This window comes from Streptomyces mobaraensis (assembly GCF_020099395.1).
In the GTDB taxonomy this organism is placed as follows: Bacteria; Actinomycetota; Actinomycetes; order Streptomycetales; family Streptomycetaceae; genus Streptomyces.
The window spans coordinates 5,254,320-5,310,409 of the sequence record NZ_CP083590.1 but is presented as its reverse complement, the minus strand read 5'-3'; the positions used below and the strand labels follow the sequence as shown (position 1 = coordinate 5,310,409).

The 56,090-nt window shown below is 72.6% G+C and carries 53 protein-coding genes, 1 other RNA gene and 2 pseudogenes (1 of these 56 only partly in view); 29 read left to right on the top strand and 27 right to left on the bottom strand.

Translation table 11 applies throughout. From position 1 onward, the window contains the following. Positions 1-79 precede the first annotated feature (79 nt). A complete protein-coding gene (locus K7I03_RS23345; RefSeq protein WP_185940581.1) occupies positions 80-415 on the top strand; it encodes a hypothetical protein in 336 nt (111 codons plus the stop codon). Between the two features lie 114 nt (positions 416-529). Here the strand turns inward: K7I03_RS23345 and yaaA are convergent, their stop codons facing one another. Continuing rightward, positions 530-1,327 (bottom strand): peroxide stress protein YaaA, encoded by a 798-nt coding sequence (gene yaaA / locus K7I03_RS23340; protein ID WP_185940582.1) that lies wholly within the window; start codon positions 1,325-1,327, stop codon positions 530-532. A 144-nt stretch (positions 1,328-1,471) separates the two neighbouring features. Between yaaA and K7I03_RS23335 the strand changes: the two genes are divergently transcribed. Then, positions 1,472-2,938 (top strand): RNB domain-containing ribonuclease, encoded by a 1,467-nt coding sequence (locus K7I03_RS23335; protein WP_185940583.1) that lies wholly within the window; start codon positions 1,472-1,474, stop codon positions 2,936-2,938. A gap of 110 nt (positions 2,939-3,048) precedes the next feature. Further along, positions 3,049-3,452, top strand: an RNA gene (gene rnpB, locus K7I03_RS23330) — RNase P RNA component class A. 168 nt (positions 3,453-3,620) lie between these two features. Here rnpB and K7I03_RS23325 read toward each other — a convergent pair. Further along, entirely contained in the window at positions 3,621-4,352 is a 732-nt protein-coding gene (locus K7I03_RS23325) for an XRE family transcriptional regulator (RefSeq protein WP_221902497.1), read from the bottom strand. 198 nt (positions 4,353-4,550) lie between these two features. Here K7I03_RS23325 and K7I03_RS23320 point away from each other — a divergent pair, with 198 nt between their 5' ends. The 4 genes from K7I03_RS23320 (at position 4,551) to hemC (ending at position 6,546) form a co-directional block, all read left to right on the top strand. Continuing rightward, complete coding sequence (locus K7I03_RS23320; RefSeq protein WP_185940584.1) at positions 4,551-4,790, top strand: DUF7848 domain-containing protein; 240 nt, start codon at positions 4,551-4,553, stop codon at positions 4,788-4,790. Then, on the top strand, positions 4,772-4,900 hold the full coding sequence (locus K7I03_RS33890) for a hypothetical protein (protein WP_260630031.1): 129 nt from the start codon (positions 4,772-4,774) through the stop codon (positions 4,898-4,900). Before K7I03_RS23320 ends, K7I03_RS33890 begins: the two co-directional genes overlap by 19 nt. A gap of 252 nt (positions 4,901-5,152) precedes the next feature. Then, positions 5,153-5,584, top strand: coding sequence for an NUDIX domain-containing protein (locus K7I03_RS23315; RefSeq protein ID WP_185940585.1), 432 nt, complete (start codon positions 5,153-5,155; stop codon positions 5,582-5,584). Next, on the top strand, positions 5,581-6,546 hold the full coding sequence (gene hemC / locus K7I03_RS23310) for a hydroxymethylbilane synthase (RefSeq protein WP_185940586.1): 966 nt from the start codon (positions 5,581-5,583) through the stop codon (positions 6,544-6,546). The genes K7I03_RS23315 and hemC overlap by 4 nt, the downstream gene beginning before the upstream one ends. 120 nt (positions 6,547-6,666) lie before the next feature. On the opposite strand, the gene K7I03_RS23305 is transcribed toward hemC, so the two are convergent. From K7I03_RS23305 to K7I03_RS23275, 7 genes are all read right to left on the bottom strand, one after another. Further along, positions 6,667-8,001, bottom strand: a complete 1,335-nt coding sequence (locus K7I03_RS23305; protein ID WP_185940587.1) for a DUF3987 domain-containing protein — start codon at positions 7,999-8,001, stop codon at positions 6,667-6,669. Positions 8,002-8,089: 88 nt separating this feature from the next. Next, positions 8,090-8,851, bottom strand: a complete 762-nt coding sequence (locus K7I03_RS23300) for an Lsr2 family DNA-binding protein (RefSeq protein WP_185940588.1) — start codon at positions 8,849-8,851, stop codon at positions 8,090-8,092. Positions 8,852-9,470: 619 nt separating this feature from the next. Beyond that, positions 9,471-10,385: a hypothetical protein gene (locus K7I03_RS23295; protein WP_185940589.1), complete on the bottom strand. Its 915-nt coding sequence runs from the start codon at positions 10,383-10,385 to the stop codon at positions 9,471-9,473. Positions 10,386-10,402: 17 nt separating this feature from the next. Further along, a complete protein-coding gene (locus K7I03_RS23290) occupies positions 10,403-10,771 on the bottom strand; it encodes a hypothetical protein (protein WP_185940590.1) in 369 nt (122 codons plus the stop codon). 51 nt (positions 10,772-10,822) lie between these two features. After that, the gene (locus tag K7I03_RS23285; RefSeq protein WP_185940591.1) at positions 10,823-11,194 is read right to left on the bottom strand and encodes a helix-turn-helix domain-containing protein; all 372 of its coding nucleotides are present in this window, start codon (positions 11,192-11,194) and stop codon (positions 10,823-10,825) included. A gap of 265 nt (positions 11,195-11,459) precedes the next feature. Beyond that, complete coding sequence (locus K7I03_RS23280) at positions 11,460-11,987, bottom strand: hypothetical protein (RefSeq protein WP_185940592.1); 528 nt, start codon at positions 11,985-11,987, stop codon at positions 11,460-11,462. Continuing rightward, positions 11,984-12,157 (bottom strand): helix-turn-helix domain-containing protein, encoded by a 174-nt coding sequence (locus K7I03_RS23275; RefSeq protein ID WP_224347176.1) that lies wholly within the window; start codon positions 12,155-12,157, stop codon positions 11,984-11,986. Before K7I03_RS23275 ends, K7I03_RS23280 begins: the two co-directional genes overlap by 4 nt. Before the next feature lie 114 nt (positions 12,158-12,271). Here K7I03_RS23275 and K7I03_RS23270 point away from each other — a divergent pair, with 114 nt between their 5' ends. Both K7I03_RS23270 and K7I03_RS23265 read left to right on the top strand, forming a co-directional pair. Next, a complete protein-coding gene (locus K7I03_RS23270; protein WP_185940593.1) occupies positions 12,272-12,835 on the top strand; it encodes a winged helix-turn-helix domain-containing protein in 564 nt (187 codons plus the stop codon). Between the two features lie 170 nt (positions 12,836-13,005). Next, the gene (locus K7I03_RS23265) at positions 13,006-14,067 is read left to right on the top strand and encodes a tyrosine-type recombinase/integrase (RefSeq protein ID WP_185940594.1); all 1,062 of its coding nucleotides are present in this window, start codon (positions 13,006-13,008) and stop codon (positions 14,065-14,067) included. Between the two features lie 142 nt (positions 14,068-14,209). On the opposite strand, the gene K7I03_RS23260 is transcribed toward K7I03_RS23265, so the two are convergent. Continuing rightward, positions 14,210-14,953, bottom strand: coding sequence for an alpha/beta fold hydrolase (locus K7I03_RS23260; RefSeq protein ID WP_185940595.1), 744 nt, complete (start codon positions 14,951-14,953; stop codon positions 14,210-14,212). Positions 14,954-15,125: 172 nt separating this feature from the next. On the opposite strand from K7I03_RS23260, the gene K7I03_RS23255 reads away from it, so the two are divergent. Continuing rightward, positions 15,126-15,659, top strand: coding sequence for a hypothetical protein (locus tag K7I03_RS23255; RefSeq protein WP_224347175.1), 534 nt, complete (start codon positions 15,126-15,128; stop codon positions 15,657-15,659). On the opposite strand, the gene K7I03_RS23250 is transcribed toward K7I03_RS23255, so the two are convergent. The 4 genes from K7I03_RS23250 to K7I03_RS23235 all read right to left on the bottom strand — a co-directional run bounded on the left by K7I03_RS23250 (position 15,602) and on the right by K7I03_RS23235 (position 19,697). Continuing rightward, positions 15,602-16,804 carry a bifunctional RNase H/acid phosphatase gene (locus tag K7I03_RS23250; protein ID WP_185940596.1) on the bottom strand — a complete coding sequence of 401 codons (1,203 nt, stop codon included), beginning with the start codon at positions 16,802-16,804 and terminating at the stop codon, positions 15,602-15,604. The genes K7I03_RS23255 and K7I03_RS23250 overlap by 58 nt on opposite strands. Before the next feature lie 7 nt (positions 16,805-16,811). Continuing rightward, positions 16,812-17,555, bottom strand: coding sequence for a zinc ribbon domain-containing protein (locus K7I03_RS23245; RefSeq protein ID WP_185940747.1), 744 nt, complete (start codon positions 17,553-17,555; stop codon positions 16,812-16,814). A 13-nt stretch (positions 17,556-17,568) separates the two neighbouring features. After that, complete coding sequence (locus K7I03_RS23240; protein WP_185940597.1) at positions 17,569-18,423, bottom strand: Nif3-like dinuclear metal center hexameric protein; 855 nt, start codon at positions 18,421-18,423, stop codon at positions 17,569-17,571. A 245-nt stretch (positions 18,424-18,668) separates the two neighbouring features. Beyond that, positions 18,669-19,697, bottom strand: coding sequence for an ABC transporter substrate-binding protein (locus tag K7I03_RS23235; protein ID WP_185940598.1), 1,029 nt, complete (start codon positions 19,695-19,697; stop codon positions 18,669-18,671). A gap of 309 nt (positions 19,698-20,006) precedes the next feature. On the opposite strand from K7I03_RS23235, the gene K7I03_RS23230 reads away from it, so the two are divergent. Together K7I03_RS23230 and K7I03_RS23225 are read left to right on the top strand one after the other, a co-directional pair. Beyond that, positions 20,007-21,116 carry a hypothetical protein gene (locus tag K7I03_RS23230; RefSeq protein ID WP_185940748.1) on the top strand — a complete coding sequence of 370 codons (1,110 nt, stop codon included), beginning with the start codon at positions 20,007-20,009 and terminating at the stop codon, positions 21,114-21,116. Positions 21,117-21,646: 530 nt separating this feature from the next. Next, positions 21,647-21,805: a hypothetical protein gene (locus K7I03_RS23225; RefSeq protein ID WP_004951288.1), complete on the top strand. Its 159-nt coding sequence runs from the start codon at positions 21,647-21,649 to the stop codon at positions 21,803-21,805. Positions 21,806-21,942: 137 nt separating this feature from the next. On the opposite strand, the gene K7I03_RS23220 is transcribed toward K7I03_RS23225, so the two are convergent. Next, positions 21,943-22,809 (bottom strand): MaoC/PaaZ C-terminal domain-containing protein, encoded by an 867-nt coding sequence (locus K7I03_RS23220; protein WP_185940599.1) that lies wholly within the window; start codon positions 22,807-22,809, stop codon positions 21,943-21,945. Between the two features lie 248 nt (positions 22,810-23,057). Between K7I03_RS23220 and K7I03_RS23215 the strand changes: the two genes are divergently transcribed. The 5 genes and pseudogenes from K7I03_RS23215 (at position 23,058) to K7I03_RS23195 (ending at position 27,865) form a co-directional block, all read left to right on the top strand. Next, positions 23,058-24,278 (top strand): sensor histidine kinase, encoded by a 1,221-nt coding sequence (locus K7I03_RS23215; RefSeq protein ID WP_185940600.1) that lies wholly within the window; start codon positions 23,058-23,060, stop codon positions 24,276-24,278. Beyond that, positions 24,275-24,880: a response regulator transcription factor gene (locus K7I03_RS23210; protein ID WP_185940601.1), complete on the top strand. Its 606-nt coding sequence runs from the start codon at positions 24,275-24,277 to the stop codon at positions 24,878-24,880. The genes K7I03_RS23215 and K7I03_RS23210 overlap by 4 nt, the downstream gene beginning before the upstream one ends. Positions 24,881-25,162: 282 nt before the next feature. Beyond that, positions 25,163-25,759 carry a class I SAM-dependent methyltransferase gene (locus tag K7I03_RS23205; RefSeq protein WP_185940749.1) on the top strand — a complete coding sequence of 199 codons (597 nt, stop codon included), beginning with the start codon at positions 25,163-25,165 and terminating at the stop codon, positions 25,757-25,759. Positions 25,760-25,782: 23 nt separating this feature from the next. Continuing rightward, on the top strand, positions 25,783-26,781 hold the full coding sequence (locus K7I03_RS23200) for an N-acetylmuramoyl-L-alanine amidase (RefSeq protein WP_185940602.1): 999 nt from the start codon (positions 25,783-25,785) through the stop codon (positions 26,779-26,781). 201 nt (positions 26,782-26,982) lie between these two features. Then, positions 26,983-27,865 (top strand): annotated as a pseudogene (locus tag K7I03_RS23195) (hypothetical protein). A 74-nt stretch (positions 27,866-27,939) separates the two neighbouring features. On the opposite strand, the gene K7I03_RS23190 reads toward K7I03_RS23195, so the two are convergent. From K7I03_RS23190 to K7I03_RS23170, 5 genes are all read right to left on the bottom strand, one after another. Then, positions 27,940-29,427 carry a M1 family metallopeptidase gene (locus K7I03_RS23190; RefSeq protein WP_185940604.1) on the bottom strand — a complete coding sequence of 496 codons (1,488 nt, stop codon included), beginning with the start codon at positions 29,425-29,427 and terminating at the stop codon, positions 27,940-27,942. A 67-nt stretch (positions 29,428-29,494) separates the two neighbouring features. Beyond that, positions 29,495-30,046 (bottom strand): hypothetical protein, encoded by a 552-nt coding sequence (locus K7I03_RS23185; protein ID WP_185940605.1) that lies wholly within the window; start codon positions 30,044-30,046, stop codon positions 29,495-29,497. Between the two features lie 221 nt (positions 30,047-30,267). Next, positions 30,268-31,365 (bottom strand): prenyltransferase/squalene oxidase repeat-containing protein, encoded by a 1,098-nt coding sequence (locus K7I03_RS23180; RefSeq protein ID WP_185940606.1) that lies wholly within the window; start codon positions 31,363-31,365, stop codon positions 30,268-30,270. Further along, positions 31,362-32,150, bottom strand: coding sequence for a class I SAM-dependent methyltransferase (locus tag K7I03_RS23175; RefSeq protein WP_185940607.1), 789 nt, complete (start codon positions 32,148-32,150; stop codon positions 31,362-31,364). The genes K7I03_RS23180 and K7I03_RS23175 overlap by 4 nt, the downstream gene beginning before the upstream one ends. Before the next feature lie 487 nt (positions 32,151-32,637). Further along, positions 32,638-34,014, bottom strand: a complete 1,377-nt coding sequence (locus K7I03_RS23170) for a glycosyltransferase family 4 protein (protein WP_185940608.1) — start codon at positions 34,012-34,014, stop codon at positions 32,638-32,640. A 364-nt stretch (positions 34,015-34,378) separates the two neighbouring features. On the opposite strand from K7I03_RS23170, the gene K7I03_RS23165 reads away from it, so the two are divergent. From K7I03_RS23165 to K7I03_RS23140, 6 genes are all read left to right on the top strand, one after another. After that, positions 34,379-34,993 carry a TetR family transcriptional regulator gene (locus K7I03_RS23165; RefSeq protein ID WP_004953102.1) on the top strand — a complete coding sequence of 205 codons (615 nt, stop codon included), beginning with the start codon at positions 34,379-34,381 and terminating at the stop codon, positions 34,991-34,993. A 217-nt stretch (positions 34,994-35,210) separates the two neighbouring features. Then, complete coding sequence (locus K7I03_RS23160) at positions 35,211-36,545, top strand: prenyltransferase/squalene oxidase repeat-containing protein (protein WP_224347174.1); 1,335 nt, start codon at positions 35,211-35,213, stop codon at positions 36,543-36,545. Further along, a complete protein-coding gene (locus K7I03_RS23155; protein ID WP_185940609.1) occupies positions 36,542-37,255 on the top strand; it encodes an SCO2322 family protein in 714 nt (237 codons plus the stop codon). Before K7I03_RS23160 ends, K7I03_RS23155 begins: the two co-directional genes overlap by 4 nt. Further along, positions 37,252-38,877: a CbiQ family ECF transporter T component gene (locus K7I03_RS34385; protein WP_398857772.1), complete on the top strand. Its 1,626-nt coding sequence runs from the start codon at positions 37,252-37,254 to the stop codon at positions 38,875-38,877. Before K7I03_RS23155 ends, K7I03_RS34385 begins: the two co-directional genes overlap by 4 nt. Continuing rightward, positions 38,874-41,003, top strand: coding sequence for an ATP-binding cassette domain-containing protein (locus tag K7I03_RS23145; RefSeq protein ID WP_185940611.1), 2,130 nt, complete (start codon positions 38,874-38,876; stop codon positions 41,001-41,003). Before K7I03_RS34385 ends, K7I03_RS23145 begins: the two co-directional genes overlap by 4 nt. Next, complete coding sequence (locus tag K7I03_RS23140; protein ID WP_185940612.1) at positions 41,000-41,947, top strand: ECF transporter S component; 948 nt, start codon at positions 41,000-41,002, stop codon at positions 41,945-41,947. The genes K7I03_RS23145 and K7I03_RS23140 overlap by 4 nt, the downstream gene beginning before the upstream one ends. A gap of 148 nt (positions 41,948-42,095) precedes the next feature. Here K7I03_RS23140 and K7I03_RS23135 read toward each other — a convergent pair whose 3' ends face one another. After that, positions 42,096-42,605 (bottom strand): GNAT family N-acetyltransferase, encoded by a 510-nt coding sequence (locus K7I03_RS23135; protein WP_185940613.1) that lies wholly within the window; start codon positions 42,603-42,605, stop codon positions 42,096-42,098. A gap of 242 nt (positions 42,606-42,847) precedes the next feature. Here K7I03_RS23135 and K7I03_RS23130 point away from each other — a divergent pair, with 242 nt between their 5' ends. Then, positions 42,848-43,267 carry an aggregation-promoting factor C-terminal-like domain-containing protein gene (locus K7I03_RS23130; protein WP_185940614.1) on the top strand — a complete coding sequence of 140 codons (420 nt, stop codon included), beginning with the start codon at positions 42,848-42,850 and terminating at the stop codon, positions 43,265-43,267. 321 nt (positions 43,268-43,588) lie between these two features. Here K7I03_RS23130 and K7I03_RS23125 read toward each other — a convergent pair. From K7I03_RS23125 to K7I03_RS23115, 3 genes and pseudogenes are all read right to left on the bottom strand, one after another. Next, positions 43,589-44,008 (bottom strand): annotated as a pseudogene (locus K7I03_RS23125) (ankyrin repeat domain-containing protein); the annotation flags it as partial. Between the two features lie 77 nt (positions 44,009-44,085). Next, positions 44,086-44,382, bottom strand: coding sequence for a hypothetical protein (locus K7I03_RS23120; RefSeq protein ID WP_185940615.1), 297 nt, complete (start codon positions 44,380-44,382; stop codon positions 44,086-44,088). Between the two features lie 27 nt (positions 44,383-44,409). Beyond that, the gene (locus tag K7I03_RS23115) at positions 44,410-48,219 is read right to left on the bottom strand and encodes a hypothetical protein (protein ID WP_185940616.1); all 3,810 of its coding nucleotides are present in this window, start codon (positions 48,217-48,219) and stop codon (positions 44,410-44,412) included. 436 nt (positions 48,220-48,655) lie between these two features. Here K7I03_RS23115 and K7I03_RS33885 point away from each other — a divergent pair, with 436 nt between their 5' ends. The 4 genes from K7I03_RS33885 to K7I03_RS23090 all read left to right on the top strand — a co-directional run bounded on the left by K7I03_RS33885 (position 48,656) and on the right by K7I03_RS23090 (position 51,584). Further along, a complete protein-coding gene (locus tag K7I03_RS33885; protein WP_185940617.1) occupies positions 48,656-49,495 on the top strand; it encodes a LuxR C-terminal-related transcriptional regulator in 840 nt (279 codons plus the stop codon). 148 nt (positions 49,496-49,643) lie between these two features. Continuing rightward, on the top strand, positions 49,644-50,276 hold the full coding sequence (locus tag K7I03_RS23100; RefSeq protein ID WP_185940618.1) for a DUF6230 family protein: 633 nt from the start codon (positions 49,644-49,646) through the stop codon (positions 50,274-50,276). Position 50,277: 1 nt separating this feature from the next. Continuing rightward, positions 50,278-50,859 carry a DUF6114 domain-containing protein gene (locus K7I03_RS23095; RefSeq protein ID WP_185940619.1) on the top strand — a complete coding sequence of 194 codons (582 nt, stop codon included), beginning with the start codon at positions 50,278-50,280 and terminating at the stop codon, positions 50,857-50,859. Further along, positions 50,856-51,584: a hypothetical protein gene (locus tag K7I03_RS23090; protein ID WP_185940620.1), complete on the top strand. Its 729-nt coding sequence runs from the start codon at positions 50,856-50,858 to the stop codon at positions 51,582-51,584. The genes K7I03_RS23095 and K7I03_RS23090 overlap by 4 nt, the downstream gene beginning before the upstream one ends. On the opposite strand, the gene K7I03_RS34100 is transcribed toward K7I03_RS23090, so the two are convergent. Further along, on the bottom strand, positions 51,561-52,178 hold the full coding sequence (locus tag K7I03_RS34100; protein ID WP_185940621.1) for a nuclear transport factor 2 family protein: 618 nt from the start codon (positions 52,176-52,178) through the stop codon (positions 51,561-51,563). The genes K7I03_RS23090 and K7I03_RS34100 overlap by 24 nt on opposite strands. Before the next feature lie 123 nt (positions 52,179-52,301). Then, entirely contained in the window at positions 52,302-54,332 is a 2,031-nt protein-coding gene (locus K7I03_RS23080; protein ID WP_185940622.1) for a bifunctional glycosyltransferase 87/phosphatase PAP2 family protein, read from the bottom strand. A 407-nt stretch (positions 54,333-54,739) separates the two neighbouring features. Between K7I03_RS23080 and K7I03_RS23075 the strand changes: the two genes are divergently transcribed. Further along, entirely contained in the window at positions 54,740-55,351 is a 612-nt protein-coding gene (locus tag K7I03_RS23075) for a GNAT family N-acetyltransferase (RefSeq protein ID WP_224347173.1), read from the top strand. Here K7I03_RS23075 and K7I03_RS23070 read toward each other — a convergent pair. After that, positions 55,336-56,090 carry the 3' portion of a DHA2 family efflux MFS transporter permease subunit gene (locus tag K7I03_RS23070; RefSeq protein WP_185940623.1) on the bottom strand. It continues 1,432 nt past the right edge of the window, so only the last 755 of its 2,187 coding nucleotides appear in the window; the start codon falls outside the window, past its right edge; its stop codon occupies positions 55,336-55,338. The genes K7I03_RS23075 and K7I03_RS23070 overlap by 16 nt on opposite strands.

Genomic DNA, 56,090 nt, shown 5'->3' with positions numbered 1-56,090 from the left:
GGACCGGGCGGCGTCCACGCGGTGCCCGTGCCACCGGTCCCGGAGACCGGCGGCCCTCCGCCCACGAAGGGGGTACGCAGTGTCCACATCCTCACGGCGCCGGGCGGCGAGACCGGCCCTGGTCCTCGCGGCGGCCCTGGCCCTGACCGCCGGCCTGGCCACCACCGCACCGGCCGCCTCCGGCGAGTTCATCTACCAGAGCCGCGCCACAGGGTTCACCCGCACCTTCGTGGACCCGATGAACAACGTCTGTCTCTTCTTCGAGTTCGGCGCCAACAAGATGGTCAACAGCACGAACAGGACGGCCCGGGTCTACCTCGGCGGCAACTGCGGCGAAGGCGGTTTCGCGGACATCCCGAAGGGCGGTACGAAGACGGTCACGCTCGACGACTTCCACAGCGTGAAGTTCCTGTAGCCGGCCGGGCCGGGGCCGCCGCCCGGACGACGGCCCCGGTCACCCCGCGCACATATCCGTCGCCCAACCCACCGGACAGCAGGGCCCGTTGGGCGCCTGACCCCCGGGCGGCCCTCAGAGCTCGGTCACCACCACGTCCACCGCCCACGGCCGCCCCGCCCTCTCCGGAGCGCCGCCCTCCACCACGTACCCCAGGTCCCGCAACGCCACGACCAGCTCCCCCGGGCCCGCGGGCACGGCCCCGGCCACGAGCAGGTCGCGGACCATCCGCCCCTTGGTCGCCTTGTTGAAGTGACTGACCACGGACCGCTTCTCGACCCCGCCCACGACCCGCGACTGCAGCACCCGCACCGTCACCGTGCGCTCCGCCACGTCCCCCTTCGGCTTCCAGGCCGTCGCGTAGGCGGCCGAGCGCAGGTCCAGGACGAGGCCCTCCCCCGCGGCGGCGGGCAGCGCCTCCGCCATCGGCCCGCGCCAGAACGCGCCGAGCGCGCCCAGCCCCGGCAGCTTCACGCCCATCGAACACCGGTAGGACGGGATGGCGTCCCCGACGCCCACCGCGCCCCACAGCCCGGAGAAGACCAGCAACGACCGCTCGGCGGCGCGCCGGGCGGCCGCCGGGAGCGTGGTCAGACCGAGCGCGTCGTAGAGGACGCCGGTGTAGACCTCGGCGGCGGGCCGGGTGCCGGCCGTCCGCAGCCCGGCGTTCTTGGCGACCTCCCCCCGCAGCCCGGGGCTCAGCCCCAGCACGCCGGCCGCCTTCTCCTCGTCGCCCGAGCACAGCTCCACCAGCTCGGCGAGCACGGCGTCCCGCGCGGCGGCGAGCCCCGGAAGGGAGAGGGCGCCGGTGTCCACCGGGGCCCCGGTCCCGCCGGTGGCCTTCCCCTCGGACGGCGGCAGCAGCACGAGCACGATCGGTTCTCCTTGTATCCCTGTGTTCCTGTGTCCCTGTTCCGACGGCCGCCCCGGCGAGGTTCTCGCGGCGGCCCCGGCGAGCCTAACGCCGTACGCCACACTCACCGCGCCACCCGCCCGGCCCGCCCCTACGCTCGGATCATGCCCCGCCGCACGATGCGGGTGACGGACGAGGACCGCGCCCCGCTGCAGAGAGCGCTGCGCGAGCTGCGCGAGCGGACGCACGCCCCCGCCGGGTTCCCCGCGGACGTCCGGGCGGAGGCGGACCGTGCCGCGCGGCGGCGGCCCCGCGTCCCGGCGTACGACGCGACGGCGCTGCCCCTGTTCACGATCGACCCGCCCGGGTCGAAGGACCTCGACCAAGCCCTGCACCTGGCCCGCCGCGCGAAGGGCGGCTACCGCCTCCACTACGCCATCGCCGACGTCGCGTCCTTCGTCACCCCCGGCGGCCCGCTGGACGCCGAGACGCACCGCCGCGCGGTGACCGTCTACTACCCGGACACCCGCGTCCCCCTCCACCCCGCCGTCCTCTCCGAGGACGCGGCGAGCCTGCTGCCCGACCACGACCGGCCGGCGCTGCTGTGGGAGTTCGACCTGGACGCGGACGGGGCCGTCGTCCGTACGGACCTGCGCCGGGCCCTCGTCCGCAGCCGCGCCCGCCTGGACTACCCGGGCGTCCAGCGGGCCCTCGACACCGGCACCGCCGACGAGCCTCTGGTCCTGCTCCGCGAGACGGGCCTGCTCCGGCAGGAGCGGGAACGGGAACGCGGCGGCGTCTCGCTGAACGTCCCCGAGCAGGAGATCGTCCGGCAGGACGGCCGCTACGTCCTGGAGTACCGGACGCCACCGCCCGTGGAGGGCTGGAACGCGCAGCTCTCCCTGCTGACGGGCATGGCCGCCGCCGATCTGATGCTCGCGGCGGGCACCGGCGTCCTCCGCACCCTGCCGGCCGCGCCCGGACCCGCGGTCGCGGCCCTGCGCCGGGCGGCCCGCGCGCTGGGCGTGAACTGGCCGGACGACATGCCGTACGCCGTCGTCCTGCGGGCCCTGGACCCGGCGCACCCGCAGCACGCGGCGTTCCTCCAGGAGTGCACGGCCCTGCTGCGCGGCGCGGGCTACGCGGTCTTCGACCGCGAACGCCCCGCCGAGCGCCCCCCGCCCGCCGACCCCGTCCACGCGGCCGTCGCCGCCCCGTACGCCCACTGCACCGCCCCGCTGCGCCGCCTGGCCGACCGCTACACGCTGGAGTGCTGCGTGGCGGCGGTGACCGGCGCCTCCGCCCCCGAGTGGGTCCGCACCGCCCTCGACGCCCTCCCCGCCGAGATGGCCGCCGGCTCCCGCCGGGCCGCGGAGGCGGAGCGCGAGTGCGTCGACCTGGTGGAGGCGGCGCTGCTCCGCGACCGCATCGGCGAGGTCTTCGACGCGTACGTGGTCGACGTGATCGACCGCCGCCCGACCGCGGGCACGGTCCACCTCTACGAACCCGCCGTCGTGGGCCACGTCGAAGGCGACCCCGACGGCCCGCCGCTCCACCTCGGCCACCGGACGCGCGTCCGCCTGATCGAGGCGAACCCGGGCCGCGACAAGGTCTGGTTCGCCCCGGCGTGACACCACCTCCGCCGGGGCCCCCGCCGGCACCCGCTCCCGCCGGGCAGCCGTCCCGACGCCCGGCGTGACCGCCTCCCCCGACCGCCCGGTACCATGGTCGACACGGCGGACGAGCCGGCCGGGCGGCCGCGTGGGATCTTCGGATCCCCCGAGGAACGTCCGGGCTCCACACGGCAGGGTGGTGGGTAACGCCCACCCGGGGTGACCCGCGGGACAGTGCCACAGAAAACAGACCGCCGGGGATCTTCGGATTCCCGGTAAGGGTGAAACGGTGGTGTAAGAGACCACCAGCGCCTGGGGTGACCCAGGCGGCTAGGTAAACCCCACCCGGAGCAAGGTCAAGAGGGGCCGCCTTCACCGGCGGCCCTGCGCGGACGATCGAGGGCTGCCCGCCCGAGTCCGCGGGTAGACCGCACGAGCCTGCCGGCAACGGCAGGCCTAGATGGATGGCCGCCTCCCCAGGGCCCGCAAGGGCCCCGGGAGACAGAACCCGGCGTATAAGCCGACTCGTCCGTCGGCCATCTTGCGACAGACCCCCTGATCTGCTTAAACAGCAGGTCAGGGGGCCTTTTGCTGCTGAGCCGCCCACCGCGTCATTCCTGGGTGATCATGGCCGTTCCAGCCCGTTTCCGGGCATCGTGTGGCGATGGTGTGGCGGCGGTGGAGGCCGGAGCGAAGGCTGTCAGGGGCGCCGGTTGTACTCGGCCATGGTGGTCTTGGAAGTGGACGCGTCCTTGAACGTCAGCTCCCACGGGCCGGTGTTCACATCGAAGTCCTTCCCGAAGCCGACCCACTTGCCGATCATCTTTCGGCCAGTAGGTTCGACGAGCAGTTGCAGCGCCCCGTGGTAGACCGCCCCGGCGTAGTAACCGCACTGAGCGGTCTCCTCCCGCCACGTACCCGTGACGACGTTGCCGTCCACGGTCAGGTCCATCGTCAGCGGGGAATCCGGGTTGGAGGAACCTTCCGGCAGGGACCGCACGGTCAGCTTGTTGCCGTGCTGGATGATGACGACGAAGTGTTCGCCGGTGAAGTCGGATCCCCGGCCGGACGAGTGGTACTCGTACCGGGAAAGCCAGATACCCGACAGTGTCCCGTGGTTGCTTTGTTTGGGCATGGGGGCAGTGCCTTCCGGGGCTGTTGCGGCTCCCACCTCTACCACCTCTCCTTGCACCGGCCCGTGGCCGTTCATCACGGCCGGATTTTTCGATCGAGCGTTCGGCACCGGTAGGGCGAACCCTAGGGCCTCAATCGGCAAGCCGGTCACTCGTTCCAGGGGTCTCACGTAGACGGGCCGGGGCATCCCGACCGCTCCCGACTCCCACCGCTGAACGTTGCGCTTTGCACACTCATTCGGTTGCCCAATCTCCTGACCGGCCTCACGTATAGCCCGGGCAAGATCATCCTGGGACATACGCAGGCTGACTCTCACGGCGCGAAGGATCGTGTTCGGTTCGGCCACGCTTCGACAGTAGGCCCGAAGGCGACAGTCCGTCATGGCTTTTGACCGATGAATGACGCCGATATGACGCCTTGACGGTCGCCGCGCCACTACAGAAACCGCCGGTAGACCTATCTCCACGACGGGGGCCATGGAGAAGGGACGAACTGCATGGCTGTACGCACTGTGATCCGGATGGCCAACTGGACCGTCCAACTCGACGGGGAGCCGGACGCCAAACGGCCCACGTACGCCCTGGAATGCGACATCTGCGGCGAGGGGTCTCCAAGGGGCACCGACGAGGACGAGGCGACGCAGTGGATCTTCCACCACGTGAAGACCAACCCGTCGCACAACTCCTACACGGAGATCGTCAAGCGCGGTTGGCGCGCATGGATGAGGCAGTCGTGATCCGGCGGAAGATCCTCCGCTGGGCGGGGCCCATCTGGGCCTTGACCGTCGTCCTTTCCACGGCGATGGCGGTCTCCCTGGCGATTCTCGGCAACCCGCACCACTCCTGATCTTCCGCTCTCCGATGGCGACTCCTGTACTCCCGCGCAGCGCTCCGCAACGCGGGGCCGGCGGAGAGCGGGCCCCACCGTCCACCTGGTGGCGCCACAGCGACCGGCAACGCTCCTTGCCCTTGCTTCCGGCCCCTCCGCTACGAGGGGAGCGGAGGGACAGGAACCCCACGTGCGAACACACCGACTTCCACGACAAGGTCAAGCCGTATGACCGTCACTCCCGCACCGGGACACCCGATGAGGTCCTGCGTGCTGATCACTAACTCCCAGGGGCATGCGCTCGTTGTTACTCCTGCGAAGCAGAACGCGCCGTGGATGCTTCCCGGCGGGCTCGTCGAGCAGGGGGAGTCCCCTCTTGACGCCGCTCGGCGGGAAGTCCGCGAAGAACTGAACCTCGACCTCGGCGAGCGCATCCGCGAACTGGCAGCCGTCGAATGGCTTGCTGCCACCCGACCCGGGCGACGCGACCGGCTCGTGTTCGTCTTCGCAGGCCCCCAACTCCGGCCCGACGAAGAGGAGAGCATCATCTTGCAGCACGACGAGATCGCCTTCTGGCGCTGGATGCCTGTCGGCGACTTGATCTCGCAGTACCCCCGCATCGCGGCCCGCATCGTCCCGTGGCTCCATCAGCCCAACAGCACCTCATACCGCGAGACAAGGCACCCGGAAGGAACCTCATGACCGACTTCGCCGACCGCCCCCTGCGCATCGGCACCCGCAGTTCACCCATGGCACTCGCTCAGACCGAACACGTCTCCCAGCTCCTCCGCGAACTGGTGCCCGGCCTTGCGATCCAGGTGAAGCCCACTACGACGGAGGCGGACCTCTGGCAGGGGGACCTTGCACGGCTCGGCGGCAAGGGCCTGTTCGTCAAGGACATCGACGCGCAACTTCAGCGCGGAGACATTGACATGGCGATCCACTGCCTCAAGGACGTGCCCGGTGACGTCCCGATGCCGCAGGGCCTCGTGTTCGCCGCCATGCTCCCGCGGGCAGACGTCCGGGACGTTCTCTTGGTCCCCGAGGGATCGACGGTCAAGACACTGGCAGATCTTCCCCCCGGCGCCGCCGTGGCCACCACAGCTGTACGTCGCAAGGCCCAGATCCTCAAGGTGCGCCCCGACCTGAACGTGATCAGGGTGCGCGGCGCGGTCGGGACCCGCGTCGAGAAGCTCGACCGCAAGAAGGGTGATCTTCAGGCAGAAGCCATGGTGCTCGCCCGCGCCGGACTGGAACGACTCGGCATCGAAAGCCGGATCCGCCACGAGTTCTCGGTGCACGAAATCCTTCCGGCCGTGGGCGCCGGCGTCCTCGCCCTGGAATGTCGCCGCGACGACGGCCCCGTCGCAGCCCTGCTGGAACGCCTGAACGACCCCAAGACGCAGACCGAGGCCACTGCCGAGCGGGTCATGCTGCACGGCCTTCGGGGCCACTGCAACAGCCCCATTGCTGGGTACTGCACTACCGATCCCGATGGACAACTCAGCCTGCGTGGCATGGTGTTCTCCCGCGATGGCTCGAAGTTCGTTCACGCCCACATCTGGGGCGAGGCATCGAACGACCCCGGCACCCTCGGTGCCCGTGTCTCCGCCGAACTACTCCGGCAGGGTGCCCGGGACATCATCGAGGGCATCCCTCACTAGACCCCATCCGGATTCCCGGTGAAGGCTGACGACCGGGCGGAGTCACCCGAAGCGTGAACGGTCACGGCAAAGTCCCCCACCCGTCTTTGGGTGGGGGACTTCGTTTGTTCGGGCTACCGGTCAGAGCAGGGCTAGGAACGGGTTCCCCTCCGGGTCCGGACCGGGCCGAGTGATCGGCTCGGGCGTGGACCGATAGGCGTCCAGTCGGACGACCGTCGCGGGACCGTTCTCATCCTCCACGCGGGCCAGCTGCCTCGCAGGGGGAGAATGCGTCTCCACTTCGGCCAGGCGGAAGACGTTGGCGGGGCGCCCCCCGTTCCCCTTCTTCTCTCTGCTCACGACGATGCCAGGCAACGCCTTGACCTCGGCGGCCGTAGCACCCACGTACGGAAGTATCTGGGACGACGTAGCCCGACCACCGTGCATTTCGATCCGGGCCCGGACCTTGTCCGCAAGGCTGAGCGGCTGCCGCTTCACTTTGGGCGCGTCGGCCCCCTTGCTGATCCGGACAGCATCCTGGACGGAGCGGCGCACCAGGGTGAGCGCCGCCCACAGCATCTCTTCCGTGATGGTTTCGGAGCACTCGGACGCGGCAAGGCAGGCCCCGACTCTGAGCGTCTGCTCTGCGGTCCGTTCGATGAAGACTGCCTGTGTCTCCGGGAGCGTCTCACCAAGGATGCGGGCGTACCGTCGCACAATTCGCCACAGTGGCCGGGCGTCCTCGGCAAGGGTGATCACGCGGGGGCGGGCCGTGGCCCAGCCGTAGGCGTCGGCCAGTTCGGCGCCGTCAACCTTCGGCAGGCTCACTCGGTCGTCGTCCAGCATCGGAACCGACCCCAGGAGAAAGGGCAGGATGCGGTTGTACGACCCCCCGGCCGCTTCCGACTCGCCCACGTACTTGGCCCAGTCGGACGGGGTGATGTGGGAGTGCAGCACCATTGCGGGATCGCGGACCTCCTGCGCCTCTTCCTTGGTGGTGTTCCGGAGGGTGGCCCCGTCCCACGCGGCCCGGAGTTTGGTCGTAAACGACGGATCGCGCTTGACCCGCTTCAGTACCTCGGTCCATTCCTCTTCCACCACCAGGGCCCGCACGTCCCGACCATGCTCGGTCTCGGCGGTGGCTTCCTGCTGGTCCCACAGGTGGTTGACGAGGCTGGCCCCGGAGGTGATCCCAGAAGTGGTGTGGGTGGCCAAGAAGCGGCCCAGGGACTTGTCCAGGGCGTGATGAGCGGCCCGGAGCGCGGTTCCCTTACCGCGTCCCGTTCCGGCCACCAGGGCCGACCACAGCAGCACAGGGCGGGCAGAGCCACGGGACGACACCTTGACCGTGCCGCCGATCGCGGCCGACCACATCGACAGGAGAGCCACGTAGATGCCGAGGGGATCGGTTTCCGTAAACGGGGCGAGCTTACGGACGGCACGGCCGATCGGACCGTAGAAGGCGGGGGTGGTCATGCTTCCTCGAAGTCCATGAGTGAGAGTTGAAGGTGAGGCAACCGGGGAGGGCGGGCGCATGGAGCGCCCGCCGCAGCGGGGGCGACCTTCAGGCCGCTACCGCTTTTCCCTCGGGCATGGTCTTGCGGCTCAGTTCGTAGGCGTGCCGCACGTGCATCGGTATGCGTCCCTTGTCGGGCACCTTGTATCCGTTCTCACGGGCCCACGAGCGAACCAACCGGTTCCGCTCCCGCTCACTCATCCCCGACCGACCGGTCTTCACCGGCTCAGGAATCGGGTCACCACCAACCAACTCCCCCGCTCTTACGGCATCTTTGAACCGGCCCGGGGCCTGGACATCCATCACCGGCAACCCACGTTCAGCGGCGTCCCGAAGCTTGTGCCCAGCATGCTCCCCACGCTCACCAAGGATCAGAAGAACCGTGGAGTCATCGGCACGCCCCACCACCTCGTACCCCAGGTTGCGCACGGCTTCTCGTGCGGTGTCCCAGTCGTATCCCGGCACCTCACCCGCGATCATCACGGACCGCACAGGCTCAGGCTCATTCGCTTCCTCGCTCGCGTCCTGCGCTTCGCACTCCGCCACGACAGGTGACGGCTCAACCACAGGTGCGGGATCAAACTCAGGAACCGGCGCGCTCAGGGGCTCCGACTCGGTTGCTTCCCCCTCGGCAGGGGTGCCCAGTGCATCGCACAGGTAGCGGCCGAACACAACGTCGTGCTCCAAGCACAGGTCCCACGAGTACCTTCCCAATGCCAGAGTCGATGACGCTTCCACCTCGGTTCCGTCCTTCGCGATGTGGGCATCGCACAGAACCTTTTCTACGGGGACCAGAACCGTCTTGCGCATGGCATTCCTTAGTTCGTTGGGACTGAGAGGCGAGGAGAGCCGGATCCTTCTTGGCGACCCTTCCCGGTCCGCACGATCGCCGGTCGGCGGAACCGAAATCATCATGCCCTGCAAACGAACTAACTCAATCCAAATTGGGCCGTGAATCAATTCATAGACACTAACACGCCCAAAACTCTTCCCGCTTAATGCATCCGGGGGATATCATTAGATTGAAAGAAAAAGGACCCACCGGGGGTGCCTCTTTCCGACCGTGTACGGGTATCAAACATTCAGAAGTCTCAACCTCTACTGCATTTCAGGGTTGAAGAATGAGATGTGGGGCGGCTCAACAGAGGCAATAAGGAATGGAATGTGGGCCTTTGAGTGTGAGTCGCGCCCCATCTGCGGCCTCAACCTCACGGAATGGCGAAATGACATCTACTCGAACACCTAGGCGCGGGAAGCCGTCCACCCAAGATGGCCAAGCCCATTGTCACGGTGTGCCGATGGCCGGCTGACTCCTTGCAGGACGGAAAGCGAGAAGAAGCTGAGCAGCATCCCCCGGGTTAGTCCTGACTCAACAAAAAAAGGGGGGCCTCCGCCGAATTGGCAGAGGCCCCACATCATCTCTACAAAATCAAGCAGCAGTCGGCCACTCCACAGCGGCCTTCACGATTCCCTTGGTCGGCTTCGATTCATCGAACACGTTGCCTGGCTTCTGGGTGTCCATTCCCGGGTACCGAACGATCTTTCCGCCATAGAGGTGGAGTGTATCCATATAGTCGCCCCGGTACTTCTCTGACTGCCCCAGGCGGAACCCGATGAACTGACTGGCGTAAGTGGCAAAACCTAGCTGCCCTGCCACCATGTCCACTCCCTTGGGCATAGCCGTGGTAGACAGCACCGTGAAGCCAGCGAGACGCGCCACGACCCCATTAATCGTCACACCGGCTTCACCGTAGGCTCCAGCGTTGGCAATAGCCGGATGTTCAATCAGGTAGCGTTTAACACGCGGCGAGACCACCACATACCTGAAATTCGGGGGGACGTCGTTTTCATCCAGGGCCAGCATCATGTCTAGGACAGTCCCATAGAGCGCTTGGGGGGCATTCCCAGGGACGGCCTTGACATTGGGGAGCGGCGTGGCCCCCTTCGCGATCACGTTGCCCATGAAAGCATCGGCCTCGCGAGCTAGAGCCCGGATCATCTCCTGGTTAATCGGGGAGCGCAGCCCCCCGGCTGACTGAACCTTTTCGACGTCCTCCACGAGCACCTGAAGGTACTTCGCTTCGGTGATCTGAAGTTCCTGGTCAACAGTCTCCGGCCGCTGAGAAGTCATCCCGTCCGGGAGCTTGTAATCCCCCACAGTGGGTCGCATCAGCGAGTTAACATGAACAACGTCGCCCTGCTTGCGAATGTCTCCCTCGTAGGCCCTGTTGCACACGATACGGGAGGCCCACACCAATTGTGAGTCAAACTGTGTCAGTAGCTCAGTGTTCCAAACCTCCGGAACAAAAGAGTGGCTGAACTGATTCTGATAGCTGTAAGTCAAGCAAATCTCCTATCTTGTTATCGGCGACGACCGTCAAGGGACGGTACGGGTACGCCAACGCCACGGCCGCTGTAGTGGCCCGCTCCCATCAGCTTGGGGAGGTCCAGCCCTGTCGGCTCCCCGTGCACCCGCACCGCCTCACGGATGTTCTCCGCCGAAGGCCAACCGTCCTCGCCAAGAAGCTTTGGGGCGTCTATGTACTCAAGGACGTGGGATACGTTTACACCGTCATGGGCTGCTTGGGCCTTGAACTCAACCAGCGCCAGCCTGGCGGCATACTCGCGCTGCACCTCGGCACGAGCCTCGGCGCGAACAGCCTCGAAGGGATCGATGGCGTCAGCCGGCTGGACCTCGGTCACATCGGTGGTGGGGTTTTCGTCGCTCATAGCGACACCTCCTAAGTGTCGTGATTCGAAGGGCTCTTTGGGGTAGATGACCTAGAGGCCCCTGGCCTCGAAAGCGGCTCGATCTTTCTCCGCCGCATTGGCGTCAGCCTTGGCCATCAGGATTCGACCCGATCCCTGCGTCTCGTGGCGCAGTGCCTCGGCTGCATAAATGGCCTTGATAAGCACGGCCCGACCGTCGTTGTCATCGGCCGGATCCTGAACTACTTGCTCCACTAGCTCAGCGATGCTGACGCGTAGGTGGTGAGCAAGCCTGACGGAAGTGAGGAAACTCGGACGGAGTTCCCCGCTCTCATACTTGTAGATGGCCGTTGCCGAGACACCACAGAGATTGGCGAGGCGAGCGGCAGACAGGCCCAGTTCCTTTCGGCGCGCCTTGCCGCGCACAGGGTCATAGAGATTCACTCACTCTCCAAGCAAGAAGTCTCAGTGAGAAGTTGAGTCACCCCCCCTTAAAGGGGGGGTGACTCAATCTTCAACTCAAGAGAACTGAACTAACTTTTCTCTTCATTAAGTACGTAGGTGTCACCTACTGGGGTTGGTGACGGTACCGCTTGGAGATGTGGCGCATGTCACTGTAGGGGGCCGCCTCACAGCGGCCCACCTGCACGGGGTTCGGCCAAGGCCTTCACCCCTCTATTAAGAGGGGCCGTAGAACTCGCTCTTGATATCAAGCGGCCGAGGTCGTCACTCCGTTAACGCCCCGACTCAGGCGGTTCCGCACACCACGGGCCCAGGCTGCCGAAGCGAAGGCGCCGCCGCGGCGGGCGATGTTGTCGCACTCCGCCTCCCACTGCTGCGCCTCCTCCATCGTGCCGAACATCCAGTCCTCTTGAGCGTCGTCCCAGGCGATGTTGTGCCCGTGCGTAGCGCACTCCTCCCGCTTACGGACCGACCTGGCATCCAGCGAGGCCACCCCGTGCGGCACCAGCAGGCACCGCGCCGATGCCGAGGGTGCGAGTTGTCCGGCCTTGATGAGGGACAGGCGCGCCTGCCGGTAGCGCCCCGCGCTGTAGGGCTCGCCTTTCTCGTTCGTCAGGATGGCCTGCAACTCCCCCGAGCCGAGCGGAGCGTGCCCGCCCCGCTGCATCCGGTCCATGGCCAGCAACCACATGCGCAGCTCCAGGTGGAGCGTCGCGCATCCGATGGCCGGGTTCGTGTGCTCCGGCCGGTAGACCTTGACGAATCGGCGGCTCACTCCGCCCCCTGCTCGTCCAGCCAGCGATCCAGGTCCACCGGCCGGCACCGGAGGGACTGCCCGACCTTCCGGAACGGGATCCGCTCACGCTTCCAGTTCCCATACACCCAGGACCGGGGCTTGGTCAGGTAGTCGGCCACCTCGTCAACGGTCATCAGCTTGGGCTGCATCGTCCTCCTCTGGGCTCAGTTGCCGGGCACGGGTTCAAGCCCGCCGCCCGAGAGTTCAGAGATTACGCGCATGTCGATGCACTCTGCCAATTCGAATCGTGTTACCTTGCCGACGTGAAGACAAACCTGCCGCCTGGTTGGCGGCTCGACGATCCGAACGACCCACAGACTCTCGTTTGGGAGGAGCGACGCGGCCCTTGGCTGCTGCGTGCAACCTGTCCGCTGTGGGCGCCCTACGAAGGGCCAGGGAAGGTGTCAGTCCTTCTGAAAGGCCCGGACGATGAAGCAGCCGGCGGGGTGCCCGTGGATGCCCTGCGGACCTTTCCACTGAGAGAGGTCAAAGCTCAGGCCCGCAGTCTGCTGGCCAGGGTGAAGGAAGACTTGGCGCTGTCCGAGGTGTGGGGAACGCCGTTCGACGACCTGCCCCAGCGGTGCCGCCATGATGCCGACTACGCGGTCTGGGCGGTGGCCTGGATGCTGATCAACCGCATCAGCAAGACCTCCCCCGTCAAGGCGCTGACAGAGCGGACGGGGCTGGCTCAGTCCACGGTCTCCACCCGCATCGCGAAGCTGCGCAAGGCCGGACTCATCGACGACGACAACCAGATCACCGCGCGGTGCCAAGCCATCTTGGAGGCTCGCGCGGCGGCCCTCTTCGACGACCAGGAAGGCAACTAATCAACATGGCGGTCACCAAGCGGTGCAAGTGCCCCTGCCTGTGCGCTGACCAGTGCCGACACAAGGACCCCGCCAAGTGCATGTGTCGGGGACGGTGCCAGTGCGAGCGGAAAGGCTGCTCCCACGGCTGGACGGCCCGAGTCCGCGACGCCAACGGCGACACGGCCGACATGACCTTTGAGAAGAAGTCGGAAGCCCAGGCGTACGAGCGGAAGGTACGCGAAGCCAAGTCGCAGGGGATCGCTGTTCGGCCCCGGCACCTGAAGACCACGTTCAAGCAGTGGTCGGCCGAATGGCTCGTGGCCAAGGAACGGAAGCCCGGCACACAGGACTCGTACGAGCGGAACATGCGGAACCACATCTCCCCCGAGTTCGGCGGGATGCGGCTCCACAAGATAGAGCCCACCGACGTTCAGCGCTGGATCAACGGCCTGACAGCCAAGGGTCTTGCGCCTGCAACAGTCCACCTCGTCTACAAGACGTTCCGGGCCTGCATCAACTCGGCGGTCAGGAAACGGGTCATCCCCTTCTCTCCGTGCGTCGACATCGACCTTCCCAAGCTCACGAAGAGACGCGTCATACCCGCCTCCCTGGCCCAGGTCATGGGTCTCTACGAGGAGCTGCCCAAGCACTACCGAGCCTTGGTCCTGATCGGCGCATGCTGCGGACTCCGTTCGGGTGAAGCGTTCGGGCTCTGCCGGGACGCCATCGACTTCGATGGTGGGACCCTCGTGGTGAAGCGCCAGGTGATCAAAGTCAGGTCCAAAGCGGTACTGGTGGACGGTGCAAAGACGGAGACGTCGTTCGGCCGCGAGGTTCCGTTCCCCAACCTGGCCAAGGCCGTCGTCCTCAAGCACGTTGAGGAGAACGTTCCCAGCGGTCGGGACCTTCTCTTCGTGACCTCCCGGGGCAACCTCATCCGACGGGACGCCTTCTACAAGCAGTGGAACAAGGCCAGGGCAGCCGTCGGGCTGCCGGACGGGTTCAGGTTCCACGACCTCCGGCACACGTTCATCTCGACGGCGCTCAAGGAGGGCGCGCCGCTGTCGGAGGTGAGCCTGTGGGTAGGGCACGCGTCCGAGGCCGAGACCGAGGGGACGTATAAGCACCAGGTGCCCGGGTCTGCTGCGGCCGGGCGGAAGTTCCTGGACAGCGTCTTCACCCTCACCGGTACCCACTTCGTGCCGCCGCCCGCCGTGGTGGAGGTGGAGGAGTACGAGGAGGCGGCATGAGTGGCGGTCCTCAGACATGTGGCGATTCAGTGGCGATCAGGCAGCCCAGGGGGATGAAGCAGCAGGTCAGACCCCATAGGGAGACTATCCCCGGCGGACAGGCCGGCTCGTCCGCCCTCGCAGAACTTCCGTGCTCCCCCGGTCAGATCGAGCCGGCCGCCTTGTCCAGCAGCGCCGCCAAGTCCGCGGGACGCGAGAGCATCGGCCAGTGGCCCGTCGGGAGGTGGTGGAGGTCCATGCGGGCCATGGGGGCGAAGACCGGGTTGCCGGTGGCGGCCAGGGTGCGGGCCTGGTCGGGGGTGAAGGTGCAGGTGATGACCGTGGCGGGGACCTCCGCGGGGTTCGCGGGGCGGTCCAGGGTGCCGGTCACCGTCGCGAAGGGCTGGGGGGTGGACAGTGCGCGGAGGCGGGTGAGGTGGTCGTCGGAGAGGCCGGCCAGGTCGTCTGGGGCCGTCGCCGGGTCGAACGGCGGGGGCGGGAGCCGCCAGCCGTCGCCCTCCTTCGTGACCTGGTCGCGCCAATCGGACTGCGTCTGCGGGTCGTTGAAGTCGATCACCGCCATGTCCGCCGGCAGTGCGCCCGTGTCCACGTACACGATCCGCGCGATCCGGTCCGGGATCCGGGCCGCCGCTCCGGCGACCGGCACGCACGCCCCGCTGTGCCCCACCAGCACCACGTCCCAGAGGTCACCGTCCTCGATGACGCGGACGACGTCGTCGGTGTGCGTGTGGACGTCCACCTCCGGCGTCGCCTCGGCCGCCCGTTCGGCCAGGCCGGTCAGGGTGACCGGGTGGACGCGGTGTCCCGCCGCCCGCAGTGCCCGTGCCACGTCCTCCCAGACCCATGCGCCCAGCCAGAACCCGGGGATGAGAACGATCTCGGCCATCGCCGCCTCCTCTTTCCTTGCCGTCTGCCGTGTTCGGCCGAGCGTAGGGGGGATGGCGGACAGGAGGTGGCCTACATGGAGCGTGCCGGTCCCCTCGCGCTTCCCCGGCGTCAACTCGCCGCCGTGCCAACGGTGATCATCGGGCCGGAACGGCGATAACCTGCCCCATGCCATGAACGAATTCGTTGACGAGGCACGCTCACGCGTCGCACACCTGCTCAGGATGGCCAACACGACGGACGACGAGGTGAGGGCGCGGCTCATCGCGTACGCGGACGCCACGCCCGAGCCGCCGATCATGGACCGGGCGGGGATCGTCACCACGGGCTGTGCCCGGTGCCGGGGGACGGCGTGGCGGCGGCAGGACAGGGACGGGCCCGTGTGGGTGTGCGGGTCCTGCGGGTACGTGGAGGGGGTGACGGTGGAGTGCCCGCACTGCGCGGTGGACATGGAGCCGCCGCTGCCCGGGGCGCCGGACCTGTGGTGCTGCCCCGAGTGCCCCCGCACCGCGGCCACCGGCGAGGGGCCGCGGGAGATCGAGGAGCGGGAGCGGGAGCGTCAACGGCGCCGTAACGGCGGGCTGTTGGGGCGGACCGTCGTCGGGACCGGTGTGATACGAAGCGGCGGTCCCGACGGCGGCCCCCCGTCTCAGCGCAGGTGCGACGTATCGTTCAGCAGCCGCAGCGACGTGTTCCCGTCCGCGTAATAGGCCACTGCCGACAGCGACGCCGCCGACAGCTCCATCTTGAAGAGCGACTCCGGCGGGGCCCCAAGTGCCAGCCGCACCAGGGACTTGATCGGGGTCACGTGCGACACCAGCAGCACCGTCCGCCCCGCGTAGCGGGTGAGGAGGCGGTCGCGGGCGAGGGCGACGCGGCGGGCGACGGCCGCGAAGCTCTCGCCGTCGCCGGTGGGGGCCGCCTTGGTGGAGGCGAGCCAGGCGTCGAGGTCGGCCGGGTGACGTTCCTGGACCTCGGCGAACGTCAGGCCCTCCCAGGCGCCGAAGTCGGCCTCGCGCAGCCCCTCTTCGATGTGGACGTCGAGTCCGAGGCGGGACGCCACCGCGCCCGCCGTCTCACGGCAGCGGCGCAGGGGCGAGCTGACGACGGCCTGGATCGTGCCGCGCGCGGCCAGCGCGGCGGCGACGGCCTCGGCCTGGCGGCGGCCGGCGGGCGACAGTCCGGGGTCGGAACCGCCGCTTCCGGAGAATCGCTTCTGCGGGGTGAGCGCGGTCTCGCCGTGCCGGAGCAGGACGAACGTCGTCGGCGCCCCGAGGTCGGCGGGCGCGGCCCAGCCGAGGGGCGCGGCCTTCGGTTCCCCGAGCGGTTCCCCGAGCGGTTCCGCAGGGGCCGGACCGACCGGCGCCGGCTCCACCGGCGCCGCGGCGTCCGAGGCACTGACATCCGGCCGCGGGCGTCCCGAGGGCTCCCAGGGCAGCCCCCGCTTCCCCGCGTCCATGGCCTCGTTGGCGAGCCGGTCGGCGTGCTTGTTGCGCTCGCGCGGGATCCACTCGTAGACGACGTGGTCCACGGGGAAGACCAGCCGCGCCCGGGCGGCCAGCGGCCGCATGTCCGGGTGCTTGATCTTCCAGCGGCCGGACATCTGCTCCACGACGAGCTTGGAGTCCATCCGCACGGTGATCTCCGCGTCCGGGTCGAGCGCCCGCGCGGCCTCCAGACCGGCGATCAGCCCCTTGTACTCGGCCACGTTGTTGGTGGCGGTGCCGATGAACTCGGCGGCCTCGGCGACGACCTCGCCGGTCGCCGCGTCGAGCACGACCGCGCCGTACCCGGCGGGACCCGGGTTGCCCCGGGAGCCGCCGTCGGCCTCGACGACGAAGCGGTGGGCCATGTGCTGCCTACAGCCCCGACTCGGGGGTGCGGACCAGGATCCGGCGGCAGTTCTCACAGCGGACGACCGCGTCCGCGGCGGCGGCGCGCACCTCGTTGACCTCGGTGATGTTGAGCTCCAGGCGGCAGCCCTCACAGCGGCGCTGGTAGAGGCGGGCCGCGCCGACGCCGCCCTCCTTCTCGCGCAGCTTGTCGTAGAGCTTCAGCAGGTCGGCGGGGACGGAGTCGGCGACGAGGCCGCGCTCCTTCGTCACCTTGGCGACCTCGGCGTCGATCTCGGCCAGGGCCTCGTCGCGGCGCGCGACGGCCGCGTCGACCTTGCCCTGGACGGCCTCGACCCGGGCGGTCAGCTCGGTGACGCGCTCCTGGGCGGCCTCGCGGCGCTCCATGATCTCCAGGACGACGTCCTCCAGGTCGCCCTGGCGCTTGGCGAGGGAGGCGACCTCGTGCTGGAGGTTCTCCAGGTCCTTGGGGGTCATCCCGGCGCCGGAGTCGAGCCGCTGCTGGTCGCGGGCGGCGCGCTTGCGGACCTGGTCGACGTCCTGCTCGGCCTTGGACTGCTCGCGGGCGGTGTCGCTCTCCTCGGTCTGCGCGGCGACGAGGAGGTCACGGTGCTGGGTGAGGTCCCCTTCGAGGGCCTGGATCTCGGCGTGCTCGGGCAGGGACCGGCGCTTGTGGGCGAGCTGACCGAGGCGGGTGTCGAGGGCCTGGAGATCCAGGAGGCGGATCTGGTCGGCGGGCGCGGCGTTCAGTTGGGGGCTCCTCTTACTGGTGATCGGAGTGATCGGTGGGGGCGGAGGACGCCGCGTGGGCGGTCCAGGGGTCGGTGACCAGGCGCGAGACATGGGTGCGCAGGCCCCAGCCGTGCCGGTCGGAGATCTCGTCGAGCTGGGCGGCGGCCTGCTCGGCCCAGGGCCACTCGGTGGCCCAGTGCGCGGCGTCGACGAGGGCGAGCGGGCTGTGCTGCCGCGCCTCGGAGACGGGGTGGTGCCGCAGGTCGGCGGTGACGTACGCGTCGACGCCCGCGGCCCGGACCTCGTCGAAGAGGGAGTCGCCGGAGCCGCCGCAGACGGCGACGGTCCGCAGCACCCGCCGCGGGTCGCCGGCGACGCGGACGCCCTGCGCGGTCGCGGGCAGCCGGGCCGCGCAGCGCTCGCCGAACTCGGCGAGGGTCAGCGGCGTGACCGGCTCGCAGATGCGGCCGAGGCCGCGGCGGCCCGTGGGGTCGGTGGGATCCGGCACCAGGGGGCCGATGACCCGCAGGTCGAGGGCGCCGGCGAGGGCGTCGGAGACACCCGGGTCCGCGCGGTCGGCGTTGGTGTGGGCGACGTGCAGCGCGATGTCGTTCTTGATCAGGGTGTGCACGGCGCGGCCCTTGAAAGTGCCGGCCGAGACCGTGGTCGTCCCGCGCAGATAGAGGGGGTGGTGGGTGACGACCAGGTCGGCGCCGAGCTTCACGGCCTCGTCGACGACGTCCTGGACGGGGTCCACGGCGAAGAGGACCCGGCCGACGTGGGCGTCGGGGTCGCCGCAGACCGTACCGACGGCGTCCCACTGCTCGGCCCGCTCCGGGGGCCAGAGGGCGTCGAGGGCGGCGATGACTTCAGACAGTACGGGCACGGGGAAAGGCTACCTGCCCTTCGGGGGCGGAGGGCTTGCGTCCCGTTGGGGGGTCCTTACGGGGGTGGGGTGCGGTCCGTGGGAGGTGCGGCCTGTAGGGGGTGCCGGGGCGGGCGCGACTTCGTCGCGGGGAGGGTGCCCCTGTCCCGCCCTTTCACCGTTTCTTGCGGGGGGCGCCCCCCCGCACCCCCGAGCACGTTTCGCGTGCTGTCCTCAAACGCCGGACGGGCTGGATCGGCGCCCCCTTACTTCACCAGGAAGCCCCGCAGATCGTCCAGCACGCTGTTCGCCGCCGTGACCCCCAGCCCCAGGTACCACGTCTCGTCACTGACGTCGCGGGCCCGCCCCTCCTTGACCGCCTTCAGGTTCTTCCACAGCGGGTTGTCGCGGGCGACGTCGCGCTTGGTGCGGTCGGGGGCGCCGTAGACGCCGGTGAAGATCCAGTCGGCGTCGGCCTGGTCGATCTTCTCGGGGCCTATCTGCACGGCGAGCTCGTCGGCCTGCTGGTTCTTGGGGCGGGGCAGGCCGGCGTCCTTGAGGACGGTGCCGATGAACGACTTCTGCGCGTACAGCCGGGTGAACTGCGGCATGTAGCGGACCATGCTGATGGTCGGCTTCTTCTCGCCGACGTCCTCGCCGAGCTTCTTCGCCTTCGCCTCGTACGCGGCGAGGTTGGCCTTGGCCTTCGCCGTCTCGTCGAGGGCGGCGGCGTTGAGGAGGTAGTTCTCCTTCCAGGTGAAGCCGGGGCGGACGGAGAAGACGGTCGGCGCGATCTTCGACAGGTCCTTGTAGTGCTTCTCCGCGCGGAGCTTGCTGCCAAGGATCAGGTCGGGGTGGAGGTTGTTGATCGCCTCCAGGTTGAGGCCGTTGATGGTGCCGACGCTCTTGGGGTCGCCGGCGTCCTTGCGCAGGTACGACGGGATGCCGTCGCCGCCCTCGGCGGGCGCGTAGCCGACGGGCTTGATGCCCAGCGAGACGACGTTGTCGAGCTCGCCGACGTCCAGGACGACGACCCGCTTCGGCTTGGCCTTGATCTCGGTCTTGCCGAGCGCGTGGGTGACGGTCCGGGGGAACTGCCCGGCGGCGGCGTCGGTGCCCATGTTCCTGGTGAGGTCGGCGGCCTTGCCGAAGTCCTTGCCGCCCTGGGCCACGTCCTTCGACCCGGCGCCGCCGTCCTTCCCCTTGTCGTCCCCGTCCGATCCACAGGCCGTCAGCGAGAGCGCGGCGGCGAGGGCGAGGGCTGCGGCGGCCGTACCGCGGCGGCGGAGGGGCATGAGAGCGCTCCTGGGGCTGTGGGGTGCCGGAGGTACCGGCCTGACGGTTAGGGCACCCTTACCTTAGACGGTCCGGGCGCCGCGCCACCAAGGGGGACGGACCTGCGCAAGAGAGGCGAGACCCCCGCAAGCACACCCACCCCTCCTCCCTCCGGCGAATCGGACAACCTCCACCCTTACGCGTGAAGCCGTCTCACTCGCAGGGTGGGGCCCCCGGCGCGAAAACTACGTTCTGTGCCGGAGGTGACGTTTCTCATGACGGTCTGTGCCCCCCAGAGCACTCCGGAGACCACTCCCCGGCGTGCGCCGATGGACTCCCGACGCCCGGCGTTCACCATCGCGGCCGACGGCTCGTACGCCGCGTGGCTCGCGCTCAGCCGGGCCACGGGCGGCTGGTTCCCGGAGCGCTGGACCCTCGACGGCCCCGAGCCGTACGCGGTCCCGCTGCCCGGCACCCAGCCCGAGGAACCGGACAGTGAGGTGCTGCCGCTCACCGACGGGAGGGTGCTCATCCGGCGCCGGGTGGCCGAGCGGTACGCCCTGTCGCTGCTCTACCCCACCGGCCCCGGCACCGGCGAGCTGCCGCTCGGCGCGATCGAGTGCCCCTACCTGTCGCTGCTGCCGCCCGCGCCGGACGGCCTCTCCGCGTACGCCCTGGTGCACGGCGAGCGGACGACGACGCTGTGGCGCGTGTACGGCTCGCCCGCCGGGCCCGAACTGCTGGCCCGGGTGCCCGGCCGCTGCTCCGGCGGCGCCTGGCTCGACCGGCCGGGCCGGCTGCTCGCCCTCGACCGCGAACTGGACGGGCTCACCAAGGCCGTCGTCGTCGACCTCGGCCGCGGCGGGGAGACCACGCCGCTGCTGCAGATCGCCGAGACGAGCAACGACCGGTTGGTGCTCGCCGACCCCGACAGCGGCCTGCTCCTCGTCCGGTCGGACGCGCCCGGCGAGGAGCGGCTGGGCTGGGGGGTGCTCGGCTCGGCGCGGCCGGTCCGCTTCCCCGAGTGCCTGCGGCAGCCCGGCGCGGCGGTGACGCCGTTCGCCGTCCAGCCGGGGCAGACGCTGACCCCCGAGGCGTGCTCGGTGGCGTTCCGCGTCGACCGCGAGTCGGGCACGTCGGTGGGCGTCTGGCGGCCCGCGGAACGGCAGTTGCGGCAGTTCCCCGGCCCGCTGGGCTGGGTGGCCGGCGCCGGACTGTGGACCGCCGACGGGGAGCTGCGCCTGCCGTACGCGACCCCGCACGTCCCCTGCGGGCTGGCCCGCCTCCGCCTGCCGGACCCGGAGGGGGGAGAAGGAAGCGGGATCGGTGGCTCCCTGGGGGAGATGACGGAGAACGGGGGATCCTCGGCTCCCCGGCCGGTGCCGCTCCAGCAGGCGCCGCTCCGGCAGGCACCGCAGCCGCACGCCCGGGTGCGGTAGGGGCGGGCGCGGCGGCCGGGTGTGGTGGTGGTGCGGGCGCCACGGCGGTGGTGCGACGACGGCGGTGGTGCGGGCGCCACGGCGGTGGTGCGACGACGGCGGTGGTGCGGCGGCCGGGCGTTCGGGGGTGCCGCTCAGGCCGGCCGCTCGGGGGCCGCTCAGGCCGGCCGCTCGGGAGGGGCGCACCCCCGGCCGTAAACGCCAAGCAGGCCGGTAGAGCCCCGGCCGGAAACCGGGGCGCCGCCCAGCGGCGGCCGGGGGAGAAAGGGCGGAGCCGGGGCGGCCCCGGCGGCCGCCCGGGGGGTGGCTCACGCGATCAAGGTCCCGTTAGACTTCGGGGCCGGGGGTTGCGCACGTGGTACCGGCGGAGCACCGCGGTGCGCCGAACGACCGCGCGCGGTACGGGCGTTGACCGAACCCAGGGACGGCACCTACGGGTGCCACCCGAGGGCGGCGTCCATGGGCGCCGGCCGGCGCCGAGCCCCCGACGCGCAGAGTACGCACCCACATCCCACGGAGTGACTCCCGACATGTCCGAAGCCCGAACCGACACGACCGAGGCGCGCCCCCTGGAGGCGTCCGCCCAGGCCGCAGCCGCCGGCTCCGGCAGGCACCGCGGCCCGGCGTCGTCCGACGACGCCGGCGGTCCCGCCCACGGCAAGCACCGGCGCACCGCCGAAGCCGCCTGACGAGCGGGTCCCGGGAGACCAGCGGCTCCCGAGAGCAGCACGGCCCCGGCGGCGGGGCGGGCCCGACCGGCCCGCTCCCCGCCGGGGCCGCGCCGTCTCCGGGCGACGGGAGGCGGGAGACAGGCAGCGGCCCGGTCTCAGACGTGGTCGACGACCGTGTCCGCCAGCACCTCCGCGTCGTCCCGCTCCACGACCGTCACGGACACCTGGACCCGCCCGGGGCCGGGCGTATCGCGCCACATCCGCACCCGCAGCGTCTCCCCCGGGTAGACGACCCCGGCGAAGCGGGTGGCGTACGAGCGGACCCGGTCGACCCGCCCCTCCAGCACCGTGTCCACGACCGCCTTGAGGGTCATCCCGTAGGTGCAGAGCCCGTGCAGGATCGGCCGGTGGAAACCGGCGCGGGCGGCGAACTCCGGGTCGGCGTGCAGGGGGTTCCAGTCCCCCGACAGCCGGTAGAGCAGCGCCTGGTCCTCGCGGACGGCCCGCTCCACCACCAGGTCCGGTGCGCGGCCGGGGAGTCCGAGCCGCGCCGACTCGCCGCGCTCACCGCCGAAGCCGCCCTCCCCGCGGACGTAGATCCGCGCATCGCCGCGCCAGAGCGGCCCGTCCACGTCGTCGACGTCGGTGCGCAGCACGATGACGGCCGCCTTGCCCTTGTCGTACACGGCGGCGACGCGCGAGGTCTGGGTGACGCCGTCGGCGCGGACGGGCAGCGGCCGGTGCAGGGTGATGTGGTGCCCACCGTGGAGCACCCGGGCGAGGTCGACGTCGATGCCGGGCGTGGAGAGCCCGGCCGCGAGGGCCATCCCGCCGCCCGCCACGGTGGCGAAGGAGGGCAGGACGTGCAGCCCGCTCTCCAGGGTGTAGCGGAGCTCGGCGGGGTCGGTGGCGGGGACGCCCGCGCCGATGCCGAGGTGGTAGAGGAGGACGTCCTTGTGATCCCAGGAGAGGGAGACGGTCCGCGGTTCGGCGGCCGTGGCCTTGGCTGCGTCGATGGGCATGGAGAGGGACTCCTTCGCCGGCACGGGACAACGGGGACAGAGGGGGTAACGGGACAGCGGAGCAAGGGAACTGAGAAGGCAACGAGAACACGTTCCACCAACCGGTCCCTTATAACCGCTCCGCCGCGGCAGGGGAAGCTTCCCGCGCCCACCACCCCTGCCCGGCCCACCCCGGGACAAATGTCACCGCCTTCCCCATACATCCGGCATCTGCGCAGGTCACAACGGCACTGCCTAGGATGCGACGTATGAAGCGCATGGGCGAGGAAATCGAACAGATGAAGGCGCCCGGCAGGCGGGCCTTCATCCCGTGGCTCTTCGCCCTCAGCGGCGACACCGTGCACATGCTCCTCGGCGACATGCCGCTGCCCTGGCTCGCCGGACTGGGCGAACTGGCCTTCGCCGGCCTGTACGTGACCGCCGTCTTCGCCGCCCTCGACGAGCACCGGCGCTACACCCGCGTCCCGGTCCTGGCCCTGATCGGGCTGGCCGCGCTCGCGTTCGCCCTCAACATGGGCTACGGCGCCTACTGGCAGATGTGCTTCCCTCTGCTGTCCGTCGCCACCGGCATGGTGCTGCGCCACCGGCAGCGCCTGATGGCCGCCGCCCTGGGCACGCTCGGAGTCACCTGCGGACTGTCCTGGCTGGTCCGGCCCGACGACGACAGCGCGGGCAGCGTCCTCGCCGTCAGCTGGGGGACGGCCCTGGGCGGCCTGGTCGCGGCGGCCGTCCTCAACCTCTTCGAGACCATCGCCGTCCTGCGCGACACCCGCGAGGAACTGGCCCACGCCGCCGTCGAACGCGAGCGCCTGCGCTTCTCCCGCGACCTGCACGACCTCCTCGGGCACACCATGTCCGTGATCGTCGTCAAGGCGGAGGCGGTACGCCGGCTCGGCCCGCGGAACCTGGAGGCCGCGCTCGGCCAGGCCGCCGACATCGAGGCGGTCGGCCGCCAGGCGCTCACCGAGATCCGCGAGGCGGTCACCGGCTACCGCGAGGGCAGCCTCACCACCGAGCTGGACAACGCCCGTTCGCTGCTCGACGCGTCCGGCATCACCGCCGAGATCCGGCAGTCCGGCCCGCCGCTCCCCCCGCAGACCGGGGTGCTGCTGGGCTGGGTGGTGCGCGAGGGCGTCACCAACGTCGTCCGGCACAGCGGCGCCTCGCGCTGCGAGATAGAGGTGCGCGGCAAACCCGACCGGGTACACCTGGAAATCACCGACAACGGCACGGGCGTAGGCTCGGCGGAGCCCTCGGCCACGCCTACGGGCGGCAACGGCCTCAAGGGCCTCACCGAGCGGCTGGCCACCGCCGGCGGCTCCCTGAGCGCCGGGCCCGACGGCCGGCGCGGCTTCCGGCTCGTGGCCGAACTCCCGGTGGACGAGGAGCCGTACGCCAAACCAGGCGACCCGAATGCGAACAGCGACCAGAGCGGCGACAGGCGCGGCGAGAAGGAGCGAGCGGCGTGATCAGGACACTGCTGGCCGAGGACCAGGGGATGATGCGGGGCGCGCTCGCGCTGCTGCTCGGGCTGGAGGACGACATCGAGGTCGTCGCCCAGGTCGGCAACGGCGACGAGATCGTGCCCACCGCCCTCGAAACGCGTCCCGACATCGCCCTCCTCGACATCGAACTGCCCGGCCGCAGCGGCCTCGACGCGGCGGCCGACCTCCGGCAGCGGCTGCCCGAGTGCCGGGTGCTGATACTCACCACCTTCGGGCGGCCCGGCTACCTCCGCCGCGCCATGGAGGCCGGTGCCTCCGGCTTCCTCGTCAAGGACGGCCCCGTCGAGGACCTCGCCGCCGCGATCCGGCGCGTGCTCGCCGGTGAACGCGTCATCGACCCCGCGCTGGCCGCGGCGGCGCTGAGCGCCGGGCCGAACCCGCTGACACAGCGGGAACGGGACGTCCTGACGGCGGCGGTGGACGGCGCGACGGTCGCGGACATCGCGGCGAAGGTGCACTTGTCGCCCGCGACGGTGCGGAACTATCTCTCCGCCGCCATCGGCAAGACGCAGACGCGGAACCGGATGGAGGCGGTGCGGGCCGCTCGGCAGAACGGGTGGTTGTAGGGTGCCCCGGTCCCGCCCCTTCGCCGATTCCTGGGGGCAAGCCCCCAGACCCCCTTGTCCTCAAACGCCGGACGGGCTGACTTTCAGCCCGTCCGGCGTTTGAGGACGAGCGGCGGAGCCGCGAAAAGCGGGGTCTGGGGCGCAGCCCCAGGAATCGGCGAAGGGGCGGGCCTGGGGCACAGCCCGCCGCAGGCGCCCCACCGCTCACCCACCGACCACCGAAGGACGACCGTGCCCCCCAAACCCGAAACCCTGACCGCCTTCGAAGAAGCAAAAGGCTTCATGCCCCTGGACGAGGGCCTCGCCCTCCACCAGGCAGCGCAGACCGCGGCCGCCGAACTCGGCCGCCCCCTCCTCGAAGTGGGCACCTACTGCGGCCGCTCCACCCTCCTCCTCGCCGACGCCGCCCGCGAGGCCGGGACGACGGTCGTGACCGTCGACCACCACCGCGGCAGCGAGGAGCAGCAGCCCGGCTGGGAGTACCACGACACGTCCCTGGTGGACGACGCCCCGGGCGTCGGCCGGATGGACACGCTGCCGACGTTCCGCAGGACGCTGTACCGGGCGGGCCTGGAGGACCACGTGGTCGCGGTCGTGGGCCGCTCGCCGCAGGTGGCCGCGTTGTGGGGGACGCCGCTGGGGCTGGTGTTCATCGACGGCGGGCACACGGACGAGCACGCGACGGCGGACTACGAGGGCTGGGCGCCGCACCTCGCGCAGGGCGGGCTGCTCGTCGTCCACGACGTGTTCCCGGACCCGGCGGACGGCGGCCAGGCCCCGTACCGGGTGTACCTGAGGGCCCTGGAGTCGGGTGGGTTCACGGAGGTGTCCGTGACGGGGTCGATGCGGGTTCTGCGCCGGACGGGCCCCGCGATCTGACGGGCGGCGCTAGCATCGCCCGAGTGTCCTACGGCAGCTCTTCTCGTCACTCCGGCCGCCTCCGGCCCGCCCGGCGCGCCCGCCGCGCCCGTCCGGCCGTCGCGGCCCTGACCGCCCTGCTGCTGGCGGGGGCCGCGGGGTGCGACGACGGTGACGGCCCGGCCGACGGCGCCAAGGCGTCCGCGCCGCCCGGTGGTTCCCCGTCCGCGTCGGCCGGCCGCTCCCCCGCGGCCGTCCCGCCGTCGTCGCCGCCACCGGAGGCGAAGAACGCACCGCCGTCCCCGTCCGACTCCCCGGAACCGCCGAAACCTTCCGCCCCACCCGCGGGCGACGGCGGCGGCGACGGACCGCTCCGCGGAAAGGTCGTCGTCATCGACCCGGGGCACAACATCCACAACCAGCAGCACACGGCGGAGATCGACCGGTCCGTCGACATCGGCACCGGACGCAAGGAGTGCGACACCACCGGCACCTCCACCAACTCCGGTTACGCGGAGGCAACGTTCAGTCTCGACGTCGCCCACCGCATCCGGTCGATCCTCCAGGCGCAGGGCGCGACGGTCACCCTCACCCACGACGGCGACCGGCCGTTCGGCCCCTGCGTCGACGAACGGGCCGCGATCGGCAACAAGGCGCACGCCGACGCCGCGCTCTCGGTGCACGCGGACGGCGCCGCCCCCGGCCAGCGCGGAGTCCACGTGATCCTGCCCGCCAAGGTCAAGGGCGGCCGGGCGGACACCGCCCCGATCGTCGATCCGTCGAAGGAGCTGGGCGAACGCGTCCTCGGCCGGTTCGTCCAGGCGACCGGAAGCATCCCGTCCAACTACATCGGCCACAACACCGGCCTGGACGTCCGGAGCGACCTCGGCGGCCTCAACCTCTCCACCGTGCCGAAGGTGTTCATCGAGTGCGGCAACATGCGCGATCCGCAGGACGCCGCCCAACTCACGGACGACGGCTGGCGCCAGAAGGCGGCGCAGGGGATCGCGGACGGCATCCGGGAGTTCGTCCTGAGCCGGTAGCGAGCCGCCGGCTCGTCAACCGAGCCGTATAACGGCAGGCCACGGCCGTGTCACGAGGTCGAAACGAAGAGGCGCCCTGGACGCCGGGGCGATAGGTTCCCCCGTACGATGGGGGGCCGCGTTCGTCCGCGCCCTCCCGTCTCGCGTCCGGCGACAGCGACGAGACCGACCGATTCTGAAGGCACTGACAAAGGATTTCAGGTGAACTTCCGCTCCCTCACTAGAGGCGACGGCGTGGTGATCGGAGCAGCGGTGTTGCTGTTCATCGCGTCGTTCCTCAGCTTCTACTCCCTTGACTGCAGCGGTCTGGAATGCAGTGCCATCAGGGAAAAGTACGAGTACAACGGCTGGAAGAGCGACCTCTTCCCGGTGCTGCCCGCTATCTTCCTCTCCGGAGTCATCGCCGCCGCGTTGATCGTCGCCGCGCGGTTCCAGCCGGCCGACCGCAAGGTCGGGGGCCTCGCCCTCGACCAGTGGGGCACCGCGTTCACCGTCTTCGCCGCCTGGTCCTCCCTGTGGGCGCTCGGTGGCGGCGGTGAGGGCCGTTCCGCCGGTGTCGGCCTGATCCTCGGTCTGATCGCCAACCTCGTGATGGCCGCGGCCGCCCTCTTCACCCAGCGCGTCCCCGCCCTGAAGGCCCCCCTCCTCGGCGCCCCCACCCCCCAGGTCCAGTCCCCCTACGGCACCGGCGCGCACCCCGGCTACGGCTACCCGGGCCCGGGCGGTCCCGGCGGTCCGGCCGGCGGCTCCTTCGGGGGGCAGCCGTACGGCGCGCCGCAGCCGGCCGACCAGTCCGGTCCGCAGCAGGCGGCCGCGCAGCCGGCCGCCGGTGGTACGGGCGGGGGTCCCGGCGGCGGGTGCGCAGGCTCCGGCCGCGGGCGGTTCGGACTTCGCGCCGTTCTGGTTCGCGGTGCCGGTGAACCGTCCGCTGTTCCCGGAGGACGGCGGCCAGACGCCGATCGCCGAGCTGGCGCCGGGCACCTGGTACCTGGCCGTGGACCAGCGCGGCGCCGCGCTCGTCGCGCAGACGCAGGACGGCCGTCGCGGCGTCCTCCAGGACACCTCGGGCATCCAGCGCGGCTGACGCGCCCGCGCTCCGTCGCACGAGAAGGCCCGCCGGGGAGCCCGGCGGGCCTTCGCCGTTCCCCCGCCACCGCGCTAGCGGTGGTCGGGCTTGGCCGCCTTGAAGAGCCAGGTGTCGAAGAGGTCGCCCAGGTCACGGCCCGCCTTCTTCTCGCAGAGCCGGATGAAATCGTCGGTGCCGGCGTTGCCGTACCGGTGGTCGCGCGCCCAGGTGCGGAGGATGTCGAAGAACGTCGCGTCGCCGACGGTCTCGCGCAGCTTGTGCAGCACCATCGCGCCCCGGCCGTACACGGGCCGGCCGGATATCGTCTCGGCGGTCGGATAGGCGGGCGGGAAGGCCCAGATGTCCTCGCCCTCCTCGCCGCGGCTCTCGGGGTCCCTGCCGTCGTAGTAGTCGTCGAAGATCTGCCGTTCCGTGCGCTTCTTCTGCTGCTGCGCCTCCCACATCCACTCGGTGTACTGGGCGAAGCCCTCGTTGAGCCACATGTCGCGCCAGGTGCGCGGGGTGACGGAGTTGCCGAACCACTGGTGGGCCAGCTCATGGACGATGATCTTGTCCTTCGGCGGCTTCTCGTAGTACGGCTTGGTCTGGGTCTCCAGCGGATAGTGGACGTATGGGTTCCGGTCGATGACCGCGCCGGACGACGCGAAGGGGTACGGGCCGAACAGCTTCTCCTCCCACGCCAGCACCTTGGGCACCATCTCCTTCATATGCCGCCCGGCCGCGTCCTCCCCCGCCGCGTAGGCGATGTACACCGGCACGTCGCCCTTGCCCCCGCCCGCCGGGGCCGTCGTCTCCAGCGTCTTGAACTCGCCGATCGCCACGCTCGCCACATAGCTCGCCATCGGCTCGCCGCTGTGCCAGCGGAAGGTGGTCCAGTCGTCCCCGTGCTCGTCCTTGACCGTCTTCGTGCCCCGCGACTCGCCGTTGGCGACGGCGGTGAAGCCCTTGGGAACGGAGACGGTGAAGTCGTACGCCGCCTTGTCGGACGGGTGGTGGTTGCCCGGGAACCAGGCCATCGAGCCCTCCGGCTCGCCGAGTCCGACCGCTCCGTGGTCCGTCTCGACCCAGCCCTCCGTGGCGCCGTCCCGGTCGCGGATCGTCTTCGGCCGGCCCTCGTAGGCGATCTCCGCGCGGAACTCCCGGTCCCTGGCGAGCGGGTGCGCCAGTTCGATCCTGAGCTTGGTGCCGGAGCGGGAGGTCTTCGCGGGCTTCCCGTCGACCTTGGCGGACGTCACCTTCAGTCCTGTCAGGTCGAGGGTGAACGCGCTCAGTTCCTTCGTCGCGCGGGCGGTGATGACGGCGTTGCCGTCGAGGGCGTTGCCGTCGGGCCGGTAGTCGAGGGTCAGGCCGTAGTGCCGTACGTCGTAGCCGCTGTTGCCGAGGGTGGGGAAGACCGGGTCGCCGACGCCCGTCCCGCCCTCCTCCGGGCCCCCGCCGCCCCCGCCCCCGCCGTCGCAGCCCGTGACGAGCACGAGGACCAGGGCGAGCGGGAGGGCGAGAGCGGCGGGCGGCGTCCGGTACGGCACCGAGCGGGGGGCGGCTTCCGGCGTCCGGTTCATGGGCCCCATGCTGTCATCGGCTCCCGGCCGGCCGCCGGGGCCGGGAACCCCGGCGGGCGGCTATCGGTCAGCCCTTCTGGAGCTCGCCCGCCGACGGCACCTTGTCCGTGACGGGGGCTCCGGCGCTCTTGCCCGCGTCCTTGACCTTGTTGATGACGCTGTCGACGGAGTTCACGTCGCCGTCGGTGGCGTCGCCCTTGCGGAGCTTGGTGCCGAGCCCCTTGAGGGAGTCGATGCCGGCGTTGACGGGGGCCAGGGCCTTGGAGAGCGTCGGGTCGCCCTGGGCATTGCGGGTGGCGGCCTTGAGGCGGTTGTAGGTGAACACCCCGGCCAGGCCCGCCTTGACGAGGGCGCCCGTACGGCCGTCCGCCCCCTTCTTGAACGCGCCGTTGCGGTACGGCTTGATGATCCACTGGTAGGCGGCGCCGGACGCGAGCCCGGCGTTGGCGACGAACCGGGTCTTGGCGAATTTCTGCTTCTCGATCGAGCTCGTCGGACTCGCCTCGCCGGCGGACTTCTTCTCCTTCTTGTCGCCGCCGCAGGCCGAACCGGCCAGCAACAGGCCGCAGACCAGCGGCAGGACGACAACGGTGCGGCGGGCACGGGCACGGTCGGACACGCTTGCCTCCGGGGCCGGCGGGCACGGTACGGGACCAGCGTGGCCCGCGCGGCGGCCCGGCGCATCCGGACCGCATCGTTCGGGCTACCGGGTGCGGACGTACACGTCGGAAACGGGCCAGATCCGGGCGGGGGACCTCAGCTCCTCCCCCGGCCCCCGCCCGTACCGCCTCGGCCCGCGTCCGTAGGTCCTCGGCCCCCGCCCGTACGGCCCGGCCGGCGTCAGCCGCAGCAGTCCGGTTCCAGGCCGCGGGGCAGCCGTTCGCCGCCGAACACCGCCGTCGTCGCCTCGTCGCCGCCCAGCGCGGCCACCGCCAGCAGCAGCGAACCGGCCGTCCAGGTGGTGAGCTCCTCGGGCCACACGGCGTCGTCCTCGAAGACGTAGCCCGTCCAGTACATGCCGTTGTCGGCGCGCAGGTGCTGGATCCAGCGGAGGATCTCCAGGGCCCGGTCCGACTCGCCCATCACCCAGAGGGCGAGGGCGAGTTCGCAGCTCTCGCCGCCGGTCACCCAGGGGTTGGGCAGGACGCAGCGCACGCCCAGGCCGGGGACGACGAAGCGGTCCCAGCCCTCGGCGATGCGCGCCGCGGCCTCCGGGCCGGTGACCGCGCCGCCGAGCACCGGGTAGTACCAGTCCATGGAGTAACGGCTTTTGTCCAGAAACCGCTCCGGGTGCCGGCGTATCGCGTGCGCCAGCAGACCCGTGGCGAGCTCCCAGTCCGGCTGCGGCTCCTCGCGGTGCTCGGCGATGGCGAGGGCGCAGCGCAGTGCCTGGTGGATGGAGGACGAGCCGGTGAGCAGGGCGTCGGTGACGTCGGCGCCACCCCCCTCACCGTCCGCCGCCTCCCGCTTCCAGCCGATCTGGCCGCCCGGCTGCTGGAGGGTGAGGACGAACTCGACGGCGGCGAAGACCGTCGGCCACATGCGGTCGAGGAAGGCGTCGTCGCCGGTGGAGAGGTAGTGGTGCCAGACGCCGACGGCGACGTACGCGACGAAGTTGGTCTCGCGGGCGCGGTCGGTGGGCTCCCGGTGGTCGCCGTCGGCGTACGCGGCGTACCAGGAGCCGTCGGGGTTCTGGTGCTCGGCGAGCCAGCGGTAGGCGGCCTCGGCGCGGCCGTGCTCGCCCGCGGTGTCCAGGGCCATGGCGGCCTCGACGTGGTCCCAGGGGTCGAGGTGGTGGCCGCGGAACCAGGGTATGGCGCCGTCCTCGCGCTGCCCGGCGGCGATGCCGGCGACGGTCGCGTCGAGCTGTTCGGCGGTCAGGACGCCGGGGAGGACGAGGCGTTCGAGCCGGCCGGGGCGGCGGCTGTGGGTGGTCACGCGCGGTCCTCCGCGGACGAGCCGGAGGTTGCGGAGGCGGCGGCCTCGGCGCCCGTCGCGGCGTCGGCCGGCAGGTGCGGCTTGGTCGCGTAGGCGACGAAGCTCTTGCCGATGACCGGGTTGAGGACCTGCTCGGCGAGGCGCGTGGCCGCCGGCTTCTTCATGATGTCCCAGACCAGCAGCTTGTGGTACGCGCGGACGGGCAGCGCCTTGTCGTTGTCGACGCCGAAGGCGCACTTGAGCCACCAGTAGGGGCTGTGCAGACCGTGCGCGTGGTGGGTGCCGTACGGCTTGAGCCCGGCCTCCTCCATCTTGCGCAGCAGTTCGTCGGCCTTGTAGATGCGGATGTGGCCGCCCTCGACCTCGTGGTAGGCGTCGCTGAGCGCCCAGCAGACCTTCTCGGGACCGTAGCGGGGCACGGTCACGGCGATCCGGCCGCCCGGCTTCAGGACGCGGACCATCTCGGCGAGCACGCCCTTGTCGTCGGGGATGTGCTCCATGACCTCGGAGATGATGACGACGTCGAAGCTCTCGTCGGGGAAGGGCAGGGCCAGGGCGTCGCCCTCCATGGCGGTGGCGGTGGCGCCGGCCGGGGCCTCGCCGGCCTCCTTCATGGCGGCGAACCACTTGGCGACCTCGCGGATCTCGTCCGCGTTGCGGTCGAGGGCGACCACCCGGGCGCCGCGCCGGTAGCACTCGAAGGCGTGCCGGCCCGCACCGCAGCCCAGGTCGAGGACGCGGTCGCCGGCGGCGAGCGGGAAGCGGGAGAAATCGACGGTCAGCACGGAGGTCTGCTTTCGTCCGACGGGGCAGGTCAGTGACGGTCGGCGCCCGCCCGGGCGGGCTGCCGCGCGGAAGCGGTGCCGCCCCGTGGGGGCGGCGGTCGGTCGGTTCCCGGGGGGAACCGTCCGGTGTTCCAGGGGCGTTCGGCCCCTGGAGGGCGTTCTGGTCCGGGCCGTTCGGACCCGGGTGGTTGGGATCCTGGGAGCCGATCGAACCGGGGCCGTCCTTCGGCCCCTAGGAGCCGTTCGGACCCTAGGAGCCGTTCGGACCCTAGGAGCCGTTCGAACCCTAGGGGTTCGGGCGTCCCCAAGGGGCCGGTGGTCCCCAGGGGACCGGCATCCCTCAAGGGCGGTCCGCCCCCTGCGGGCCGATTCGCCCCCGAGGGTCCGGCGCCCCGGAGGGGATCCGCCCCGCGGGGGCGCCTGTCCCCCTACGGGATCGTTTCTCCCCACAGGTGCGGCCGTCCCCCTACGGGTGCTGTCCCGCCCCCTACGGGCGGGCGCGGGAAGTCCGTACGGGCAGCGGGCCCGCGCCGCTGCGGGCCCGGGCTCTCGCCGCCGCGGCCCGCTCGATCGAGGCCCGGTAGCGTTCGGCGGTCCCGATGGCCGCCTGCCGCCAGGTGAAGCGGGCGAGCACCCGCTCGCGTCCGGCGGCACCGAGGCGGCGGCGCAGTTCCCCGTCGCCGAGGAGCCGTTTCAGGGCGCCGGCGAGGGCGTCCGCGTCGCCCGGCGGGACGGCGAGGCAGGTCTCGCCGTCGGGGCCGGCGACCTCGGGGATCGCCCCGCCGGTGGTGGCCACCAGCGGCGTCCCGGTGGCCATGGCCTCGGCGGCGGGCAGCGAGAAGCCCTCGTACAGCGACGGCACGCAGGCGACCTGGGCGCCGCGCACCAGGTTCACCAGCTCGGCGTCGCTGATGCCCTTGACGAACTCCACGGCGCCTTCCAGCCCGTACGTCTCGATGGCCCGCGCCACCGGCCCGTCGTCCGCGCGCCGGCCGACGACGACGAGGTGCGCGTCCGGGTTCTCCGTCCGCACCTTCGCCAGCGCCTCGACCAGGTACACCAGGCCCTTGAGCGGGACGTCGGCGCTGGAGGTGGTGACGATCCGGCCCGGGATCACGGGGACCGACGGGTCGGGCGAGAAGAGGTCGGTGTCGGCGCCTATCGGCACCACGTGGACGCGCTCCGGGCGCACCCCGAGGTGGTCGACGATCTCCTGCCGGGACGAGCCGGAGACGGTGACGATCGACGGCAGGCAGCGGGCCACCCGCTCCTGCATGCGGGTGAAGCCGTACCAGCGGCGGACGGAGAGCCGGCGCTTCCAGTCGTCCCCCGCGGCGTCCAGCTCCAGCCGTCGGTCGACGGTGACCGGGTGGTGGACGGTGGTGACCAGCGGGGCGCCGAGGTCGGCGAGCAGGCCGTAGCCGAGCGTCTGGTTGTCGTGGACGACGTCGAAGTCGCCGCGGCGGGCGGCCAGATGGCGCCGGGCGCGCAGCGAGAAGGTGAGCGGCTCGGGGAAGCCGCCGGTCCACATGGTGCCGACCTCCAGCGCGTCGACCCAGTCGCGGTACTCGTCGCGCTTCGGGGTGCGGAAGGGGTCGGGCTGCCGGTAGAGGTCCAGGCTGGGGAGCTCGGTGAGGGTGACGCCCTCGTCCAGGACGGGGTACGGCTGGGCGCCGATCACCTCGACGGAGTGGCCGAGCCGGGCCAGTTCGCGGGAGAGGTGGCGCACGTAGACGCCCTGGCCGCCGCAGAACGGGTTGCCCTTGTACGACAGCAGCGCGATGCGCAGCGGCGCGTCGTCCCCGGCCGGGGACACCGCGGGGAGCGGACGTGACCCGACTGCCTGGGCGGTCTCAGCGGTCACTCGCGGCCCCCATTCTTCCTGCGGTTCAGCGGGAGCGTAACCGCTCCCGATTCTCTAGAACAAGTTTCACTATCCCGGCCGGCTGGGAAACCGGCGGAACGCCCGACAAGTCCAGAACGTACCCGAGCCACCGGCGGGCGGCGATACGGACCGCTCCCACCCGGGCCACAGCGCGCCCCCGACGCACTCTCGCGCGCCCCGGCCGGGTTGGACCCGCCCCCACCGCGCCTCACCCCGTCCGGCCGCGGACCTGGGGCGCGGGCCGGCCGGGCCGCTAATGTGGAACACGTTCCAGTGATTCGCGTCACTGAACCGCGCCCTGCCATCATGCTGGCGACCGCCCCCTGCAGAGGAACGCACCGACGTGGGACAGAAGACCGCAGACCCGAGAGCCGCCTCCGCCCCGGCCGCCCCGCTGACCCAGCGTCAGGAGGCACGGCGGCGCAGCATCCTCGCCGCCACCACCCGGCTGGCGAGCCGCGGCGGCTTCGACGCGGTCCAGATGCGCGAGGTGGCCGAGTCGTCGAACGTCGCCCTGGGCACGCTCTACCGCTACTTCCCCTCCAAGATCCATCTGCTGGTCGCCACCATGCAGGACCAGTTGGAGCAGCTCCACGAGACGCTGCGCAAACGCCCGCCGACGGAGACCGACCCGGCCGCCCGCGTCGCCGGCACCCTGATGCGCGCCTTCCGCGCCATGCAGCGCGAACCGCACCTCGCCGACGCCATGGTCCGCGCCCTGACCTTCGCCGACCGCTCGGTCAGCGCCGAAGTGGACGCGGTCTCCCGGCTGACCACGGCGATCATCGTCGACGCGATGGACCTGCCGGTACCGCCCGGCCCGGAACAGCTGTCGGTGGTCCGGGTGATCGAGCACACCTGGCACTCGGCACTGATCACCTGGCTGTCGGGGCGGGCGTCCATCGCCCAGGTGAAGATCGACATCGAGACGGTGTGCGGCTTGATCGGACGACGCTGAGCGGTACCGGTGCGCGGCGCTGAGCAATACCGGCGGCTCGGCCGCCTTGTGGCCGGCACCGCGCGGCGGCGCCGAGCGGTGCCGACGGGCGCCTTGGACCGGCCCCGCCCCCGATCGGCCCGCAGCCCCGGCCCCCTCCCCCCGCCCGGTTAAAGTGGGCACAAATCGACAAGAGCGCCCACGCCGCCGCCGCGACCCCGAGAGGCACCCCACCCCCATGGCTCCCTCCCCCGCCGCCCGTACCCGCAGGGCCACCCGTCCCCGTAGCGGCGCCCTGGCCCGCAAGGGGGCCGTGGTCCTGGCCGGCGCGGCCGTTCTGAGCGCCGTCGCCGTCCCGGCCGCCCTCGCCGACGCGTCCCCGTCGGCCCCCTCCTCCTCAAGTGCCGCCCCCGGCCTCTACGGCAGTGCCGACCCGAAGTTCGACGGCGTCTTCCGGCAGTCGCTGGCGTTCCTCGCCCAGCACTCCATGGGCGTCACCCCGGCCAGGCCGGCGATCGACTGGCTGGCCGGGCAGCAGTGCGCGGACGGCGGGTTCCCGGGCTTCCGGGCCGACACCGGGAAGCCGTGCGACGCGGCCAAGGACGAGTTCCCCGACCAGACCGCCGCCGCCGTGCAGGCGCTCGCGGCGGTCGGCGGGCGCGGCGAGCAGGTCGAGAAGGGCCTGGCCTGGCTGAAAGGCCACCAGAACGGGGACGGCGGCTGGGGCATGAACCCCGGCGCCGAGAGCAACGCCAACTCCACGGCCGCCGCCGTCGGCGCGTTCGCCGCGGCCGGCCAGGACCCGGCGAAGGTCCGGTCCAAGGACGGCAAGAGCCCCTACGACGCGCTCCTCACCTTCCAGCTCGGCTGCGACGCGCCGGAGGGTGAGCGCGGCGCGTTCGCGTGGGCGCCGCAGAAGGGCAAGCTCAACGCCGACAACTTCGCGTCCGCCGCGGCCACCACGGCCGCCACGGCCGCCCTCGGCAAGGGCTACCTCGTCGAACCGGTCGGCAAGGAGGACAAGCCCGTCCAGCCGCTCGCCTGCTCCGGCGGCGACGAGAAGGCCAAGCCGAAGGACGCGCCCGCCGCCGCCGCGGCCTCCGCCGCGTACCTGGCGAAGAAGCTCGACGCCGGCCGCGGCCACCTGGAGGCGTCCATGCCCGGCGCCCCCAAGGGCCCCGACTACGGCACCACCGCCGACGCGGTCACCGCGCTCGCCGCGGGCGGCCACCGCGAGGCGGCCGGCAAGGCGCTGGACTGGCTGAAGTCGGCCGACAGCAAGACCCTGGCGTGGGCCGAGGGCGACAACCGCAAGGGCGACCCCGGCCGGCTGGCCAAGCTGGTGCTCGCGGCCCGCGCGGCGGGCGCCGACCCGCGCGACTTCGGCGGCACCGACCTCGTACAGAAGCTGAACGCGACCGGCCCGGCCCCGGAGTCCGTCGCGAAGTCCGACGAGAAGAAGAACGACGAGAAGGACTCGTCGTCCGGTAACTGGTGGTTCGTGGCCGTCGCCTTCGTCGCCGCCGTCGGCGTGGGCTTCCTCTTCAGCAACCGCCGGAAGAAGCAGCGGTGACCGCTGTCCCCTCCTTCCGCACCACCGCGGCCCGGCTGCTCGCCGGCCTGCTGGCGGTCCTCGCCGGGGTGACGGCCGCCGCGCCCGCGCACGCGGCCGGCTACCGCTACTGGTCGTTCTGGCAGGCCGACGGCAAGAAGCAGGCCGACGGGAAGGACGGGAGCCACGGCTGGACGTACGCCACCCAGGGCCCGTCCACGGCCCGGCCCGGCGACGGCGACACCGTCGGCTTCCGCTTCGCCGTCAGCGCGGACTCCTCCGACGCGACGAAGCCGCGTACCGCACCGGACTTCGCCGCCGTCTGCGACCGGACGCCCGCCCGGGGCGGCGGCAAGCGGATCGCCGTCGTCCTTGACTTCGGCACGCCCGCCGACGCCCCCGGCGGCGAACGCCCGCCCGCGGCCCGGACCGCCTGCGCGCGGGTCGCGGACGACGCCTCGGCCGCCGACGCGCTCGCGGCCGTCGCCAAGCCGCTGCGCTACAACTCGGCCGCCCTGCTGTGCGGCATCGAGGGCTACCCGCGGACGGGCTGCGGCGAGAAGGCGGACGCCACCGCGCCGAAGTCCGAGAGGCCGAAGTCCGAGAAGCCGAGGGCCGAACCGGCGGATGACGGAGGCGGCCCCTCCGCCGGCCTGATCGGCGGCGTCGCGGCCGTCGTCGCCCTCGGCGCCGCCGGCGTGTGGCAGGCGCGCCGCCGGCGCGCGCGGTGACGCCGGCGCTGCACCCCGGCGCGTGGTGGATCTGGGCGCTGGGGCTGGCCGCCGCCGCGTCCCGGACGACCAACCCGCTGCTGCTGGCGCTGCTGGTGGCCGTCGCCGGGTACGTGGTGGCGGTCCGGCGCACGGACGCGCCCTGGGCGCGGAGTTACGGGGCGTTCCTCAAGCTCGGGCTCGTGGTGATCGGCATCCGGCTGCTGTTCGCGTTCTTCCTCGGCTCCCCGATCCCCGGCACCCACACCGTCGTCGTCCTCCCCGAAGTCCCGCTCCCCGACTGGGCGCGGGGTGTGCGGCTCGGCGGCCGGGTGACGGCCGAGGGTCTGCTGTTCGCCCTGTACGACGCCCTGCGGCTGGCCGCCCTGCTGGTCTGCGTGGGCGCCGCCAACGCGCTCGCCAACCCGGCGCGGCTGTTGAAGTCCCTGCCGGGGGCGCTGTACGAGGCGGGGGTCGCGGTCGTCGTCGCCATGACGTTCGCGCCGAACCTCGTCGCGGACGTCCAACGGGTGCGCGCCGCGCGGCGGTTGCGCGGCCGGCCGGACCGGGGGTTCGCCGGCCTGCTCCAGGTGGGGCTGCCGGTGCTGGAGGGTGCTCTGGAACGTTCGGTGGCCCTGGCGGCGGCCATGGACGCGCGCGGCTACGGCCGCACCGCGCAGGTCCCGCCCTCCGTCCGGCGCACCACGGCCGTCCTCACCCTGGGCGGCCTGCTGGGTGTGTGCGCCGGCACGTACGGGCTGCTGGCCGACGAGGGCGCCGGGTACGGGACACCCCTGCTGCTCGCCGGCGTCGCCGCCGCCCTGGCCGGACTGCGGCTGGGCGGCCGCCGCTCGGTCCGCACCCGCTACCGCCCGGACCGCTGGGACGCGGCGGCGTGGCTGGTGGCGGGCTCGGGCGCGGCGGTGACGGCCCTGATGGTGTGGGCCGGCACCCGCGCCCCGGAATCCCTCCACCCCCCGGCCGTCCCCCTGACGTCCCCGGCCCTGCCCTTGTGGCCCGCGCTTTCCGTCCTCGTCGGCCTGCTGCCGGCCCTGCCCCTGCCCGGGCGGCGTGGCGGGGAGGGCCGGGAGCGCGCGCCCCGCGACCGGGGCCGGCCCTCACCCGGCCCGGGACCCCGGGCGTCCGGCCCGGGCCACCCGGCCGCCCCGGACGCCGCCCACGGCCCGGCCCGGGACACGGCGGCACCGCCCGCCGGGCGCGGCGGCACGTCCTCGCACCGGGGGGACCACCCGTCTCCGTACGGATACGAGTACGGGTCCGGGTACGGGTCCGGGTACGGCAACCGGCCCGGCGCTGACGGGAATCCGTCCCTCGCCCCGGGCCACCCGTCCGCGAGCCCGGAGGGCCGGCCGGGCTCCGCCCCCGCCCCTGCCACACCGGGGCCGGTGGACCACACACCGGCCTCCGACCGGCACCCGCGCACCCCTGACCGACCGCAGGCGGCCCCGAGCCGTCCGGCGCCGGACGGGGACGGCAACCGGCCCGGCACCGGCGGGGATCCGTCCCCCACCCCGGGCCGCCCGGCCGCCGGCGCGGAGCCGTCCCGGGTACGTCCGGCCGCCGCCCCCGCCACTCCCACGGCCACCCCCACCGCAGCACCCCGAAGGAGCCGCACCCGGTGATCCGCTTCGAGCAGGTGACGGTGACGTACCACGACGCCGCCGCGCCGACCCTCCGGGATCTCGATCTGACCGTTCCCGAAGGGGAGTTGTGCCTGCTGGTCGGGCCGTCCGGGGTCGGGAAGTCGACGCTGCTGGGTGCCGTGAGCGGGCTGGTGCCGCACTTCACCGGCGGGACGCTGCGCGGCCGGGTCACCGTCGACGGACGCGACACCCGGACCCACCGGCCGCGTGAACTCGCCGACGTCGTCGGCACGGTGGGGCAGGACCCGCTCGCGCATTTCGTCACCGACACCGTCGAGGAGGAACTGGCGTACGGCATGGAGTCGTTGGGGCTGCCCGCCGACACCATGCGCCGCCGCGTCGAGGAGACCCTCGACCTGCTCGGCCTCGCCGACCTCCGCGACCGCGCCCTGCGCACCCTCTCCGGCGGCCAGCAGCAGCGCGTCGCCATCGGTTCGGTGCTCACGACGCACCCGCGCGTCCTGGTGCTCGACGAGCCGACGTCCGCGCTCGACCCGGCCGCCGCCGAGGAGGTCCTCGCGGTGCTGCAACGGCTCGTCCACGACCTCGGCACCACCGTGCTGCTGGCCGAGCACCGGCTGGAGCGGGTGGTGCAGTACGCGGACCGGGTGGTGCTGCTGCCCGGGCCCGGTGAGCCGCCCGTCGTCGGCGGGCCGGGCGAGGTGATGGCCGTCTCGTCCGTGCACCCGCCCGTCGTCGCCCTCGGCCGGCTCGCCGGCTGGTCCCCGCCGCCGCTGACCGTGCGCGACGCCCGGCGCGCCGCGGCGCCGCTCCGCGCGCGCCTCGCGGACGTCCCGCCGCCCGCCGCGTCCGCCCCGCCGGCCCCGGCCGCGGCGGACGCGCCCCGCGGTCCCTCCCGTTACTTCCGCCGCTTCCGGCGCGGCGCCCCGGCCGCGCCCCCGGCCGGCACCCCGGCCGCCCAGGTGACCGGCCTGGCCGTCCGGCACGGCCGGGTGGACGCCCTGCGCGGGGTGGACCTCACCGTCCGGCCGGGCGAGACGATCGCCCTCATGGGCCGCAACGGCGCCGGCAAGTCCACGCTGCTGCGCACCCTCGTCGGCATGCACGAGCCGGCCCGCGGCACGGTCGCCGTCGGCGGTGCCGCCCCGCACCGCACCGGCCCGCGCGAGCTGCTGCGGCACGTCGGCCTCGTCCCGCAGGAACCCCGCGACCTGCTCTGCGCCGACACGGTCGGCGCCGAGTGCGCCGCCGCCGACCGCGACGCCTCCGCCACCCCCGGCACCTGCCGCGACCTCGTCTCCGGCCTGCTCCCCGGCGTCCCCGACGACGCCCACCCGCGCGACCTCTCCGAGGGCCAGCGGCTCGCGCTCGCCCTCGCCGTCGTCCTCGCCGCCCGGCCGCCGCTGCTGCTCCTCGACGAGCCGACGCGCGGCCTGGACTACGCGGCGAAGGCCCGCCTGGTCGAGATCCTGCGCGGCCTGGCCGCCGAGGGCCACGCGATCGTCCTGGCCACCCACGACGTGGAACTGGCCGCCGAGCTCGCCCACCGCGTCGTCGTCCTGGCGGAGGGCGAGATCGTCGCCGACGGTCCGACGGCCGACGTCGTCGTCGCCTCCCCGGCCTTCGCACCGCAGGTGGCGAAGGTGCTGGCGCCCCTGCCGTGGCTGACCGTCGCGCAGGTGCGGGACGCTCTGGGGGCGGCGGGGGCGGGGACACGAGCAGGGGCAGAGGCAGGGGCAGCGGCGGGCGCGTCGGGGACGGACGTGCCGGGGAGACCCCCGGCAGGGCCGAACCCGACGGGACCGAACCCGTCGAGGCCGGCCTGGTCCGGGACGAATCCGACGGGACCGGTCCTGCCAGGAACGGACCCGGCAGGGACGGACCCGACAGGGACGGACCCGTCGCGGTCGGATCCGTCGCGGTCGGACCGTACGGAACGGGACGCGCCGGGGAAGGGCCTGTCAAGGTCGGGATCCAAAGGACCGGACGCACCGGCGGCGGACCCGTCAGGGCCCGACCCCACAGGACCGGACCCGTCAGGGCCCGACCCCACAGGACCGGACCCGTCAGGGCCCGACCCCACAGGACCGGGCCCGTCAGGGCCCGACCCCACGGGACCGGGCCCGTCCGGGGTGCCCTCGTGACCGCGCCGGCCCGGCCTCGCGTGACGGCTCAGGCCCGCGCCGTCCGCCTCGGCCGCCGCTCCGCCGTGGCCCTGCTGCTCCTGACCGTCGCGGGCGTCATGGCGTTCGGCTGGCCGCTGCTGGCGGCCCCGGCGTCCGGGCTGGCGCACTCGCGCGACGCGCCCTGGCTGTTCGCGGCGCTGCTGCCACTGCTCCTCGCCGTCGTCGTGGCGACCATCGCCGACACCGGCCTGGACGCCAAGGCCGTCGCCATGCTCGGCGTCCTCGCGGCGGCGGGCGCGGCGCTGCGCCCGCTGGGGGCGGGGACGGCCGGGATCGAGCCGATGTTCTTCCTGATGGTGCTGGCGGGACGGGTGCTGGGGCCGGGCTTCGGGTTCGTCCTCGGGGCGCTGTCGATGTTCGCGTCGGCGCTGCTGACCGGCGGGGTCGGGCCGTGGATGCCGTTCCAGATGCTGGCCATGGGCTGGGTGTCCCTGGGCGCGGGCCTGCTGCCGGGCGCGGACCGGCTGCGGGGCCGCCGCGAGCTGCTGATGCTGGCGGCGTACGGCGCGGTGGCGTCGGTCGGCTACGGCACGGTCATGAACCTCCAGGGCTGGCCGTACATCGCCGGTCTCGGGACGGGCGTCTCCTTCGTCCCGGGCGACCCGCTGGGCGACAACCTGGCCCGCTTCGCCGCGTACTGCCTGACCACGTCCCTGGGCTGGGACCTGCCGCGCGCGGCGGTCACCCTGGCCGCGACGCTCCTCCTCGGCCCGGCGGTACTCAAGGCACTGCGGCGGGCGACTCGCCGGGCCGCGTTCGAGGCACCGGTGGCGTTCGAGGCGCCGGTGACGTCCGGCGGGACGGCGGCATCCGACGGGGTGGCCGCGGCCGACGGGATGGCGGCGGCCGAAGAGCCGGCGCCGGAGAGCGGTCCCGCGCGGGGCCCAGACGGCGGCGCGTAGAACGGACGACGGGCGGGCGACGGGCGGGCAGCGGGCAGGCGGCGGCCGTCGCAGCGGGCGGGCGGGCGCCGCCGTCACGCGGCCACCCCATCGCGCCCCGGCGCCCCCCTCACGCCGTAGCGGCCCCCATCACGCCGTAGCGGCCCCCTCACGCCGTAGCCGCCTCCGCCACCGCCACCGCCTCCTCCGCGGACAGGCCGAGCGGGAACACCAGCTCCGGGCGCTCCCACGCGATCCCCGGCCTCGCGGGCAGCGTGCCCATGGGCACGGCCCCCACCGACCGGTAGAAGCCCTCGGCCGGCGGGTGCGAGACGACCCGCACCCAGGTCAGCCCGGCGGCCCGGGCCCGTTCCTTCATATGGGTCACCAGGGCCCGGCCGACGCCGCGCCCCTGCGCCGCGTCGGCGACGAACATCAGGTCCAGCTCGTGCGGATCGAGGAGCAGCGCGTAGAAGCCCACCAGCCCGCCGGGGCCGGCGGAGGGGTCCTCGGCCTCGGCGACGTAGACCTCGTGCGCGACGACGTAGTCCGGGCCGACCGTGTACCGCTCGACCATCGGCGCGTACCGGCCGCGGTACGCGCGGGAGGACCGCACCAGCCGGGTGAGGGCGCGCGCGTCGGATACCTCGGCCCGCCGTATGCCGTAAGAGATGTTCACGGTACCCGAGTATTACAAACCCGTGAGGGCCCCCACGTGACCCGAGCCACAAACGACCCTCTTTCGTAGCGGACTCCGTCAACTCCACGCACCCGGGCGGCGAGCGCTCCCGCCCGCCTCCGCCCGGGCCTAGTAATCGGCGGTCGTTGCACCGCCCGGGAACCGTCCCGCAGGTTGGTCGAGCCGCCAGGGACCGCACGGTCCGGCGGCGCTGTCCTGCCCCCGACGGAAGGTTCTCCTCCGTGACGTTCTCGACCATCAGCCGCCTCGCCTCCCGCAAGCTGACCGCCGGCGCCGGTGCCGCCGTGGCCCTGGCCGCCGCGGGCGCCGTCCTCGCCTCCGGTCCGGCCCAGGCCGCGACCGCCGCGCCGCAGGCCGCCGCGCAGGAGACCGCCCGGCAGATGATCAAGGATGAGGGCCAGTTCCAGTGCTTCAGCAAGATCGTCGAGCATGAGAGCGGCTGGAACCCCACCGCCACCAACGCCTCCAGCGGTGCCTACGGCCTCGTCCAGGCCCTGCCGGCCTCGAAGATGGCCTCGGCCGGCGCCGACTGGCAGACCAACCCCGCCACGCAGATCAAGTGGGGCCTGGACTACATGAAGGACCGCTACGGCAGCCCCTGCGGCGCCTGGTCCTACTGGCAGGCCCACCAGTCGTACTGACCGGCCCGCCCGGAGACGACTCGCGAACGGCGGCGGCCGCCCTTCCCCGACGGGAACGGGCGGCCGCCGCCGTTTCCGCGTGCGGCGGCCCCGCCCTCACCAGGGCCGCACGGCCCCGACGCCCTTGACCGTGCGCGGCAACACCCACGGGCCATTCCCGGCCCCCGGGCGCGGGAGCGGACGAAAGCGCGGGCGTGGGGACAGCCCCGCGAAGGGACGATGAGTGCCGCCCTCAACGCCGCTGTACCGTCCGTGGGCAGAAGACCACTGGCAGGGGGCGGGATGAGTCAGCTGGCCCGGCCGCAGCCGGTGCCGCTCCCCCCGGTGCCGCGCCCCCGCCGCGACCAGTACCTGAACGGTCTCCTCGTGCCCCCCGTGCAGCGCCCAGTCGAGCGGCGCGAGGCCCCTGCCGCCCTCCTCCCGCAGACCGGGATCGGCACCGTGCGCGAGCAGCACCCGCACGGTCCCGACGTGCCCCCAGCACGCGGCGGCACACAGCGGCGTCCCCTCGGAGCCGGGCCCGGCGCTCTCCGCGTCGGGCCCGGCCCCGGCCTCCAGCAGGAGGCGGACGAGGTCCGTGTGGCCGTCGACGGCGGCGGCGTACAGGGCCGTCATCCCGCCGGCGTCGGCCGCGCCGGGGTCGGCCCCGGCCCGCAGCAGCGCCCTGGCCTCTGCGGTCTCCTCGCACATCACCGCCGCGACGAGCCGCCTGTCCCGCTTCTTCCGCCGTCGTCCGTTCACGCGGGGAAGGGTACGCGGCCGGGCGCCGACGGCCGACGGGGTTTCCGGGGCGACGGCGCGCCCCGGCGGCGGCCCGCCTAGTCACCCGAGAAGAAGAGGTACCCCCGTTCCCTGATCGCCGACTCGGCGGCCCGCTCCACCGCACGGACCGTGTCCGTCCGTGCCTCGGCCGGCAGTTCACGGAGTTCTTTCAGGAACAGCGTGAGCTGGAAGGGGTTGAACATGGTGTCCCCGTGTCTGTCGACCGCGAAGAGCAGGGACCGGCGGTGACCCGACTCGCAGGCCCGCATGAAGGATTCGTCCCGGTCGTCGAGGACCTCGCCGATCCGCTCGTGGAGCTGGTTCTCGATGAAGACGGCCATTCCCATGTTCACGTACCTCCTGGTCGTCGGAGCGGGCAACTAACGGGGCGGAATCGGGTACATGGTGATGACCCCGCCGAACCTGTCCTGGACGAGCATGAACCAGGAGGTCTCCCTCGCCCCGTCATTCGCCGACGTCTCGCCCACCGGCTTACCGAAGTTCACCTCCCGCTCGAAGTTCCCGCGGTCGTTGACATGCGCGGGGAATCCCGCCGCGTGGTCGGCCAGCTCGTCCAAATCGACGCTCTCGTTGAACAGGCCCTTGGTCTCGTCGACCCGCCCGCCACCGTTGAAGTGCTTCGACCGGACGTACCGCTCGCTCTCGTCGGTCAGGCCGGGCGGCATGCAGTCGGCCGACTGGGCGGCCGCGGCCACCCGGTGCCCGGGCGCGAAACCGAACCGCGCCGAGGGAACGACGCAGACGGGCGGCTTCCGGTCGGGGGCCTTCCGGCCCCGCTCGATGAGCTTCCGCAGCCGGTCCGTGGTGCGCTTGCCCCACTGCGCCTTCTCGAAGAACCCGGAGATCCCCGTGGCGACCCGGAAGATCGCCGTGCCGATGGGCTTGATCTTGGCGATGACCGTGAGCCAGCCCGCCGCGTCGACCAGTGCCCACAGGCAGCTCTCGACGTCCCCTTCACCGAAGCAGCGCTTGACGTTGTTGACGCCGAGCACTTCGAGCAGGATCCCGCCGCCGTTCTCCTTGGCCCAGTCGACGACACTCATGGAGGCGGCCTTCTGGGCCCCGCGGTACTCGTCGAGGCAGGTCCGGCCGCAGACGCGGAGGAGCACCGATTCGTCATCGGTCCCCAGGTCGGGACCGCCCCCTCCGGAGACGCCGGTGCTGCCGGTCTCCATCGCCTTCTTGCGGGCCGCCTCCTGGCGAGCCCGCTCCTCCGCCTCGGCCCGGGTGGCCGCCTGGTCCGCCCGGCCGGCCTCGTCCCTGGCGTGCTCGGCGGCCTGCTCGGCCGAGGTGGCGTTGCGGTCCGACTTCGCGGCCGAGTCCCGCGCGGCCGACGCATCGCGTTCGGCCGAGCCGGCCGCCTTCCGGGCGCTGCCCGCGTCCTTCTCGGCCTCGTCGGCGCTGTTCCGGGCCGCGGCGGCCTCCGCCTCGGCCGTACCCGCCGCCGCGTCGGCGAGGTAGGCGTCCTTGTGCGCCTGCTCGTTGGAGCGGTTGGTGTTGGCCTCGGCCCGTTGCGCGGCCTCGGCCGCCGCCTTGGCCCGGGCCGCGTAGCCGCGGGCCTCCGCGACATACCGGGCGGCCCGCGCCGCGTCGTCCGCCGCCGCTGCCGCCGCCTCGGCCGCGGCCTTGGCGTCCCGATTCGCCTTCGCCGCCAGTTCCTTGGCCTCCTTGGCGGCACGCGCCGCCTCGTCCGCCTTCGCCTGCGCGGCGGCGGCCTGCTGCTCGGCGAGCGTCTTGGACGTCTGTCCGACGATCACCGACAGCCCCGCCGAGGCGTCCTTCTCCTGGTACGGGCCGCCGAGCCCGATGGCCACGGCCGCCGGCCGGGCGACCTCGGCCGCCGCGTCCCGGGCGGCCGCCGCGGCCTGCGCGGTGGCGTGGGCGTGTCCGACGGCCTCGGCGCTGGTGGCGTCGGCCTTCCGGGCCTCCGAGCGGGCCGCCTCGGCCTCCTTGCGGGCCGTGTCCGCGGCCTCGGCGGCCTTCTTGGCCTCCTTCTCGGCGTTACGGACGTTCCTCGCCGCCTGTTCGGACGCCTCGATGGCCTCCGCCGCCGCGGCGTGTGCGGTGGCGAGCGCGGACCGGGTGACGGCCGCGTCGGAGGCGGCGGCGTCGGACGCCGCCCGGGCCCGCACGGCCGCGCCGTTGGCCTTGACCGCGTCCGCACGCGCCGCGACCGCCGCGGACGTCGCGTCGTCGGCCGCCCCGCGCGCCTTCGAGGCGGCGTCCGTCGCCGCCGTGGCCTCGGACTTCGCCTCGTTCGCGGCACTGCGCGCCTCGCCGGCCGCCCCGGTTCCCTCGGCCGCCGCGGCGGCCGCTTCCAGGGCCTTGACCCGGGACTCCGCCGCGCTCTTCCGGCGCTCGGCGTCCTCGGCCTGCCGGCGTGCCGTGGACGCCTTCTCCTCGGCGGCCTCCGCGACGCTCGCCTTCTCGTCGACGGTGCGTCCCAGGCCCCGCGCCCGCTCCAACGCCTCCGCCGCCCGCGACTTCTGCTCCTGGGCCCGCTTGTCGGCCTCCGCCGCACGGTTCCGCTGGGCGTCCGCGTCGGCGCGGTACTTCTTGGCGTTGTCCCGCTCGCGCTCGGCGACGGCCCGCTTCTCCGAGGCGTCCTTCGCCGCGTCGCGGGCCGTCGTCTCGGCCTTCTCGGCCGTCGCCTTGGCGGCCTCGGCCTTCTCCATCGCGCCCTTCGCCCCGGCGGCCTGCCGGCCGGCCGAGTCCGCGGCCGCCTTGGCCTGCGCCGCGGCCTCCTGGGCCGCCGCCCGGTGGTACTCGGCCTGGACGGCGTGCGCCTGGGTCTCGGCGAGCGCCGCCAGCGTCTTGCTGTCCTTGACCGTGGCGTTGGTGGCGTGCGAGGCGGTCCGGGCGGACTTCGCCGCCGCCTCCGTGGCGGCGACGGAGGCCCGGGCGACCTGCGCGGCCTGCTGCGCGTACTCCAGCCCCCGGCCGCGCGGCGCGCCGATGGCGTCGGCCGCCTTGGCGGCCTCGTCCTGGGCCGCGGCGACCTTGGCGCCCTCGCCCTTGGCCGCCGTGGCGGCCTGCTCGGCGCGCCTGGCCTCGGCGTCGGCCTGGCTCCTGGCGTCCTTCAGCACGGCGTCGGCCTGCCGGAACACCGAGGCGTCGGGGACCTTCCGGCCGGCCTTGCGCTCGTCGTTCTGGTACCTCTGCCACTGCAGGACGGCGTCCGCCACCCACGCCTGGCCGGACGCCTTGACCATCGCGTCCGTGGCGGTGCGCAGGTGGCGCACGGCGGCGGTCTGCGCGGTGACGACGGCGGTGCGCGCCTTCGCCTGCCCGGCCAGCTCGGCCTGCCACTCCGCGTGGGCGGCGCGGATCACCGGCCCGAGGACGTGGTACGGGTCGAACGGCGTGCGCACGTCGCAGCCGGCCCACCGCGCCTTGACGGCCTCGACCTCCGTGCGGAACTCGACGGTGCCGGTCTCCGGGGTCGCCTTGGGGTAGCCGCCGCGCTCGATGAACGAGCGGATGTCGCCCGGCCCGTGGGTGGCCCCGAGCATCCGGAAGACGTTGCGGTCCTGCTCGTCCGCCGTCTCCGCGACCTTCTGCGCCTGCTCCTTCGCCGCGTCGGTCGCTTCCGGGTGGCGGTAGCGGAAGGGGATGTCGTGGATCAGGTACTGGCGTATCGGTTCGCCGAACTCCGGCGCGTGCCACAGCTTCTCGGGCGCGTGCCAGTACGGGTTCAGCGGCTCCAGCGTGTTCTCCCAGTCCTTGTACCGGGTGTTCCACGCCTCCAGATAGGCCCGCGTCGCCTTCTCGTCCCGCCCCTTGGCGTCGCCCAGCGGGCCGCCGTACGACCAGAGGCCGCCGTCGACGGCCTCGCGCAGCGTGGCCTCGGGGCCGTCGAGGAGGGAGCCGGCGACCGTCTTGGTCTCCACCTCGCCCCAGTTGAGCAACTGACCGGCGAGGCAGCGGTCGTTGCGGGTGTCGTAGCCGAGCCCGGCCGCGTCGTCGGTGCCGCCGTCGGCCCGGACCGCCGGCTTCCGCAGCACCGCCGGCCCGCGGAAGGGCGCCGCCTCGGCGGCCGTGGTGAACGTCAGCGACGCCACGGTGGCGAGTGCGACGCCCTTCAGAACGGCCGGCAGGACGGACGGCAGGACGCGCCGCGTTCCGCCACCCTTCCGGGTTCCGTCTGCTCTCTGTCTGGATCTGTGCATTCCTGCCCTCTCCTGGTCGTGCATCGCACGAGAACGGATCACCGAGCGCCTCCGTCCGGAGGCGGGAGACATGCGCTCCCGCCGGCGCCGGCCGTGGAGTACGCCACGCGCGCCCGGCGGCGCGATCGCGGAACGCCGGGGTACGCCGGGGGACTTCGGGGAACCTCGGGCAACGGACGGGGGCAGCCGCATCGTGGCCTGGACCACGGACCGGCCGGTACCTCCCGACGAGGGGGCCGGACCCCCCGAAGGAGGGGATCAACCCCTCGGAGAACGGGCGGAGTTCGGCAGAACGGATCTTCCGTCGCACTCCGTCCCGGGGCACCTGTGGAGCCTCGGGTTCCACCGCTCCCCGGAGTTACCCTCGGCCCAAGATCCGGGGCATCGGCCCCGGTCGGCGTGTGGGGGGTGGGGAACGGTGGGATATGTCGCACCGATGGGGACACCGAACACGGTGAGGGTGCTGATCGCCGACGACGAGGCGCTGCTGAGCACCGGGATGCGACTGGTCCTGGAGACCGCCCACGGCATCTCCGTGCCGGCCGTGTGCCCGGTCGCGGAGGCGCCGCGGACGGCGGCGGAGTGCCGCCCCGACGTCGTCCTGCTCGGCGTACGGCCGCCCGCGGCCAAGGGGCTCGCCGTACTGCGGCGGCTGCGGGCCCTGGAGGCGCCGCCGCACGTGGCGGTCCTGACGGCGCTCGACAGCGATCACCACATCGCGGAGTCCCTCCGGCTGGGCGCCACCGGGTTCCTGCTCCGGGACACCGCGCCGGAGGAACTGGTCCGCTCGGTCCGGGCCCTGGCCACGGGGGCCGGCTGCCTGTCCGCGCCCCTGGTGCGCCGGCTGTGCCGCCACCACCCGGCGTCCGCCCCGGCCCGGGACGGCGCCCGGGGGCTGTACCGGCTGTCGGTACGGGAGCGGCAGACGCTGGAACTGCTCGGGCAGGGGCTGACCAACGCCGAGATCGGCGAACGGCTGAGCATCAGCACGGCCACCGTCAAGGACTACGTCAAAGCGGTCCTCGGCAAGCTCGGCGTCGCCAACCGGGTCCAGGCCGCCGTCCTCGCGGCCGGCACGGACTCCTCCGCCGGCCGGGACGGGCCGCCAACCCCCTTACCACCGACCCGAATCGGCGTGCACCCGGGCCCTTGTCAGTGCCCGGCGGCGGACTTACTCTCGGGTACACCTTGCGGGACGGCGGGTTCGTCCCCTGCGCGTCCGCCGTGTCGCGCCTGGGCGCGGCGGACGCCTCCTCAGGTCACCTGCAGCACGTAAACCAGGTACACCACAGGTACGCCAAGTGCACCACGCACACCCCTAAACGCACCTCGCACCTCTGCCACCACGCGGACATCGCGGCCGGCACGGGCACGCACGACACTCCGGCAGCGTTGTCGCACCGCCCACGGAGGGGACACGCAGCATGAAGGACGCACAGGGAAGACAGGTGACGGGTCGGGTCAGGTGGCGGAAATTCGCCGTACTGGCCGTCCCCGGGTTCGCGGTCACGGGCGCGCTGGCCGTGGCACTCTCGCAGGGCGCGCTGGCCGCCTCGTTCGCCGTGTCGGGGCAGGAGTTCAAGGTCTCGGCGAAGAGCATGACGGGCGAGGGGTTCGCACAGTACGGCGGGCTGGACTACAACCTGCGCAACGGCGAGGACCACCCCTTCCCCGTGGCCGTGACCGCCTTGAAGAAGGCGAAGATCAACAACCTGTGCCAGTCCGTGGTGACGACCATCCCCATCGTCGGGACCTTCTCGCTGAACATCTCGGCGGGCAACGACCCGAACCACCCGGTGGAGGCCAAGGACCTGGTCCTGGACGTCACCCAGCTCGAAGGCGACGCCGACTTCGACAACATCGAGATCGGCCGCGACGCCTCCACCCTGGACAAGGGCCCGGCCACGGCACAGGGCATGCAGGACCTGTTCGCGCAGCAGGCCGACAAGGTCACCATCAAGGACGTCAAACAGGTCGCGTACGCCACGACCGCCGCCAAGTTCAAACTCTCCGGGCTGAGTCTCAAACTCCACAAGGGCAAGTCGGAGTGCTTCTGACGTGACGTCCGGCACCGAGGCACGCCGTCATCCCTGGCTGGCCTGGCGGACGTGGCGCAAGGGCCGCCCCTTCTGGGGTGGCCTGCTCAGCACCCTCGCGGGGGCCGAGATCTGCGCCATTCCGCTGGGGCCGCTGAAGATCATGCTGGTCCAGGGGATCACCGGCATCCTGTCGATCCTGATGGGACTGGTGATGATCATGATGGGGCTGAGCGCCTGGTTCGCCCCCTCCTACCGGATGTTCGCCGGGATCGTCACCGTCATGTGCGCCGCGGCCGCGCTGGTCCTCTCCAACCTCGGCGGGTTCCTGCTGGGGACCCTGCTCGGGGTCATCGGCGGAAGCATGGTCTTCGCCTGGCAGCCGCACCAGCCACAGCAACCACAGCAACCGCCGCCAGACGGACCGGAGGACGAGCCCGTCGAGCCCTTCGAGCCCGTCGAGCCGCTGCCGGGCGATCCGGCGGCGGCCCCGGCTCCCCCTGCGGTCCCACCCGCCGTACCCGCCCCACCCGCCGCACCCCCACGCGTCCCCCTCCGCAAGGTCCCCCACGCACCGCCCCTCCCACCGAAGGAGCCGCAATGACCGCACCGCTCCCCCGTCCCCGTGCCCGCACCCTGTTCGCCGCCGGGGCCGGCTTATCCCTGGCCGCCGCGCTCGCCCTCACCGGCGCCGGAACCGCCACGGCCGGAACCGCCGCGTCCGGGAAGGCCTCGGCGGCCGACGCCGCCTCCACCACCGTCACCCCCGCAGGCCACTCCTTCACCGCGACGCTCAACGGGAAGGCGACGTTCAAGGCCGGTTCCGTCACCGTCACGTGTACGGTCTCCAGCTCCGCGCCCTCGCCCGGCAGCGCCAACAACCGCATCCCCGACGCCCCGGGCAACCACAACGCGTCCGGCCCGGTGAGCAACGACATCAACCCGCCCTCGTTCACCGGCTGCACGACGAGCATGCCCGGCGTCAGGGCGGCCGTGGAGACCTCCGGCACCTGGACCGTCGCCATGCAGAACGGCGACCCGATCGTCGCCACCCTGGGCATGCCCGCCGCGGGCTTCAAGCTCACCACGACCGGCCTGGCGTCCTGCACCGTCACGGCGGCGCCCACCGGACCGGCGACCCTGCCGGCCGTGTTCACCAACGGCGACGCCGACAACCCGTCGCAGATCACCCTCACCAGCGCCCCGGCGCCGGTGAAGGTCGAGGGCGGCTTCGGCTGCCCGACGGCCGCCAAGACGTCCGCGTTCAGCGCGGTCTACGACGTCACGGACGTCACCGACCCGGCGTCACGCGTCCTCGTCGGCGAGTGACGCCCGCTCCCCGCCGGGACCGGTGACGGCCGGACCCGTCGCGCTCCCCCGCCCGCCGCGCCCCCGTCGGCGGGCGGGGGCCGGCTCCGCGCACGCCTCGGCGATCGCGGCGGTGTCCCAGTAGAAGGGCCGGACGCGGGCGATCCGCCCGTCCCGCACCTCTATCGTCTGGACGATCGGGAACTCCAGCTCCCGCCCGGTCGCGCGGGCCCGGGCGCGGACGCGGCTGTGGACGACGACCGTCTCGCCCTCGACGCCGAGGAACCGCTGGTCGAGGATGTCGAACCGCTCCCAGGCCAGGCTCATCGCCAGGAAGAACCGGGCCATACCGTCGTGCCGGTGCCAGGTCCCGCCGTACGGGAGGGAATCGGCCTGGTGCAGCACCACGTCGTGGTCGAAGTAGCGGGCGAGGAGGTCGAACGAGGCGGCACCGGGGCCGCCGGCGGCGAGGTAGCGGGCCTCGGCCTCGTACATGCCCTTGAGGACGGACAGGGGGTCGGCCGGGGACGCCGGCGCCTGGGCCTGTGCGGCCTGCGCGGCCTCCGCACCGGCCGCAGTCGTCGTGGGTGCCGTCGTCGCGGATGTCGTCGTCATGCCGCCAGCATCGTCCGGCCGGAGCCGGACCGCTGGCGGCCGTCGGACGTCGACCCGCGCCCGGTCGGGAAGGACGAGGGACACCCGCACCCGGGCGGGAAGGACGAGGGACGAGCCCGCCCCTCAGACCCGCGCCGCCGGCGCCGGTTCCGGTGCGTCGCTGCCGCTGCGGGCCGCGGGGATCCGGGCCAGGGCCGTGCGGCCCGGGCCGGTCAGCGCGTACTGGATGCCGAACCCGCTCGCCACCACCAGCGCGCCGCCGCACGCGTCGAGGACGTAGTGGTTGGCCGTGCCGATGATCACCAGGAAGGTCATCATCGGGTAGACCATCCCCAGCGCCTTCATCCACAGCTTCGGCGCCACGACCGCGATCATGACACCGCACCACAGCGACCAGCCGATGTGCAGCGAGGGCATCGCCGCGTACTGGTTGGACAGGTCGGTGAGCGCGCCGAAGTCGGGGTTGGACAGGTCCTGCGGGCCGTTCGCCGTGTCGATGAAGCCGCGGCCCGGCATCAGGCGCGGCGGGGCCAGCGGGTACGCCCAGAAGCCGACCAGCGCAAGCAGCGTGGCCAGGGCCAGGGCCGTGCGCGCCCACCGGTAGGTGGCCGGGCGGCGCACGTACAGGAAAGCCAGCAAGGACAGCGGCACCAGGAAGTGGAAGGTGCCGTAGTAGTAGTTCATGGCGTCCGTGAGCCAGCCGATGCCCGCCACGAAGTGGTTGAAGCCATGCTCGAAGTCGATGTGCAGGAACTCCTCGGCACCGATGATCTGCCGGCCGTGCGACTCCGCGAGGGCCCGTTCGTCGGGGGCGCTGGCGCGGATGTACGAGTAGACGAAGTAGCCCACCCGTATCAGCATCAACTCCAGCAGCAGATTGGGCCGGTTGAGCGGCCGCTTCCAGAACCGCAGCAGCGGCACCCACGCGAACCGGCCCCGCTGCGGCTCGGCGACCGGCGTCGGCGCCGGCCGGTCCCACATCGGCGAGGTGCGGGTGAGGAACGGCACGGCACAGGCGGCGGCGAGCGCGGCGAGCAGCGGCGCGTTGTCGCCGATCGGGACGAGGACGGGGTTGTCCGGGACGATGATCGTGTGGTTCAGCGTCATGACGAGCACGACGAGGACGGGCCACACCAGCCGGTCCGCGCGCCGCTTGCCGACGCGCCCGGCGATGGCCAGCAGGATCCACAGCTGCTGGTGCTGCCAGGCGGTGGGCGAGACCGCGACCGCGACGCACCCGGTGATGGCCGTGGCGAGCAGCGGCTGCCCGTCGCGCGCGTAGTGCGCGGCACGGCGCAGGCCGAGCACGGCGACGGCGACGGCCAGCACGCCGTACAGCGCGATCTCCACCGGCCCGTGCAGGCCGAGGCGGAGCAGCAGGCCGTGCAGCGACTGGTTGGTCAGCCCGTCGGGCTTGTCGCCGAGGCCGGCGCCGGCGATGTGGTGGACCCAGTACGTCCAGGAGTCGTCGGGCGCCACCGCCCACGCCAGGGCGGTGGCGGCGGCGAACGTCGCGCCGCCGGTGACGGCCGCGCGGCGGCGGCCGGTCAGCCACAGCAGCGGGGCGAACAGGAGCACGGCCGGCTGCAGCGCCGCCGCGACGCCGACGAGGACGCCGCTCGCCCGCCCGGCCCCCTGGGCGAACCGCGGTACGCAGCAGGCCAGAAGGACGAGGAGAACGGGGATGATGCTGGTCTGGCCGAGGCTGAAGGTGCTGCGGACCGGCAGCGACAGCACGGTCACGCTCACCGCGACGGGAGCGGCCAGGAGGGCGGTACGGCGGGAGAGCGGCCCGGGGAGCGCGCGGGCGGCGACCAGCGCGACGGCGACGACGAGCAGCAGCGTCGCCAGCGTCCAGCCGATGCCGAGGCTGCGCTCGGCGGCGTTCGTCAGCGGTCTGAGCACCAGGCCGCCGACCGGGGTGCCGGTGAACCGGTCGTCCTCGTAGAACGAACCGCGCGTCCGCAGGACGCCGTGCTCCCCTATCCACGTGGCCAGGTCCGTGAACCGGCGGTCGGGCGGTCTCCGCAGCACCACCGCCGCCTGGCGCACGGCCAGGAACCCGGCGATCAGCCAGAGGGCTCCCAGCGCCACGACGGTCCGCGAACCCGCCCGCCGCGCATCGCCCGCCCCGCTCCGCTCTGCTTCCACCACGCCTTGCCGCTCCTCCGGTCGCCCAGCTCGGTCACCCTCGTCCGGCTCTTTGAGACCTTACTGAGTACTGCGGAACAGCCGCAGGTCGCCCCCAGGTCACCTCAAAGACGCCGAACGTGGCCGGAATGCATCCCCCTAGGGGGCGCTTTGCCCGCAAGGCCGGTCATTCCGGGCGGCGGGACGTCGAGATGGGGTGCGGGAGGGATGGGGGAAGGGTGGGGAGCGCGGGACGACGCCCGCACTCCGGGCCGAGCCTCGCCCGTACGGGTGCACCCTCACGTCGTCCGGACGGTGGTCCCGTCGGGGGTACGGACCGGGGGACAAGGGACCCGGAGTACGGGCCGGAGCGCATCCCGCCCCCGAAAACCCCGAGCGCCGCACACGGCCCGGCTGCCACGCTCCCGTCCATGACGACCACGCGACAGACCCCGGGCAGCACAGGCACAGGCACCGGCACAGGCACCGGCACCGGCACCGGCACAGGTGCGGAGGAAACCCTCACCGTCACGCCCCACCCCGTCGCCTCCCCCGAGGCGGCGCTCGTCCTCCGCGCGTACCTGACCGACGTCGCGGACCGCTGGTACCTGCTGCATCACGGCCGCACCGCCACCCCCGAGGAGATCGAGCGGCACCTCGCCGAGGACCCGAGCGACGACCTCGCCCCGCCCGACGGCGTCTTCCTCCTCGCCCACCTCGGGGACGAACCGGCGGGCTGCGCCGGAGTGCGGCGGCTCGACGCCCGTACCGCCGAGCTCAAGCGGATGTTCGTCCACCCCGCGCGGCGCGGCGACGGCGTGGGGGCCGCGCTGCTCGCCGCCGTGGAGGAGGCCGCGCGCGGCTGGGGCGCGGAACGGGTGGTGCTGGAGACGCGCCGCGACCTGACGGAGGCCCGGGCGCTGTACGCCCGGCACGGCTACACCGCCATCGCGCCCTATGTGCACGGCCCTTACACGGAGGTGTGGCTGGGAAAGGCGCTGAACGGCGCGGACGGCAGGAGCACCCCTCACGGATGCCGGTGATCGGCCAGGTCGTGCCGCCGCTCCCCGTCCTGCGGCTGCTCCGCGTCCGATCCGCACAGTTCGGCGCACAGCTCGTGGACGAGCGCGTCGAGGTCCGTCGGCCGGTCCGGGGTCCACCAGTCGCCGAGCAGCTCCGCGAGCGACTCCTCCCGTACCCGGAACAGCAGGTCGGCCTGGTCCCGGCCCACGTCGGTGAGGTAGATGCGGAGGCCCTCGCGCCGTACCAGCCGGCCCGCTTCGAGCTGCCGGACGGCGTCGGTGACGACGCGCAGCGGGACGTCGACGCGTTCGGCGAGGGCGGCCGGCTCGGCGTATCCGTTCCGCCGGGTGCGCAGCAGCAGCCAGCTCGCGGCGGGGTGCAGGTCGAGCCCGGCGCGTTCGGTGATGCGCTCGTAGATCCGCTTCTGGCCCTCGCGGCTGCCGAGCAGCGACAGGGCGCGGGCGACCTCGTCGTGCGAGGAGCGTTCGACGGGGTTGCTGGAGACGACCTCGCTGTGGTCGGGGGCGGTGACCCCGGCGCGCAGCGGTTCCTCGCGCAGGAACCAGGCGAGGACGAAGGCGGCGATCCCGGCGGGGACGGCGTAGAGGAAGACGTCGGTGATGGAGTCGGAGTACGCGGCGAGGACGCCGCCCTTGGCGGCGGCGGGCAGCCGGTCGACGGCGCGCGGGTCGGCGGTGAGCGTGCCGGGGTTGAGCCCGGGCGGCAGCGGGACGCCGGCGAGGGCGTCGGTGACGCGCG

What these genes read in the sequence shown, in the direction of transcription:
- K7I03_RS23335 (WP_185940583.1), top strand. Translation starts at nt 1,472, where the DNA reads ATGCCCCGCCGCACGATGCGGGTGACGGACGAGGACCGCGCCCCGCTG.
- K7I03_RS23325 (WP_221902497.1), bottom strand. Translation starts at nt 4,352, where the DNA reads ATGTCCCAGGATGATCTTGCCCGGGCTATACGTGAGGCCGGTCAGGAG.
- K7I03_RS23320 (WP_185940584.1), top strand. Translation starts at nt 4,551, where the DNA reads ATGGCTGTACGCACTGTGATCCGGATGGCCAACTGGACCGTCCAACTC.
- K7I03_RS33890 (WP_260630031.1), top strand. Translation starts at nt 4,772, where the DNA reads ATGGATGAGGCAGTCGTGATCCGGCGGAAGATCCTCCGCTGGGCGGGG.
- hemC (WP_185940586.1), top strand. Translation starts at nt 5,581, where the DNA reads ATGACCGACTTCGCCGACCGCCCCCTGCGCATCGGCACCCGCAGTTCA.
- K7I03_RS23305 (WP_185940587.1), bottom strand. Translation starts at nt 8,001, where the DNA reads ATGACCACCCCCGCCTTCTACGGTCCGATCGGCCGTGCCGTCCGTAAG.
- K7I03_RS23300 (WP_185940588.1), bottom strand. Translation starts at nt 8,851, where the DNA reads ATGCGCAAGACGGTTCTGGTCCCCGTAGAAAAGGTTCTGTGCGATGCC.
- K7I03_RS23290 (WP_185940590.1), bottom strand. Translation starts at nt 10,771, where the DNA reads ATGAGCGACGAAAACCCCACCACCGATGTGACCGAGGTCCAGCCGGCT.
- K7I03_RS23275 (WP_224347176.1), bottom strand. Translation starts at nt 12,157, where the DNA reads ATGCAGCCCAAGCTGATGACCGTTGACGAGGTGGCCGACTACCTGACC.
- K7I03_RS23265 (WP_185940594.1), top strand. Translation starts at nt 13,006, where the DNA reads ATGACCTTTGAGAAGAAGTCGGAAGCCCAGGCGTACGAGCGGAAGGTA.
- K7I03_RS23260 (WP_185940595.1), bottom strand. Translation starts at nt 14,953, where the DNA reads ATGGCCGAGATCGTTCTCATCCCCGGGTTCTGGCTGGGCGCATGGGTC.
- K7I03_RS23255 (WP_224347175.1), top strand. Translation starts at nt 15,126, where the DNA reads ATGAACGAATTCGTTGACGAGGCACGCTCACGCGTCGCACACCTGCTC.
- K7I03_RS23250 (WP_185940596.1), bottom strand. Translation starts at nt 16,804, where the DNA reads ATGGCCCACCGCTTCGTCGTCGAGGCCGACGGCGGCTCCCGGGGCAAC.
- K7I03_RS23235 (WP_185940598.1), bottom strand. Translation starts at nt 19,697, where the DNA reads ATGCCCCTCCGCCGCCGCGGTACGGCCGCCGCAGCCCTCGCCCTCGCC.
- K7I03_RS23230 (WP_185940748.1), top strand. Translation starts at nt 20,007, where the DNA reads ATGGACTCCCGACGCCCGGCGTTCACCATCGCGGCCGACGGCTCGTAC.
- K7I03_RS23225 (WP_004951288.1), top strand. Translation starts at nt 21,647, where the DNA reads ATGTCCGAAGCCCGAACCGACACGACCGAGGCGCGCCCCCTGGAGGCG.
- K7I03_RS23220 (WP_185940599.1), bottom strand. Translation starts at nt 22,809, where the DNA reads ATGCCCATCGACGCAGCCAAGGCCACGGCCGCCGAACCGCGGACCGTC.
- K7I03_RS23215 (WP_185940600.1), top strand. Translation starts at nt 23,058, where the DNA reads ATGAAGCGCATGGGCGAGGAAATCGAACAGATGAAGGCGCCCGGCAGG.
- K7I03_RS23205 (WP_185940749.1), top strand. Translation starts at nt 25,163, where the DNA reads ATGCCCCTGGACGAGGGCCTCGCCCTCCACCAGGCAGCGCAGACCGCG.
- K7I03_RS23190 (WP_185940604.1), bottom strand. Translation starts at nt 29,427, where the DNA reads ATGAACCGGACGCCGGAAGCCGCCCCCCGCTCGGTGCCGTACCGGACG.
- K7I03_RS23160 (WP_224347174.1), top strand. Translation starts at nt 35,211, where the DNA reads ATGGCTCCCTCCCCCGCCGCCCGTACCCGCAGGGCCACCCGTCCCCGT.
- K7I03_RS23115 (WP_185940616.1), bottom strand. Translation starts at nt 48,219, where the DNA reads ATGCACAGATCCAGACAGAGAGCAGACGGAACCCGGAAGGGTGGCGGA.
- K7I03_RS33885 (WP_185940617.1), top strand. Translation starts at nt 48,656, where the DNA reads ATGGGGACACCGAACACGGTGAGGGTGCTGATCGCCGACGACGAGGCG.
- K7I03_RS23100 (WP_185940618.1), top strand. Translation starts at nt 49,644, where the DNA reads ATGAAGGACGCACAGGGAAGACAGGTGACGGGTCGGGTCAGGTGGCGG.
- K7I03_RS23090 (WP_185940620.1), top strand. Translation starts at nt 50,856, where the DNA reads ATGACCGCACCGCTCCCCCGTCCCCGTGCCCGCACCCTGTTCGCCGCC.
- K7I03_RS34100 (WP_185940621.1), bottom strand. Translation starts at nt 52,178, where the DNA reads ATGACGACGACATCCGCGACGACGGCACCCACGACGACTGCGGCCGGT.
- K7I03_RS23075 (WP_224347173.1), top strand. Translation starts at nt 54,740, where the DNA reads ATGACGACCACGCGACAGACCCCGGGCAGCACAGGCACAGGCACCGGC.